The 57,447-nt window shown below is 71.2% G+C and carries 49 protein-coding genes (1 of these 49 only partly in view); 26 read left to right on the top strand and 23 right to left on the bottom strand.

From position 1 onward, the window contains the following. Positions 1 to 617: 617 nt before the first annotated feature. The 3 genes from HCK04_RS29215 to HCK04_RS29225 form a co-directional block, all read right to left on the bottom strand. On the bottom strand, positions 618 to 1,244 hold the full coding sequence (locus HCK04_RS29215) for a methyltransferase domain-containing protein (protein ID WP_142650594.1): 627 nt from the start codon (positions 1,242 to 1,244) through the stop codon (positions 618 to 620). Between the two features lie 316 nt (positions 1,245 to 1,560). Next, positions 1,561 to 3,030, bottom strand: a complete 1,470-nt coding sequence (locus HCK04_RS29220; protein ID WP_142650595.1) for a tetratricopeptide repeat protein — start codon at positions 3,028 to 3,030, stop codon at positions 1,561 to 1,563. 159 nt (positions 3,031 to 3,189) lie between these two features. After that, positions 3,190 to 3,822 (bottom strand): NAD(P)H-binding protein, encoded by a 633-nt coding sequence (locus HCK04_RS29225; protein WP_142650596.1) that lies wholly within the window; start codon positions 3,820 to 3,822, stop codon positions 3,190 to 3,192. Between the two features lie 52 nt (positions 3,823 to 3,874). Between HCK04_RS29225 and HCK04_RS29230 the strand changes: the two genes are divergently transcribed. Continuing rightward, positions 3,875 to 4,366, top strand: a complete 492-nt coding sequence (locus tag HCK04_RS29230; protein ID WP_142650597.1) for a MarR family transcriptional regulator — start codon at positions 3,875 to 3,877, stop codon at positions 4,364 to 4,366. Here the strand turns inward: HCK04_RS29230 and HCK04_RS29235 are convergent. Further along, positions 4,363 to 5,553: an MFS transporter gene (locus HCK04_RS29235; RefSeq protein ID WP_142650598.1), complete on the bottom strand. Its 1,191-nt coding sequence runs from the start codon at positions 5,551 to 5,553 to the stop codon at positions 4,363 to 4,365. The two genes, HCK04_RS29230 and HCK04_RS29235, sit on opposite strands and share 4 nt — an antisense overlap. A gap of 755 nt (positions 5,554 to 6,308) precedes the next feature. Here HCK04_RS29235 and HCK04_RS29240 point away from each other — a divergent pair. The 5 genes from HCK04_RS29240 (at position 6,309) to HCK04_RS41465 (ending at position 15,547) form a co-directional block, all read left to right on the top strand. Then, the gene (locus HCK04_RS29240; protein ID WP_142650599.1) at positions 6,309 to 7,001 is read left to right on the top strand and encodes a phosphoribosylanthranilate isomerase; all 693 of its coding nucleotides are present in this window, start codon (positions 6,309 to 6,311) and stop codon (positions 6,999 to 7,001) included. Further along, complete coding sequence (gene upp / locus HCK04_RS29245; RefSeq protein WP_185949055.1) at positions 6,998 to 7,849, top strand: uracil phosphoribosyltransferase; 852 nt, start codon at positions 6,998 to 7,000, stop codon at positions 7,847 to 7,849. The genes HCK04_RS29240 and upp overlap by 4 nt, the downstream gene beginning before the upstream one ends. A gap of 266 nt (positions 7,850 to 8,115) precedes the next feature. Then, entirely contained in the window at positions 8,116 to 12,189 is a 4,074-nt protein-coding gene (locus HCK04_RS29250) for an amino acid adenylation domain-containing protein (protein WP_142650600.1), read from the top strand. Between the two features lie 9 nt (positions 12,190 to 12,198). Next, positions 12,199 to 13,140, top strand: a complete 942-nt coding sequence (locus HCK04_RS29255; protein ID WP_142650601.1) for a pseudouridine-5'-phosphate glycosidase — start codon at positions 12,199 to 12,201, stop codon at positions 13,138 to 13,140. Between the two features lie 397 nt (positions 13,141 to 13,537). After that, on the top strand, positions 13,538 to 15,547 hold the full coding sequence (locus HCK04_RS41465; RefSeq protein ID WP_205830856.1) for an adenylyl cyclase: 2,010 nt from the start codon (positions 13,538 to 13,540) through the stop codon (positions 15,545 to 15,547). 119 nt (positions 15,548 to 15,666) lie between these two features. Here HCK04_RS41465 and HCK04_RS29270 read toward each other — a convergent pair whose 3' ends face one another. After that, a complete protein-coding gene (locus HCK04_RS29270) occupies positions 15,667 to 16,095 on the bottom strand; it encodes an SRPBCC family protein (RefSeq protein ID WP_142650602.1) in 429 nt (142 codons plus the stop codon). A 95-nt stretch (positions 16,096 to 16,190) separates the two neighbouring features. Further along, positions 16,191 to 16,862, bottom strand: a complete 672-nt coding sequence (locus HCK04_RS29275) for a class F sortase (RefSeq protein WP_142650603.1) — start codon at positions 16,860 to 16,862, stop codon at positions 16,191 to 16,193. A 276-nt stretch (positions 16,863 to 17,138) separates the two neighbouring features. On the opposite strand from HCK04_RS29275, the gene HCK04_RS29280 reads away from it, so the two are divergent. Together HCK04_RS29280 and HCK04_RS29285 are read left to right on the top strand one after the other, a co-directional pair. After that, positions 17,139 to 18,233, top strand: coding sequence for a glycosyltransferase family 2 protein (locus tag HCK04_RS29280; protein WP_205830857.1), 1,095 nt, complete (start codon positions 17,139 to 17,141; stop codon positions 18,231 to 18,233). A gap of 2 nt (positions 18,234 to 18,235) precedes the next feature. Beyond that, positions 18,236 to 18,400, top strand: coding sequence for a hypothetical protein (locus HCK04_RS29285; protein ID WP_168066353.1), 165 nt, complete (start codon positions 18,236 to 18,238; stop codon positions 18,398 to 18,400). Positions 18,401 to 18,453: 53 nt separating this feature from the next. On the opposite strand, the gene HCK04_RS29290 is transcribed toward HCK04_RS29285, so the two are convergent. Beyond that, entirely contained in the window at positions 18,454 to 19,815 is a 1,362-nt protein-coding gene (locus tag HCK04_RS29290) for an MFS transporter (protein ID WP_205830858.1), read from the bottom strand. A 149-nt stretch (positions 19,816 to 19,964) separates the two neighbouring features. Between HCK04_RS29290 and HCK04_RS29295 the strand changes: the two genes are divergently transcribed. Next, positions 19,965 to 23,576 carry a hydantoinase B/oxoprolinase family protein gene (locus HCK04_RS29295; RefSeq protein ID WP_142650605.1) on the top strand — a complete coding sequence of 1,204 codons (3,612 nt, stop codon included), beginning with the start codon at positions 19,965 to 19,967 and terminating at the stop codon, positions 23,574 to 23,576. Positions 23,577 to 24,261: 685 nt separating this feature from the next. Here HCK04_RS29295 and HCK04_RS29300 read toward each other — a convergent pair. Beyond that, positions 24,262 to 24,741, bottom strand: a complete 480-nt coding sequence (locus tag HCK04_RS29300) for a hypothetical protein (RefSeq protein ID WP_142650606.1) — start codon at positions 24,739 to 24,741, stop codon at positions 24,262 to 24,264. Positions 24,742 to 24,805: 64 nt separating this feature from the next. Here HCK04_RS29300 and HCK04_RS29305 point away from each other — a divergent pair, with 64 nt between their 5' ends. Continuing rightward, positions 24,806 to 25,873: a WYL domain-containing protein gene (locus tag HCK04_RS29305; protein WP_142650607.1), complete on the top strand. Its 1,068-nt coding sequence runs from the start codon at positions 24,806 to 24,808 to the stop codon at positions 25,871 to 25,873. Between the two features lie 202 nt (positions 25,874 to 26,075). After that, positions 26,076 to 27,524 carry a hypothetical protein gene (locus tag HCK04_RS29310; RefSeq protein ID WP_142650608.1) on the top strand — a complete coding sequence of 483 codons (1,449 nt, stop codon included), beginning with the start codon at positions 26,076 to 26,078 and terminating at the stop codon, positions 27,522 to 27,524. Between the two features lie 893 nt (positions 27,525 to 28,417). Here the strand turns inward: HCK04_RS29310 and HCK04_RS29315 are convergent. The 4 genes from HCK04_RS29315 to HCK04_RS29330 all read right to left on the bottom strand — a co-directional run bounded on the left by HCK04_RS29315 (position 28,418) and on the right by HCK04_RS29330 (position 32,339). Beyond that, a complete protein-coding gene (locus HCK04_RS29315; protein ID WP_142650609.1) occupies positions 28,418 to 29,263 on the bottom strand; it encodes an HD domain-containing protein in 846 nt (281 codons plus the stop codon). A 309-nt stretch (positions 29,264 to 29,572) separates the two neighbouring features. After that, positions 29,573 to 30,973: a dihydrolipoyl dehydrogenase gene (gene lpdA, locus HCK04_RS29320; RefSeq protein WP_142650610.1), complete on the bottom strand. Its 1,401-nt coding sequence runs from the start codon at positions 30,971 to 30,973 to the stop codon at positions 29,573 to 29,575. 84 nt (positions 30,974 to 31,057) lie between these two features. Further along, positions 31,058 to 31,405, bottom strand: a complete 348-nt coding sequence (locus HCK04_RS29325; RefSeq protein WP_168066355.1) for a hypothetical protein — start codon at positions 31,403 to 31,405, stop codon at positions 31,058 to 31,060. Between the two features lie 4 nt (positions 31,406 to 31,409). Next, a complete protein-coding gene (locus HCK04_RS29330; protein ID WP_240971920.1) occupies positions 31,410 to 32,339 on the bottom strand; it encodes a TIGR03620 family F420-dependent LLM class oxidoreductase in 930 nt (309 codons plus the stop codon). Between the two features lie 384 nt (positions 32,340 to 32,723). Between HCK04_RS29330 and HCK04_RS29335 the strand changes: the two genes are divergently transcribed. The 7 genes from HCK04_RS29335 to HCK04_RS29365 all read left to right on the top strand — a co-directional run bounded on the left by HCK04_RS29335 (position 32,724) and on the right by HCK04_RS29365 (position 38,376). Then, on the top strand, positions 32,724 to 33,293 hold the full coding sequence (locus tag HCK04_RS29335) for a hypothetical protein (RefSeq protein ID WP_142650611.1): 570 nt from the start codon (positions 32,724 to 32,726) through the stop codon (positions 33,291 to 33,293). Between the two features lie 654 nt (positions 33,294 to 33,947). Next, complete coding sequence (locus tag HCK04_RS29340) at positions 33,948 to 34,676, top strand: GAF and ANTAR domain-containing protein (protein ID WP_168066357.1); 729 nt, start codon at positions 33,948 to 33,950, stop codon at positions 34,674 to 34,676. Next, entirely contained in the window at positions 34,648 to 35,013 is a 366-nt protein-coding gene (locus HCK04_RS29345) for an STAS domain-containing protein (RefSeq protein WP_142650613.1), read from the top strand. The genes HCK04_RS29340 and HCK04_RS29345 overlap by 29 nt, the downstream gene beginning before the upstream one ends. A 65-nt stretch (positions 35,014 to 35,078) precedes the next feature. Next, positions 35,079 to 36,131: a quinone-dependent dihydroorotate dehydrogenase gene (locus HCK04_RS29350; protein WP_142650614.1), complete on the top strand. Its 1,053-nt coding sequence runs from the start codon at positions 35,079 to 35,081 to the stop codon at positions 36,129 to 36,131. A 30-nt stretch (positions 36,132 to 36,161) separates the two neighbouring features. Further along, the gene (locus HCK04_RS29355) at positions 36,162 to 36,359 is read left to right on the top strand and encodes a cation transporter (RefSeq protein ID WP_142561071.1); all 198 of its coding nucleotides are present in this window, start codon (positions 36,162 to 36,164) and stop codon (positions 36,357 to 36,359) included. 155 nt (positions 36,360 to 36,514) lie between these two features. Then, a complete protein-coding gene (locus HCK04_RS29360) occupies positions 36,515 to 36,985 on the top strand; it encodes a hypothetical protein (protein ID WP_142650615.1) in 471 nt (156 codons plus the stop codon). Between the two features lie 308 nt (positions 36,986 to 37,293). Then, complete coding sequence (locus HCK04_RS29365; protein WP_142650616.1) at positions 37,294 to 38,376, top strand: DUF4037 domain-containing protein; 1,083 nt, start codon at positions 37,294 to 37,296, stop codon at positions 38,374 to 38,376. 100 nt (positions 38,377 to 38,476) lie between these two features. Here HCK04_RS29365 and HCK04_RS29370 read toward each other — a convergent pair whose 3' ends face one another. The 4 genes from HCK04_RS29370 to HCK04_RS29385 all read right to left on the bottom strand — a co-directional run bounded on the left by HCK04_RS29370 (position 38,477) and on the right by HCK04_RS29385 (position 42,810). Next, positions 38,477 to 40,147 carry a beta-N-acetylhexosaminidase gene (locus tag HCK04_RS29370; RefSeq protein ID WP_142650617.1) on the bottom strand — a complete coding sequence of 557 codons (1,671 nt, stop codon included), beginning with the start codon at positions 40,145 to 40,147 and terminating at the stop codon, positions 38,477 to 38,479. 163 nt (positions 40,148 to 40,310) lie between these two features. Then, on the bottom strand, positions 40,311 to 41,258 hold the full coding sequence (locus HCK04_RS29375; protein WP_142650618.1) for an N-acetylmuramoyl-L-alanine amidase: 948 nt from the start codon (positions 41,256 to 41,258) through the stop codon (positions 40,311 to 40,313). A gap of 66 nt (positions 41,259 to 41,324) precedes the next feature. After that, positions 41,325 to 41,591, bottom strand: coding sequence for a hypothetical protein (locus HCK04_RS29380; protein ID WP_030508794.1), 267 nt, complete (start codon positions 41,589 to 41,591; stop codon positions 41,325 to 41,327). A 115-nt stretch (positions 41,592 to 41,706) separates the two neighbouring features. Further along, positions 41,707 to 42,810, bottom strand: coding sequence for a LacI family DNA-binding transcriptional regulator (locus HCK04_RS29385; RefSeq protein ID WP_142650619.1), 1,104 nt, complete (start codon positions 42,808 to 42,810; stop codon positions 41,707 to 41,709). Positions 42,811 to 43,029: 219 nt separating this feature from the next. On the opposite strand from HCK04_RS29385, the gene HCK04_RS29390 reads away from it, so the two are divergent. Continuing rightward, positions 43,030 to 43,752 (top strand): TetR/AcrR family transcriptional regulator, encoded by a 723-nt coding sequence (locus HCK04_RS29390; RefSeq protein WP_260617446.1) that lies wholly within the window; start codon positions 43,030 to 43,032, stop codon positions 43,750 to 43,752. Positions 43,753 to 44,086: 334 nt separating this feature from the next. Here the strand turns inward: HCK04_RS29390 and bldC are convergent, their stop codons facing one another. After that, complete coding sequence (gene bldC, locus HCK04_RS29395) at positions 44,087 to 44,290, bottom strand: developmental transcriptional regulator BldC (protein ID WP_013133571.1); 204 nt, start codon at positions 44,288 to 44,290, stop codon at positions 44,087 to 44,089. A gap of 420 nt (positions 44,291 to 44,710) precedes the next feature. Next, positions 44,711 to 45,577, bottom strand: a complete 867-nt coding sequence (locus HCK04_RS29400; RefSeq protein WP_142650620.1) for a hypothetical protein — start codon at positions 45,575 to 45,577, stop codon at positions 44,711 to 44,713. A 134-nt stretch (positions 45,578 to 45,711) separates the two neighbouring features. Here HCK04_RS29400 and HCK04_RS29405 point away from each other — a divergent pair, with 134 nt between their 5' ends. After that, positions 45,712 to 46,830: a Glu/Leu/Phe/Val dehydrogenase gene (locus tag HCK04_RS29405; protein ID WP_260617447.1), complete on the top strand. Its 1,119-nt coding sequence runs from the start codon at positions 45,712 to 45,714 to the stop codon at positions 46,828 to 46,830. A 151-nt stretch (positions 46,831 to 46,981) separates the two neighbouring features. Then, on the top strand, positions 46,982 to 47,212 hold the full coding sequence (locus HCK04_RS29410) for a DUF3073 domain-containing protein (protein ID WP_079315184.1): 231 nt from the start codon (positions 46,982 to 46,984) through the stop codon (positions 47,210 to 47,212). A gap of 645 nt (positions 47,213 to 47,857) precedes the next feature. Here the strand turns inward: HCK04_RS29410 and purM are convergent. Together purM and purF are read right to left on the bottom strand one after the other, a co-directional pair. Further along, a complete protein-coding gene (gene purM / locus HCK04_RS29415) occupies positions 47,858 to 48,886 on the bottom strand; it encodes a phosphoribosylformylglycinamidine cyclo-ligase (RefSeq protein WP_142650622.1) in 1,029 nt (342 codons plus the stop codon). Further along, complete coding sequence (gene purF / locus HCK04_RS29420) at positions 48,883 to 50,319, bottom strand: amidophosphoribosyltransferase (RefSeq protein WP_142650623.1); 1,437 nt, start codon at positions 50,317 to 50,319, stop codon at positions 48,883 to 48,885. Before purF ends, purM begins: the two co-directional genes overlap by 4 nt. A gap of 183 nt (positions 50,320 to 50,502) precedes the next feature. Here purF and HCK04_RS29425 point away from each other — a divergent pair, with 183 nt between their 5' ends. Next, positions 50,503 to 51,105, top strand: a complete 603-nt coding sequence (locus tag HCK04_RS29425) for a DUF4190 domain-containing protein (protein ID WP_142650624.1) — start codon at positions 50,503 to 50,505, stop codon at positions 51,103 to 51,105. A 38-nt stretch (positions 51,106 to 51,143) separates the two neighbouring features. Here HCK04_RS29425 and HCK04_RS29430 read toward each other — a convergent pair whose 3' ends face one another. Continuing rightward, positions 51,144 to 51,584, bottom strand: a complete 441-nt coding sequence (locus HCK04_RS29430) for a sterol carrier family protein (RefSeq protein ID WP_142650625.1) — start codon at positions 51,582 to 51,584, stop codon at positions 51,144 to 51,146. A 132-nt stretch (positions 51,585 to 51,716) separates the two neighbouring features. Between HCK04_RS29430 and HCK04_RS29435 the strand changes: the two genes are divergently transcribed. Next, complete coding sequence (locus tag HCK04_RS29435) at positions 51,717 to 52,103, top strand: hypothetical protein (RefSeq protein WP_142650626.1); 387 nt, start codon at positions 51,717 to 51,719, stop codon at positions 52,101 to 52,103. Between the two features lie 41 nt (positions 52,104 to 52,144). Here HCK04_RS29435 and HCK04_RS29440 read toward each other — a convergent pair whose 3' ends face one another. Continuing rightward, on the bottom strand, positions 52,145 to 53,569 hold the full coding sequence (locus tag HCK04_RS29440; protein WP_142650627.1) for an MFS transporter: 1,425 nt from the start codon (positions 53,567 to 53,569) through the stop codon (positions 52,145 to 52,147). Positions 53,570 to 53,678: 109 nt separating this feature from the next. On the opposite strand from HCK04_RS29440, the gene HCK04_RS29445 reads away from it, so the two are divergent. Beyond that, positions 53,679 to 54,374 (top strand): TetR/AcrR family transcriptional regulator C-terminal domain-containing protein, encoded by a 696-nt coding sequence (locus tag HCK04_RS29445; protein WP_142650628.1) that lies wholly within the window; start codon positions 53,679 to 53,681, stop codon positions 54,372 to 54,374. On the opposite strand, the gene HCK04_RS29450 is transcribed toward HCK04_RS29445, so the two are convergent. Beyond that, on the bottom strand, positions 54,281 to 55,732 hold the full coding sequence (locus HCK04_RS29450) for an MFS transporter (protein WP_142650629.1): 1,452 nt from the start codon (positions 55,730 to 55,732) through the stop codon (positions 54,281 to 54,283). The two genes, HCK04_RS29445 and HCK04_RS29450, sit on opposite strands and share 94 nt — an antisense overlap. A 258-nt stretch (positions 55,733 to 55,990) precedes the next feature. On the opposite strand from HCK04_RS29450, the gene HCK04_RS29455 reads away from it, so the two are divergent. Together HCK04_RS29455 and HCK04_RS29460 are read left to right on the top strand one after the other, a co-directional pair. Further along, positions 55,991 to 56,929: a hypothetical protein gene (locus HCK04_RS29455; protein WP_142650660.1), complete on the top strand. Its 939-nt coding sequence runs from the start codon at positions 55,991 to 55,993 to the stop codon at positions 56,927 to 56,929. A gap of 160 nt (positions 56,930 to 57,089) precedes the next feature. Beyond that, positions 57,090 to 57,447: the 5' portion of a class I SAM-dependent methyltransferase gene (locus HCK04_RS29460; RefSeq protein WP_142650630.1), read on the top strand. 299 nt of this gene lie beyond the right edge of the window; the window shows 358 of its 657 coding nt (coding positions 1-358); it begins with the start codon at positions 57,090 to 57,092; its stop codon lies beyond the right edge, outside the window.

Consider the following 57,447-nt stretch of genomic DNA (forward strand, 5'->3'; position numbering starts at 1 on the left):
ACTCGGCTCAACACACGGCGTATGGCCAACGGCCCGCCAGCTAGGCTCACCTGCAACGGCTGCCTCAAGCCTACCTCGAACACACCATCGAATCAAACCCTGACCTGGGCAAATATGGAGCCTCAGCCCAGCGAGGCAGTCCTCGATGCAACGTCCCGTCCAGAGACGGCTCGCAAAGCCTTCCGGGCTGTCGCCAGGGGCGTACGGTCCAGGTGCGCGGTCCGGAGGTGCAGGCCGGAAGGGTCAAGGGTCGCCGGCAACGCAGGCTCCGTGAAGGCTCACGAGGTCGCGCCCGGCACGAGGGGTGGGGCAGGGCGGCGTGGGCCAGCAGGGCGGGGCCGGGGAGCCTGGCACTGCGACGGCCGGAAGCGTTGTGCCCAAGACCGGGCCCCCGAATATACCGAGCTTGCGACTACTTTGCGTGAGGAGAGCGAGCGGGCCTCGTCAGGAACCGGAGGCGCCTGCCGGCGCGGGCTTCGCACGGATCGAAGGTTCATGCCGGCGCGGGCTCGGTGAGGACCGGAGGTTCCCTCCGACGCAATGACCGACACGGCCAAGGTCGCGGACCACCCCTCGCGACCGTCCTCGCGCGGGACCGCGGTCTCGCGGCGTTCGGGTCAGGGGCGGACGGCAAGCACCCGGAAGCTGATGCCGCGGGTCGCCCGCGTCACCAACTCGATCCTGAAACCGGCCTGCTGGAGGTAGGGCCGCGGATCGCGGGTGAGGTAGTCGGCCTGGAACCGTACCGACAGCGGCTCCAGCAGCCGCATCCCGGCCCGTATCACAGGGCTGCTCGACGGCCCGTGCTCGGCCAGCACGAACCGCCCGCCCGGCTTGAGCACGCGATAGGCCTCGCGGGCGGCGGCCAGCGGATCGGGGATGGTGCACATCGTGAACGTGGACACGACCGTGTCGGCCACCCCGTCGGGCAGGTCCAGGCGCTGTACGTCGCCCTGCCGCAGCTCCACCCGCTCGCCGAGGCCGGCCTGCGCCACGCGTCGCCGTGCCAGCTCCAGCATGCGCTCGGACAGCTCGATCCCGACGACCGTGGTGTCGGCGTCGTACAGCGGGAGGTTGAGCCCGGTGCCCACCGCGATCTCCACGACATGACCGCGCGCCTGCCTGACGGCCCACTCCCGGCTGCCCGGCAACAGGCGGCGCTCCCAAGTCAGCATCTGGCTGTCGTACCGATCCGCCAGCCGGTCGAACACCCGGCGTACGTCGGCATCCGTGAGCGCCCGCATCGACCGACCCTTCCGGAACGGGAGACTCCGCACATGGTGCCACGCCATCGGACGGCGGGCCACAGGCGCGGCCCCGTGCGCGTGGTGCCGTGCGTGCCGGGCCCGGGCGTGCGGGCGCGGGTCTGGCTCTGAGCGTGCGGGCCAGAGCGTTGCGGGGGCCGCGTGTGGAGCATTGCGTGCGGCCCCGTGCAGGTCCCGTGTGGCCTCACGCGCCGATTCCCATACTCGGCCCCATATGCGGCCCCCATGCGCGCGGTCCATACACGGCCACGCGTGTGCAGCCCCGGGGTTACGGGTCTGGGGTGCGCGGCCGGGGCTACCTCCGAGAGGTCAACCGGCCGCGGAACTCGGCGTTCGCGCTCTCGATCAGCCGGTTCATGTGCTCGATCTCGGCCGGGTCCGGTTTCCGGCGGAGCCGCACCTGGATCGCGAACTCGCCGTCCTCCACGGTCACGTCGAGGTCCTCAAGGAGGTCTGCCGGCAGCCTGGTGATGACGAACTCGCGGAACGCCTCGGCGATCGTGCCCTGGACGTCTCCGCAGCCGCAGGCGCGGCCCTGGACGATGGCGCCGAGGTGGCTGCGCCCCGTGATCGCGTCGGGGTGCGCGACGTCGAGCGTCGCCAGCCCGGCCTCTACCACCTGCCGTGCCTCGGCCAGTCGTTCCTCGTGCTGCAGGAACAGGCCGAGCGCGATCCGCGAGCGGCCGAGCATCTCGTGGTCGTGCCCGCGGTCGGCCTCGGCCACGGCGTCGCGCAGACGCCGCTCCGCCTCGTCCGTACGGCCCGAGGCCGACAGGGCCAGCCCCCAGTTGCGCAGGACCTGGGCACGCAGCTCGTGACGGCCGATGCGGTCCGCACGCGCCCACGCGTTCTCGAACGTCCGCAGCGCGGCGGCGGTGTCGCCGGCGTCCTCGTGCGCCATGGCGAGGCCGAGCGTCGCCATGAGCGCGTCCTCGGCCCGGCCCTGCCGGTCGTAGGAGGCGAGCACCTTCTCGATCGCCCACACCCGCCCTGCTTCGTCGCCGATGTCGTGGCCGGTGTTCGCCAGCTGCGACAGGGCGTTGAGCGTCGCCTGGTGATCGGGGCCGAGCCGCTCCTCCAGGGCGGCGACCAGGCTGGTGAGCACCGCCTTGCCGGTCGACGGGTCCTGGCCGGCCCGGTTCATCACGGTGAGCGCGATCTGCTCGACGATGCCGTCCGGCAAGTGCTCCAGATCCGCGAAGGCGGGTTCGCCGCCGCCGGAGACCACGATGATCTCCGCCCGCAACGCGAGCGCGGTGGCGACCCGTTCGTGGCCGCTCCGCCAGAACGTGCCGACCGCCTCTTCCACGATCTGACGGGCCTGGCCGACGTCACCACGTCGGAGCAGCACGTCGGCCAGGGGCTCCAGGGCATAGGCGTAACCAGGGTGCTCACGGCCGTAGAAGTCGCGCCGCTCCTGGACATTGCGCCGCAACTCGTCTTCGGCCTCGTCGAGCCGCCCGGCCATCGTCAGTACGGTGCCGAGGTTGAGCCGATAGGTGAGGTGGTCCTTGTACGCCTCTCGGTCACCCGCAGGCGGATAAGAGCAGGCGCTGCGATAGCAGTCCACCGCCCGGTCGACCTGACCGGAGCTGAACAGGAGGTTGCCGAGATCGCCCTGGGCCGACGCCCATTGCGGGCTCCCGTGGCCGTACCCGCGCTCGGCCTTCCCCAGTTCCCTCACCAGGAGCTGTTCCGCGTCGATGAGACGGCCCTCTTCCAGAAGACCGTACGCGATGTCGAGTGGGGACGGCGATCTTGACATGCGGGGAGTATAGAGACCGGATCCGACAGAAAGAGAACGGCCGGAAAGCGCGGGCTGACCGGCCGTTCGCGAGAGCGTCTTCGAGGCCTCGGGGCGAGTGTGCGACGGTGAGACGGGGTCTCGTGGTCGGTGCGCGGCGGTGTGACCAGGGCCGCGAGGTCAGTACGCGACGGTGAAACGGGTCCGGTGGTGGCGTGGGTGTTCGGCCTCGTCCAGGAGCGCCACCGCGAGGTCCTCCATCGAGATGCGGGACTCGCCGTCGGCGTCGACCACCAGCTCGTCGGCGCCCAGCCGATAGTGGCCGGTCCTCTCACCGGGGAGGAGCAGGTCGGCCGGGCTCAGGTAGGCCCAGTCGGCGGTGGTGTCGGCCCGGCAGGCCGCGAGCTGGCCGACGCACGCCGACGCGATCGGCAGCAGGAAGGACGGATAGCCCTCCCGGTCCATGAGGCGACCGCCGCCCTCGATGGTCAGGCTGCCCGCGCCTCCGACGAGCAGCAGGCGCGCGCCGGTCTTGGCGCACGCCGAGAGCAGGGTGGTGGCGACCGTGACGAGCTGGTGCTCCTCGCCGGGGGCCGGGCAGGTCGCGGTGATCACCAGGTCCTGTCCGGTGGTCAGCGCGATGGCGTCGTGCAGGTCGGTCGCGTCGCCGACCCGGGTACGCGCCTCTCCGGGCAGCCCGGCGAGCCGCACCGGGTTGCGGGCCGCCGCGGTCACCTCGTGTCCGCGGGACACGGCCTCGGCGACGACGCGCCTGCCCACGTTCCCGGTCGCCCCGAAGACTGTGATGCGCATGCCGCTACTTCCTCTCGATCTCGCGGGTGCCGCGGGCGGTACCCTGTGCGGTGTGCCGGATCATGTGGACCACGTCCTGCAGCAGTGGGCCGATGCCCGCCCTGACCTGGACGTTTCCCCGATGGCGGTCTTCGGCCGGCTGTCGCGGCTGACGCAGCTCGTCAACACCGAGCTGCGCCGTACGTTCGCCGGACACGACCTGGACCCCTCGTCGTTCGACGTCCTGGCCACCCTGCGCCGCGGCGGCCGGCAGACCCCGGCGGAGCTGATGCGCTCGGCCATGGTCACCTCGGGGGCGGTCACCCAGCGTCTCGATCGGCTGGAGGCGCGGGGCCTGGTGAGGCGTACGCCCAGTGACGTGGACGGCCGCGGTGTCCACGTGGACCTGACCGACGCCGGCCGCGAACTGATCGACCGGGCGCTGCCCGACCACGTGGACACCGAACGCCGCCTGCTCGCCGGGCTCACCTCCGCCCAGCGGGAGAACCTGGCCGAGATCCTCAGGCAACTGCTGATGTCGCTGGGCGACGAGAGAGCCTCCTAGACCCGCTTGGTGCCGGACACCACCAGCGAGGTCAGGACCACGAGCGCCGCCGCGACCCACAGCACGCCGGTCACGGCGACCACCCCGACGATGAGGCTGGCGAACAGCGCTCCCAGCGCGATCGCCAGGTTGAACATGCAGGTGTTGAGCCCGGTGGCGGCCTCGACGCCCTGCGGCGCGGCCTTGATGATCCAGGTCTGCACGCTGACCGGCAGGCCGCCGAACGCGAAGCCCCACGCGATCAGCAGGATCGACCCGGTGACCGCGTTGCCGCCGATGAGGGGGAACGCCGCCAGGATGACCGCGAGCGCGACGCTGACCACGACGATCGTGCCGCGGACGTTGCGGCCCGCCCACGCGCCGACGATGAGGTTGCCGGCCATCCCGGCCACGCCGTACGCCAGCAGCAGCGGGCCGATGAACGCGGCGCCGACGCCGGAGACGTCCTGGAGGATCGGGCTGACGAACGTGAAGGCGCCGTAGTGGCCGGACACCAGCAGGAAGGTGGCGACGACGCCGACCCGGACGGCGGGCACGCGCAGCTGCTCGGCCAGGGTGCGCAGCCGTACGGGCTCGGTCGCGGGCATCCGCGGCAGCAGCACGCCCAGCGCGATGACCAGCAGCAGAGCGACGGCGGCGACCGCGCCGAACGCGACGCGCCAGCCGGTGAGCTCGCCGACGAGCGTGCCGGCGGGGACGCCGATGACGTTGGCGGCCATGGCGCCGAAGAAGATCAGTGAGGTGGCCCTGGCGACGTGCGCCTCGGGGACCAGCCGCACGCCGAGGCCCGCGGCGAGCGCCCAGAACCCGCCGATGCTGACGCCCACGAACAGCCGGGCCACCATCAGCACGGCGTACGTGGGAGTCACGGCGGACACGACGTTGGCCACCAGCGCCAGCAGGATCAGGCCGAGCAGGACCACCCGCCGGTCGAGCCCGCGGATCGCCACGGGGAGCAGCGGCGCGGTGACGGCGGCGACCAGGCCCGACACGGTCACCATCAGGCCGACTTCGCCGTCGGAGACGTTCAGGCCGCCGCCGATGGCCGTGAGCAGGCCCATCGGCAGGTTCTCGACCGTCACCACCAGGAAGGTCCCCAGCGCGACGGCGATCACCGCGAGCCAGTTCTTGATGGGGACGCGATCCGGTTTGCCGGTCCCGGCGGAGACGGACTCGATGACTGTCATCTGGTTCCTCCTGTGCGCGTGGGCCCGGTCCGGGCAGGCGAAAGCGAACGTCGTGCGTCGGTTGCGTCGAGCGGTGGTGCCGATCGGCCCCGGCGACCGTGGACCAGTCGTGGATCAGTGGCAGGCAAATCGCTTAGCACTAAGAGACTTTACCTTAGCGCTAAGCGATTGGCCAGACGTGCGGCCTGCCGGGTCTGAGACGTGCAGGCCGCCGGGTGGTGCCCGAGTGGCATCCGGGCGGCGACCCGAGCGGTGTGGACGGGCGCGAGATCCGGCGATGGCGGTGCCCGAAGGTGGGGGAACCGTGCCGGCGAATCGTCCGGGAAATCGGTTGCTCGTGGTGCATTCTCACCACCGCCGTTTCTCGCGTGCGCCCGTCGGGGCATTCCGAAACGGAGGCTAGTTCCGCGTTTCCTGCCGGGTCAACGAGAGTCGTACGCGACTCGGGACGCGTCGTTTCTTTGTAGGGGTGGTAAGGGGTTGCGGCTCGTCTCTGTCGTGCTCTGCATGATGGACACCCGAAAAGTCCAGAGGTGTCCCGGATCGTCCTGACGTGCTGTGGGGCCGCTAGGGGTTGTGGGGAAAGCCCGCCGCGGCGAATTCTGAATGAGCCTCGCAGGCCGGAGTTATTCGCGCCGTAGCGAATTCCATCTCGTAGGGCCGCACTGTCGCGGGCTGCTCAATGCCATTGTTCGTGGCCGTTTGCAATTCGTTTCCGACCGAGGCCGCTCAGGCCGGTTCGAAAGGCGGGCAACATGCAGGGACTGATTCAGGTGGCGGGTGTCATCGACCAGGCCGAGGCGGACCTGATCCGCGAGGAGGGCGCGGACTGGCTCGGCTTCGCGTTGCGGCTGCCGGCGAAGAACGAGGACCTGACCGAGGAGGAGGCCGCGGCGATCGTCAAGGAGATCCAGCCCGAGCACCGGGGCGTCGTGATCACCTACCTGACCGACGCCGAGGAGATCAAGACCTTCTGCGCGGAGCTCGGCGTCACCGCGATCCAGTTGCACGGCGACGTCACGGGCGAGGAACTGCGGAAGCTGCGGCGCATCGCCCCCGAGCTGTTCGTGCTCAAGAGCCTCGTGGTCAAGAACGACAACCTCGACGAGCTGGCGGGGATCGTGGACGAGGCGGCCGAGTGGGTCGACATGTTCATCACCGACACCTTCAACCCGGCGACCGGTGCCAAGGGCGCCACCGGCCTGCTGCACGACTGGTCGATCAGCGCGGAGCTGGTCCGGATCTCGCCGAAGCCGCTGATGCTCGCCGGCGGGCTCAACCCGGACAACGTCGCCGCCGCGATCACCGAGGTCCGTCCGGCCGCGGTCGACGCGCACACCGGCCTTGAGGACCCGGTGACCCGCCGCAAGGACCGGCTCAAGGTGCGCAAGTTCGTCCAGGAGGCCCGCCGGGCGTTCGCCGCCCTGGAGGCGGGTGAGAAGGCATGACCATCACGGCGACGCAGGCGCCCGGCCCGGTGAGCAGCACCGTGGACGACACCTCGAACGGTGCGGTGGGCAGCACCGGGAACGGCGCGGTGAGCGGCACCGGGGGCAGCACCGTGGACGACACCTCGAACGGTGCGGTGGGCAGCACCGGGAACGGCGCGGTGAGCGGCACCGCGAATGGCCCCCTCACCGGCACCGTGCACGAGAACGTGCACCTGCTGCCGCAGACCAGGCAGCTGCGGGCGCTGCACACCGTCATCCGTGACCGGCACGCCGCCCTGGACCGTTTCGTCACCACCTCGGGCCGGATCATCCGCCAGCTCATCGAGACGGCCCTCGACCTCCTGCCGTACGAGCCGCTGGACGTGCAGACCCCGGTGGGGCGCACGTACCACGGCCTGCGGCCGGCCCGGCCGATCTGCGGGGTGCCCGTCGTGCGGGCCGGGGAGAGCATGGAGCACGAGCTGCGCGTGATGTCGCCGGGCGTGCGGATCGGCAAGATTCTGATCCAGCGCGACAAGGTGACGAAGCTGCCGCGGCTGTACTACTCCGCGCTGCCCGCGGACATCGACCGGCACAGCGTGCTGCTGCTGGACCCGATGCTCGCCACCGGCGGGACGGCGCTGGCCGCCGTCCAGGTGCTGCTCGACCACGGGGTCGCGGAAGACGACATCGTCTTCGTCGCCCTGCTGGCGGCGCCGGAGGGCATCGCCGCCGTCCACGCGCGCCACCCGAACCTGCGGATCGTGACCTCGGCCATCGAGGAACGGCTGAACGAGAACGCCTACATGATCCCCGGCATCGGCGATTTCGGCGACCGCTACTTCGGCACGGACGTCCCACGCTGACGTGCGCCCCTCCCGTCGGGGAGGGGCGCACGTCCCGCCGGCCCGGCGGCAGACCCGACCGGCCTGCGGCGCACCCCAGCAGCCCAGGCCGGTCACCCCCGCCGTGCAAGCCAAGTCGGCGCACCCCAGGCCGGCGCACTCCCAGGCCGGTCACCCAGCGACACAGCCCAGACCGGTCACCCCGTGGGGCAGCGCGGGAGACGGGTGACGGCGCGGAGGGCCGCGGTCTCTCAGTAATCCTTGTCCGCCCATCGCAGGGGGAGGAAATGATCACCACTCCAGCCGTTGAAGCGAGACGGGAACCACCGGAGGACGCCTGTCTTCCGGATCTGCTCGACGCTCAGGCCCGGTTGCGTCCGGGCGCCGTCGCGGTCGTCTGCGGAGAGCGGCGGCTGACCTTCCGCGAGCTCGCGGAGGGCGGCGCGGCTCTCGGCGGGCACCTGCGGGAGCTCGGTGTGGAGCTCGACGAATGCGTGGGGCTGTTCGTCGAGCCGTCGATCGACCTGATGGTCGGCGTCTGGGGAATCCTGCGGGCCGGCGGCGCCTATCTGCCGCTGTCCCCCGAATATCCCGAAGAGCGCCTCCGCTACATGATCGAGGACGCCGGCGTGCGGGTCGTCGTCACACAGGACGAGCTCGTGGATCGGCTGTCCGAGCTCGCGCCCCCGGGGACGCGGATCGTCACCCTGAAGGACGCGGAGACATCGGGACACGCCCGTCACCCGGGCCTGCGCCCGGGCAACCTGGCGTACGTCATCTACACCTCCGGCAGCACCGGCAAGCCGAAGGGCGTGATGATCGAGCACCGCAGCATCGTCAGCCAGATGCGGTGGCTGCGCGCCGCGTACGGGATCGACCAGACCAAGGTCATCGTGCAGAAGACGCCGATGAGCTTCGACGCGGCACAGTGGGAGATCCTCGCGCCGGTCTGCGGCTCCCTGGTCGTCGTGGGCCCGCCCGGGGTCTACCGGGACGCCGAGCGGCTGATCGACGTGATCAGGAGGCACGACGTCACCACGTTGCAGTGCGTCCCGACGCTGCTGACGGCGCTGCTCGACACCGAGGAGCTGCAGAGCTGCACCTCGCTCACGCAGGTCTTCACCGGAGGCGAGGTGCTGTCGAAGGGGCTGGCGACGACCTTCCTCGACACCATGCCCGGGTGTGCCCTGGTCAACCTGTACGGCCCCACCGAGTGCACGATCAACTCGTCGTCGTATGTCGTCGACCCGGCGGCCGTCGGCGAGGGCCCGAACGCGATCTCGATCGGCGCGCCGGTCGATCACACCGACTATCACATCCTCGATCCGGCCGGGGCGCCGGTGGCCGTCGGCGAGATCGGCGAGCTGTTCATCGGAGGCGTCCAGGTCGCCCGCGGCTACCTGCACCGGCCCGAGCTGACCGCCGAGCGGTTCGTGGACAACCCGCTCGGCGAGGGCAAGGTGTTCAGGACCGGCGACCTCGCGTACTGGAACGCCGACGGCACCGTCCAGTTCGTCGGCCGCGCGGACAACCAGGTCAAGCTGCGCGGATTCCGGGTCGAGCTGGACGAGATCAAGCTCGCCATCGAGACCCACGACTGGGTCAAGCACGCCGCGGTCATCGTCAAGAACGATCCGCGCACCGGCTTCCAGAACCTGATCGCCTGCGTCGAGCTGAACCCCAAGGAAGCGGCGCTGATGGACCAGGGCAACCACGGCGCCCACCACCAGTCCAAGGAGAGCCGGCTCCAGGTCAAGGCGCAGCTGTCCAATCCCGGGCTCAGGGACGCCGCGGAGCTCGCCGGCAGGCCGGTGATCGACCTGCCGGGCAAGCAGGCGACCGCGCGGCAACGCGCGCTGGCGTTCGCGCGCAAGACCTACCGGTTCTACGAGGGCGGCGAAGTCGGCCGGGGCGACATCCTGAAGCTGCTGGCCAGGAGGCCCGAGGGCGCGCGGTCCCGCGGCCTCGACACCGTCGGCCTCGACACCCTGGGCGAGATCCTGCGTTACTTCGGCCAGCACCACAGCGAGGAACGCCTGCTGCCGAAGTACGCGTACGCCTCGCCGGGCGCGCTGTACGCGACCCAGCTCTACCTGGAGATCGACGGGATCGGCGACCTCCGGCCCGGCTTCTATTACCACCACCCGGTGGACCACCGGCTCGTGCTGATCGCGCCTGCCGCCGGGGGAGCGCGACCGCGCGTGAAGCTGCACTTCGTCGGCAAGAAGCGGGCGATCGAGCCGGTCTACAAGAACAACATCCGCGAGGTGCTGGAGATCGAGACCGGCCACATGGTCGGCCTGTTCGAGGAGGTGCTGCCGGAGTACGGCCTGGACATCAGGCCCCTGGAGTACGCCCCGGCCACGATCGACCACCTCGACTGCGCCGCCGAGGACTACTACCTCGGCACGTTCGAGCTGGTGCCGTACGGCGGGCCGCGCCGGGACGAGGTCGACCTCTACGTCCAGGCGCATCCCGGGAAGATCGCCGACCTGCGGGCGGGTCAGTACGCCTACGAGAACGGGCGGCTGCGGCTCATCTCCGACGAGCTCATCCTGAAGAAGCAGGTCATCGCGATCAACCAGGCGGTGTACGACCGGTCGAGCCTCGGCATCTCGGTGATCAGCAGGAACAGCGAGGAGTGGCTGCACTACATCGACCTGGGGCGCACGCTGCAACGGCTGTCGATGAACGACGTGAACCTCGGGTTCATGTCGTCCGGATACAGCTCCAAGTCGGGCTTCGACCTGCCGTCCGCGCGCCGGATCGACGACATCCTCCGCTCCAACGGCCGGCCCACCGGCCCGTCGTACTTCTTCATCGGCGGCCGGGTGAGCGACGAGCAGCGGCTGAGCGAGGGGATGAAGGAGGACTCGGTCCACATGAAGGGACCGGCGGAGATGATCAGGGACGACCTGATCAACTTCCTGCCGGACTACATGATCCCCAACAAGGTCGTCGTGCTCGACCGGCTGCCGTTCACGGCCAACGGGAAGATCGACGTCAGGGCGCTGGCCGAGTCCGCGGCGACGGACGTGGACAACGCCGACCGGCCGTACGTCGCGCCGCGGACCATCACCGAGCGCCGCATCGCCGAGCTGTGGAAGAAGGCGATGAAGCGGGAGACCGTCTCGGTGGAGGACGACTTCTTCGCCTCGGGCGGCAACTCGCTCATCGCCGTCGGGCTGATCAACAAGATCAACCGGGAGTTCTGCGGCTCGCTGCCCCTCCAGGTGCTGTTCGAGTGCCCCACGATCGAAAAGCTCGCCCGGCGGCTCGACGGCACCGGCGCGGAGGCGTGCTCCCGGCTCGTGCCGCTGCAGCGGGAGGGCTCCGAGCGGCCCATCTACTGCTGGCCCGGCCTCGGCGGCTACACGATGAACCTGCGCACGCTGGCCGCCAGGATGGGCACCGCCCAGCCCTTCTACGGGATCCAGGCGTACGGGATCAACCCCGAGGAGGTGCCGTACGCGACCATCGGCGAGATGGCGGCCGAGGACGTCAAGGCCATCCGCCGGCTCCAGCCGTCCGGGCCTTACACGCTGTGGGGCTACTCGTTCGGCGCGCGGGTCGCGTTCGAGGCCGCCTACCAGCTCGAACAGGCCGGCGAGCGGGTGGAGCACCTGTTCCTGATCGCGCCCGGCTCGCCGAAGGTCCACACGGCGGGCACGGCCGAGCACGAGCGCGAGGCCGGCTTCGGCAACAAGGCGTACGTCACGATCCTGTTCTCGGTCTTCGCCGGCACGATCACCGGGCCGCTGCTGGAACGCTGCCTGGCCGAGGCCGTGGACGAGGAGAGCTTCGCCGCCTTCATCCACCGCAACTTCCCCGACCTCGACATCGACCTCGTACGCCGGATCATGCGGGTGGTGGGCGAGACCTTCGAGTTCAGCTACACCTTCCGCGAGCTGGCCCGGCGGCGGATCGACGCGCCGATCACCATCTTCAAGGCCAGGGGCGACGACTACTCGTTCCTGGAGAACAGCAACGGCTACTCGGCGGCGCCTCCGGTCGTCGTCGACCTGGAAGCCGACCACTACGGCCTGCTCAAGGAACCGGACATCGACGAGCTGGTCGAAGCCATCAGGGATCGTCTCGGGACGCACAGTAAGGAGATCGTCATGCCGCACGTCAGCATCAAGCACTTCCCCGTCCCCCTCACCGAGCAGCAGCACTCCGACCTGGTCGCCGCGGTGACCAAGGCGATGACGAGCGCCTTCGGCTGCGAGGAGGGCTCGGTGTCGATCATTCTGGAGCCGGTCGCGAAGGAGCTGTGGGACGAGAAGGTCTACATCCCCGAGATCCTCAACCAGAAGCACAAGCTGAACAAGCTGCCGAACTACGGCCCGGCCGCGAACTGAGAGGCGACGATGACCCGCGAGCATGGGCGCGTCCCGCTGGTGTTCAGCGAGGAGGTCGCGGACGCACTCGCAGAAAGACGCCCGGTGGTGGCGCTGGAGTCGAACGTCATCACCCACGGCCTGGCCTACCCGGACAACGCCGCGACCGCACGCAAGGTCGAGGACGCCGTCCGCGCGGGCGGCTCGGTCCCGGCCACGATCTGCGTCGAAGGCGGGCGGATCAAGGTCGGCATGACCGACGAGGACGTCGAGCGGTTCGCCTCGACGCCCGGCATCCCCAAGGTCAGCAGCCGGGACCTGCCGGTGATCCTGGCCCAGGGCGGGCTCGGCGCGCTGACCGTGGCCAGCTCGGTGGTGGCGGCCGAGCTGGCCGGCATCCCGTTCTTCTCGTCGGCCGGCATCGGCGGCGTGCACCGGGGTGCGGAGAAGACGATGGACATCTCCTCCGACCTCATCCAGTTCACCCGGTCGAAGGTGGCCGTCGTCTGCGCCGGGGCCAAGAGCATCCTCGACCTCAACCTGACGATGGAGTTCCTGGAGACCCACTGCGTGCCGGTGGTGTCGTACCGGTCGGACGACTTCCCCGCGTTCTACTGCGTCTCCAGCGGCATCCGCAGTCCGCAGCGGCTGGACGACGAACGGGTGATCGCACGGGCGGTGGAGAACCACTGGGCGCTGGGCAACCACAGCTCGTTCCTGATCACGACGCCGGTGCGGGAGGAGGACGCGATCGACGCCTCCGAGGTGGACGCCGCCATCGCCGGCGCGATGGCCGCCGCCGAGCGGGACGGCGTACGCGGCAACGCGATCACGAAATATCTGATGCGTGCCGTGGACGTGGCCACCGAGGGCCGGTCGTCGCGGGCGAACATGGCCGTGCTCGTCAGCACGGCCGAGGTCGGCGGCCGTCTGGCCGCGGCGCACGCGCGGTATCTCGCGGAGATCGCCTGATCCGGGGAAAGCCCGATCAGGGACCGTCTGATCGGGGACCGCCTGATCAGAGATCGCCCGACCAGAGACCGCTTCATCCGAGATCGCCTGGTCCGAGCGCGGAACCGCCCCGGAGCCCGTCCGCTCCGGGGCGGTTCCGCATGCCGAAGGACAAATCCCGCGGAAAATCAAGGGATAGCGTCGGGACCGTTCCGCGCGGTACAAACGTGCCACACATTTTTCGGGCCTTGAATCAAGAAGGTCTCGTGAGAGAGCGCTCTCTCGGCTGCGGCACGCAGCGGAAAGGACGAACCGTATGACGACCCAGACTCATGACTCTGGGACTCCCGGCGCCGATAGTCCCACAAGGCGGCGTTCCTGCCGCCGCCTCATCGGCCGGGCGTTCACGTTCGGTCTCGTGCTGACGACCGCCGTCGTGACGGCGGGAGCGACGGCCGCCGCCGCCGCACCGGACCACGGCCCCGCCGCACCGGACCACGGCCCCGGCGCCCCCGCCGTCCCGGGTGGTCCCGGTGGTCCCGGCGGCCCCGGGGGCCCCGGGGGCCCCGGGGGCCCGGGTGGCCCCGGCGATCACGGAGGAGTGCCCGACCTCGGGCCCGGCGTCACCGTCTTCGACCCGAGCATGCCGGTCGACCAGATCCAGGCGACCCTCGACGCGGCGCACGCGGCGCAGGTCGACAACGAGATGGGCACCGAGCGGCACGCCTATCTCTTCAAGCCCGGCACGTATGGCACCGCCGAGCATCCGCTGCAGATCAAGGTCGGCTACTACACCGAGATCGCCGGTCTCGGCGCCTCGCCCACCGACGTCGTCATCAACGGCAAGGTCGAGGTCTACAACCGCTGCCTGGAGAACAACGGCACCGGCAACTGCCTCGCGCTCGTCAACTTCTGGCGCACGCTGTCGAACCTGTCGATCGACATCAACGCCGCGGGTCAGGACGGCTGCCGCCAGTCGGCGAACTTCTGGGCCGTCTCCCAGGCGGTCTCCATGCGCCGCCTCAACGTCACCGGCGGCACCCTGTCGCTGATGGACTACTGCACCGCCGGCCCGCAGTACGCCAGCGGCGGCTTCATCGCCGACTCCCGCCTGCCGTCCGTCACCAACGGTTCCCAGCAGCAGTGGCTGACCCGCAACACCGAGGTCGCCGGGTGGTCCAACGCGGTGTGGAACCAGGTCTTCTCGGGCGTCGTCGGCGCGCCGGACGAGTCGGGCTTCCCCGACCCGCCCTACACCACGCTGGAGAACACCCCCGTCAGCCGTGAGAAGCCCTACCTGTTCACCGACGCGCAGGGCAGGCTCAACGTCCGCGTGCCCGCCGCCAGGAAGAACACGCGCGGCATCTCGTGGGCGGACGGCATGACGCCGGGCCGTACGGTGCCGCTGTCGGACTTCTACGTCGCGAAGCCGTCCGACTCGGTGCAGGCGATCAACAGCCAGCTCGCGCGCGGCAAGAACCTGCTGCTCACGCCCGGCGTGTACGACATCGCGAAGAGCATCGAGGTCAAGCGGCCCGACACCGTGGTCCTCGGCCTCGGGCACGCCACTCTCACCGCCTCGCACGGCGCGACCGCGCTCGACATCGCCGACGTTCCCGGCGTGATCGTCGCGGGCGTCACCGTCGACGCGGGTCTGCAGAAGTCCCCCGTCTTGCTGCGGGTGGGCAAGGAGCACGGCGGGCCGGCTGGCGCTGGGCCTGCTGGTGGACCCGCTGGTGGGCCCGCTGGTGGGCCCGCTGGTGGACCTGCGGGTGGTGGGCCCGGTGGCGGCCACGGGAGCTCGCCGGACAACCCGACGACCCTGTCCGACGTGTACTTCCGGGTCGGCGGCCCGCACGTCGGCAAGACCGAGACCGCTCTCGAGGTCAACAGCGACAACGTGCTCATCGACCACACCTGGGTGTGGCGCGGCGACCACGGCGTCGAGGGCTTCACCGACACGCAGCGCTGGAACACCAACATCGGCCGCTACGGCGTCGTCGTCAACGGCGACCACGTGACGGCGACCGGCCTGTTCGTCGAGCACTTCCAGCGCTACAACACCGTCTGGAACGGCGAGGACGGCACGACGATCCTCTACCAGAACGAGCTGCCGTACGACCCGCCGACGCAGGCCGACTGGATGAACGGATCCGTGGAGGGCTACGCCGGTTACAAGGTCGGCGACCGCGTGAAGAGGCACAACCTCTACGGCGCGGGCGTCTACGTCTTCAACCAGAACAACCCGGAGATCCACACCGAGAACGGCTTCGAGGTGCCGCAGACCCCGGGCGTGAAGCTGCACCACATCATGACGGTCAACCTCAGCGCCGGGACGATCGACCACGTCGTCAACGGCGTCGGCGACGCGGCCGACACGACCAAGGTCGGCGCGCCGGTGTTCGTCACGGACTACCCGGCCCCGTAGTCACCCGCGTGGGCCGGAGCCCGAGGTCACGTCCCCGGACCCCGGCCCATCGCTCACTCGCTCACCAGGACCCGCGGTGATGAGTCCTTCAGCTTCTCGCGGGCCTGGACGCGCTTGCCTCACACGCCCGCGCCGGACTCGCAGCGTCGTTTGAGGCTCTCCGCCTCCGTGCGTACGAACCTTCGGGTGCGGCCGCCGGCCAGCAGGCTCACCAGCGGCGACAGCGGTCCTGACTGGTCGATCCCGAGCCGGACCGACACCCCGTTCTCGCGGGGCGTGAGCACGTGCGTCCCGACCGTGGTCACGCCCCCGCCGGTCGCCTGCCAGGTGAAGGAGGCGCCGTCGGTGAACTCGGTCACCTGCCAGACCATCGGGGGAAGCCCCGGCTGTTTGATCCGGAACCGGCCGCCGATGCCGAGCGGGCCGTCGCCGAGGGGCTCGATCGCGGTCATGGTGGGGGTGAACTCGGGCCATCGGGTGACGTCCGTCATGACCCGCCAGACCCGCTCCGCTGCGGCGTCGATGTCGACGCCGGTCTCGAACCGCATGCCCGCCACTTCCTCTCATCCCGATGCCGATCGGCCCGGCGGCTCTGCGAAGGCCGCGGACACCCTCATGATGCTGCAGGGGTCCCTGCGGCTGATCAACGGGGGAGGGCGGCGCCGCCCAGGTCCCGGCCGGCGACGAGGTGGGCGTAGACGATGACGTTGTCGCGGTAGTGGCCGCCGGCCGTGTCGAACGCGCCGCCACAGGTGATGAGGCGCAGGCCGGGGAACTTCACCATTCCGTAGACCCTGCGGGTGGGGAAGCGGTCCTTCGGCACGCTCTCCAGGGAATCCACCTCGAAGATCGCCTGGGTGCGGTCCTTCCTGGAGATCCTCACCGTGTCGCCCGGCCGCAGGTCTCCGAGCCGGAAGAAGACGCCAGGTCCCTTCTTCGAGTCGACGTGACCGGCGATGACCGCGGGGCCGGGTGACCCGGGCGAGGGGCCGAGGCGGTACCACCCCGCCTCGTCGACCCTGTCGAGAGGCGGGACCTCCAGCGTCCCGTCCGGATTCTTGCCCAGCGTCATCAGCGTGGTCCGTACCCCGATCTTCGGAATCTCCAGCATGACCGGGGGCGACGACGCGAGGGCGTGCGCGGTGGCCTTCGGATGCGCCCGAGGGGTGGAGACGCTGACGGGAGGGCTGGGCGGCGTCGCCTGACGGTCGCCGGAACGCCCGGCGGCCACCGTGACGGCCACCGGGACTGCCACCGTGACGGCGACTGCGACTGCGGACAGGCCCAGGAGGACGGCGACAGCAGCCCTGCCCATTTCATCACCGTTTCCATACTGAGACCTTCCGGGACATCATATGTCGCTTTCATGACAAGCAGGCACTCCCGTCACGCGTGTAACCTTCTGGAAGTTGTTGCCTAAATATGGCTGTTTGCGGTGATCTGGACGGTTTGAGTGGTTCAGTCGGAAAATTTGACCGGGCCGCCGGAGATCGGGCGCGGCCACGTCCCCGATGCCGGGCATTCCGGACCCGCGGCCACGCCGGTTCGTCCGAGCATCCTCGCCGCGGCCCGTGGGGGCCGGCGCCGGGCCGTGAAGGGCGCCGACGGCAAGCGGGACCTTCCTGAGGTCGACCCCTCGCGCATGCACGTCACCGTGCTGGTCCCGGCGCACGACGAAGAGGACCAGATCGCCGAAACGATCACGTCCCTGCACGGCCAGCGGCGCAGGCCCAACCGCGTCATCGTGATCGCGGACAACTGCACCGACAGGACCGCGGACATCGCACGCGCGCACGGCGCCGAGGTGATCGAGACGGTCGGCAACCGCCACAAGAAGGCGGGCGCGCTCAACCAGGTGCTCAAGGCTCTGCTGCCCGAGATGGGGTCTCGGCATGCCGTACTGGTCATGGACGCGGACTCGGCGCTCGACCCCGGTTTCATCGAGCACGCCGTCCTCCGCCTGGCCACCGGCGAACTGGCCGCGGTGGGGGGCACCTTCACCGGCAAGCCGGGCGGCGGCCTGGTGGGCATGTTCCAGCGCAACGAGTACGCGCGCTACGCCCGCGACGTGCGACGGTTGCGGGGAAAGGCGCTGGTGCTCACCGGGACGGCGACGCTGTTTCGCGCGCTCGCGCTCAAGGAGGTCGTCAGGGCCCGCCGCAGTGGTCGTCTCCCCGGTCGCGACCAGGTGTACGACGTGCGCGTGCTGACCGAGGACAACGAGCTCACCCTGGCGCTGCTGCACCTGGACTTCCGCATCCTGTGCCCTGCGGAGTGCACGCTCACGACCGAGGTCATGGAGACCTGGAGGGACCTGTTCAAGCAGCGGCTGCGGTGGAAGCGAGGGGCGCTGGAGAACCTCACCGACTACGGCTGGACGCGGATCACGTTGCCCTACTGGGGGCGCCAGCTCCTGTCGTTGATCGGAATCATCGTGATCTTCGCGTACCTGGGCGCCACGGCCTGGTCGATCGCGGTCACGGGCGCACTCGCCTTACATCCGCTCTGGGTGGCGGTCACGGGCGTCTTCATGGTCGAGCGGGTCGTGACCGTGCGGAGCAGGGGCGGCGTACAGATGGCTCTCGCCGCCCTGCTCGTCGTCGAAATGATCTTCGATGTCTTCTTGCAGATCGCACAGGCGAAAGCCTTCTGGGACGCCGCATGGCGTCGGGAAAGGAAATGGTGATTATGTACAACAACCCACCCATCGGGGGCGTTGCGGCGGGCTTCGGCGGCGCGGCGCTGACCGCCCCGTTCATGGGCTGGAACGCGCTCTGGATCGCCCTGGGCCTGTTCACGCTGGCCTCCGCCGCGGTGGCGGTCAAGCGGGTCATCCCGAAGCGGGAGGCCTGATCGCGGGAGGGAAGCCCTCTCGCCGTCGGGGCGAGAGGGACTTCCGGGCCGGATCAGGGCCGGACGCGCTCGCGCCGCTCGTCGTCACCCTCCTTCGTGGCCGCCCGGCCCCGGCGCAGGACGGCGATCGCCGCCGCGACGGCGGGCACCAGGATGGCCGCCGCCGCGACATTGACCGCCTGGAAGCCGCCCGCGGCGAGGATCGGCCCGGCCAGCGCGGCCGCGGCGGCGCCCGCGTAGTTCATCCCGGCGTCCGTGGCGCCCTGCAACGGCACCCGTACGTCGTCCGCGGCGGTGCCGGCGAGCAGCGCGGACGCGGAGATCAACGAGACAGACCAGCCCAGCCCGAGCACGATCAGCGCGAGCGCGGTGAGCGTGCTGCCCTCCCCGGCGGAGGCGGCCACGAAGCCGAGCGTGACGGCGGCCACGAGCAGCAGCATCCCGCCGCACGCCGTGCGTACCGCGCCGATCCGGTCGGCCAGCCAGCCGAAGACCGGGCTCAGGGCGTACATGCCGAGCACGTGCAGGCTGATCACCACGCCCACGAGCTGCAGTGACATGCCGTGGTGCTGCATGTGCAGCGGCGTCATCACCATGACCATGACCATCATCGCGTGCGCCACCGCGATGAGCACGACCGCGAACCGCGCCGCCAGGTCGGCCGCAGCCCAGCGCAGCGCCGCCACCGCGCCCACCGCCCGGGCACTCGTGACCGCCTCACCGGAGGCCGGTGCCGCCGGGCCGGAGGACGGTGCGGACGGCGCGGCCGGGGCGGCCGGGGCGGCCTGCCCGGAGCCCGGTGCTGACGGGGTGGAGGACGGCGCGGTGGGTCGGCGGAGGAACACGGTCACCACCGCGCCCGCGAGGGCGAAGGACACGATCGAGAACACGTACGGCCCGGCCAGGCCGGGCAGCCCGAGCCACCGGCCGAACCGGTCGGCCACCTCGCTGAGGTTGGGGCCGGCCACGGACCCGATCGTGGTCGCCCAGATGACGATCGACATCGTCCTGGCCCGGTTGCCGGGCGCCGCGCCGTCCGCCGCGGCGTACCGGGACTGCAGGTTGACCGCCTGCCCGACGCCGAACAGCGCCAGCCCGGCCAGCAGCACGGCGAGCTGCGCGACGACGGCGGCGGTGACGATCAGCGCGCCGCCGAGCACGGCGATGGCATACCCCAGGGTGAGCGAACGGCGCCGTCCGCGCCGGGCCGCGACGCCGGCCAGCGGCACCGCGGCGACCGCCGCGCCGAGCACGCTCGCGGCCTGGCCGAGCCCCGCGACGGACGTGCCGCCGAGCCGTTCAAGGAGCAGCCCGCCGACCGCGATGCCGGAGGCCACCGCGACGCCGCCGAGGAGGTTGCCGGTGACGAGGGCGCCGATGCCCCTGCTGCGTTCCCCACTTGGCACGGACACCACCGCCGAGATCACCTTCCCCTGAAGCCGGTCCGGGTGATCCGGAAAACGGCACTCGATCATATGTCCGGCATGTGGAGATCCGTCGCCCTATTTATGTCTGGGCATGCGCCCTCGATGCACGGGGATGTACGCGTGCGGAGGGGGATCCGATGTCCGGAGATCGGTGGCGGTTCTGGGTGGACCGCGGCGGGACGTTCACCGACGTCGTCGCCCGGCGCCCGGACGGACGGCTGGTGACGCGCAAGCTCCTGTCGGAGAACCCGGCGCGCTACTCCGACGCGGCGGTGGCGGGCATCCGCGCCCTGCTGGACGTCCCCGAGGGAGAGCCGATCCCGGTCGAGCGGATCGAGTCGGTGCGGATGGGCACCACGGTCGCCACCAACGCCCTGCTGGAACGCCGCGGCGAGCGTACGGCGCTGGTCATCACCAAGGGGTTCGGCGACGCGCTGCGCATCGGCTACCAGAACCGCCCGCACATCTTCGAGCGGCGGATCGTGCTGCCGGAGATGCTGTACGAGCACGTGGCCGAGGTGGACGAGCGGATCACCGCCGACGGCACGGTGCTCCGCCCGCCCGACCTCGACGCGCTCGCGCCGGAGCTGCGTCGGCTGCGCGAGGAGGGCGTCCAGGCGGTCGCGGTGGTCTGCCTGCACAGCCACCTCCACCCGGCGCACGAACGCGCGATCGGGAGCCTGGCCAGGCGAACGGGCTTCGCCCAGGTGTCCTGCTCCAGCGAGGTCAGCCCGCTGATGAAGCTGGTGCCGCGCGGCGACACCGCCGTAATCGACGCCTATCTGTCTCCCGTCCTGCGCCGATATGTCGAGTCGGTGGCCCGCCAACTGCCCGGCGTACGGCTGATGTTCATGCAGTCGAACGGCGGGCTGGCCGAGGCCGGGCACTTCCGCGGCAAGGACGCCATCCTGTCCGGCCCGGCCGGGGGCGTCGTGGGCATGGCGGGCATGTCCCGGCTTGCCGGGTTCGACAAGGTCATCGGCTTCGACATGGGCGGCACCTCGACCGACGTGTCCCACTACGCGGGCGCGTACGAGCGGGTCGTCCAGACCCAGGTGGCCGGCGTACGGCTGTCCGCGCCGATGATCGCCATTCACACGGTGGCGGCGGGCGGCGGGTCGGTCCTGCGGTTCGACGGCGGGCGCTACCGGGTCGGCCCCGACTCGGCGGGGGCCGACCCCGGCCCGGCCTGCTACCGCAACGGCGGCCCGCTGTGCCTCACCGACGCCAACGTGATGCTCGGCCGCATCCAGCCCGGCCACTTCCCCGAGGTCTTCGGCCCGGACGGCGACCTGCCGCTGGACGTGGACGAGGTGCGGCGGCGGTTCGCGGAGACGGCCGCCGACATCCGCGACCGCACCGGAGACGAGCGCGATCCCGAGCAGGTCGCGGAGGGCTATCTGCGGGTCGCGGTCGCGAACATCGCCAACGCCATCAAGCAGATCTCCGTGCGGAAGGGCCGTGACGTCACCGAATATGCCCTCACGACGTTCGGCGGCGCCGGAGGGCAGCACGCCTGCGCGGTCGCCGACGCGCTCGGCATCCGCACCGTGCTGGTGCCGCCGATGGCGGGCGTGCTGTCCGCCCTGGGCATCGGGCTGGCCGACACGACCGTGCTGCGGGAGCAGTCGGTCGAGGCCCGGCTCGACCCCGCCACGACGCGGCGCCTGACCGGGCTCGCCGGCACCCTGGAGGCGGCGGCCCGCCGCGAGCTGTCAGATGAGGGGGTGCCGGACGAGCGCATCCGGGTGAGCCGGCGGGTGCGGCTGCGCTACGACGGCACCGACACGCCGCTGCAGGTGGACCTGGCCGAGACGGACGCGATGGTGGCCGCGTTCGAGGCCGCCCACCTGCGGACCTACTCCTTCCTCATGGACCGGCCGCTGGTGGCGGAGGCGGTCTCCGTCGAGGCGGTGGGCCTGACCGAGCGGCCCGATCTTTCGGTCCTCGCCGAGAGATCGGACGCCGGGGCGCCCGAGGCGGTCCGGATGTACACCGGCGGCGCGTGGCGCGAGGTGCCGCTCTACCGGAGGGAACGGCTGCGCCCCGGCGACGCGGTCACCGGCCCGGCCATCGTGGCCGAGGCCGACGCGACCACCGTCGTCGACGACGGCTGGCGGGCAGGCGTGACGCCGTACGGGCACCTGCTTGTGGAACGGGAGCGGGCCCGCCCCCGGGCCGCGGGCGTGGGCACCGCGGCCGACCCCGTGATGCTGGAGGTGTTCAACAACCTCTTCATGTCCGTCGCCGAGCAGATGGGCGCGCGGCTGGAGGCCACCGCGCAGTCGGTGAACATCCGGGAGCGGCTCGACTTCTCCTGCGCGCTGTTCGACGCGGGCGGCGATCTCGTCGCCAACGCGCCGCACATCCCGGTGCACCTCGGGTCGATGGGCGCGAGCGTCAAGGAGGTGATCCGCCGCCGGGGCGACGGGATCCGGCCCGGCGACGTGTACGCGATCAACGACCCCTACCACGGCGGCACCCACCTGCCGGACATCACGGTCGTCACCCCCGTCTTCGACGACGCGGGCCGGGAGATCCTGTTCTTCGTGGCCTCCCGCGGCCACCACGCGGAGATCGGCGGGCTGACGCCCGGCTCGATGCCCGCCATGAGCAGGACCCTCCACGAGGAGGGCGTGCTGTTCGACTGCCGCCTGCTGGCCGACCGTGGCGGCCTGCGCGAGCAGGAGACGAGGCGGCTGCTCACCGAGGGGCCGCACCCGTCCAGGGACCCCGCGACCAACCTGGCCGACCTGCGCGCGCAGATCGCCGCGAACGCCAAGGGTGTCGAGGAGGTCGGCGCGATGATCGGCCACTTCGGCCTCGACGTCGTGCGGGCCTACATGCGGCACGTGCAGGACAACGCCGAGAGCTCGGTCCGCGCGGTCATCGACGCCCTCAGCGAGGGGAGCTACCGCTATGAGACGGACTCCGGAGCCGTGATCGCGGTGCGCGTCTCGGTGGACCACGCCCGCCGCACCGCGATGATCGACTTCACCGGCACCTCGCCCCAGCTCGACACCAACCTCAACGCGCCGTCCGCCGTGGTCACCGCCGCCGTGCTGTACGTCTTCCGCACCCTGGTGGCCGACGAGATCCCGCTCAACGACGGCTGCCTGCGGCCCCTGCGGATCGTCGTGCCCGAGGGGTCGATGCTGGCCCCCACGTACCCGGCGGCCGTGGTCGCGGGCAACGTCGAGACCTCGCAAGCGATCACCGGCGCGATCTACGCCGCGCTGGGCGTCCAGGCCGAGGGGTCGGGGACGATGAACAACGTCAGCTTCGGCGACGAACGGCGTCAGTATTACGAGACCGTCGCCTCGGGGTCCGGGGCGGGAGACGGGTTCGACGGGGCGTCGGTGGTGCAGACCCACATGACGAACTCCCGGCTGACCGACCCCGAGGTGCTGGAATGGCGGTTCCCGGTGCTGCTGGAGGAGTTCGCCGTACGGCACGGCAGCGGCGGCGCGGGACGGTGGCGCGGCGGCGACGGGGCCGTGCGCCGCATCCGGTTCCGCGAGCCGATGACGGTCAGCGTGCTGTCCAGCCACCGTCGTGTGCCGCCGTACGGCATGGCCGGCGGCGCGCCCGGCGCGCTGGGCGTCAACCGGGTGCGGCGCGCGGACGGAGACGTGGTCCACCTGGCGGGATGCGACTCGATCCGGGTCGAGCCGGGTGACGTGCTGGAGATCGAGACCCCCGGCGGCGGCGGATACGGCCCCCCCGGACGGCGGCCTCTCGGACGGTGACCCCCGGACGGCGGCCCCTCGGACGGTGACCCCTCGGACGGCGGCCCGTCCTGACCGGGCCCTGTGCTCGACCGCGCCTCCTCAACGGGCCCCTGAACGGCCCTGGAACGGCTCCTCAGCGGGCCCTGCACGGAAACTCTCGACGGAGCTCTCGACGGGCGGCCCGGTGGGTGGGCTCGGTGGGGCCCGGTGGGTGGACTCGGTGGGGGACTCGGTGGGGGACTCGGTGGGGGACTCGGTGGGGGACTCGGCGGGGGGCTCGGTGGGGGACTCGGCGGGCTCCGCCCTCCTCGGCCTTCGCGGCGAGGAGGGCGGGCTTCCAGCGGTTTCGCCGTTACCACACCGGGCGGCTTTGTTTTTTGGCGATGAGCCGCGGGGTTTTCGCACCTGACACGGCAGGCGCTTGCTCAGGAGTCTCTCACCCCGCCCTCAAGACCGGGTGCAAGACGACTCCCTGATCACGCCAAGAAAGCGCCGGTCACAGCCTCGATCACAGGGCCGGTCACAGCGCCGAGCAGACTGTGCCGTTCGGGCGGAAGACCGCGGGGAGCGCCAGGGCTCTTCGCATCGATCACTCCGGGGTCGAAAGGGGGACCGGTTCGTGGAGCAGGCCCCGACGATCACCCGAGGTGATCTCCCGGTCAAGCGCCCGGGGCGTCGCCCCTGATCGGCACGCGTGGTCGTTTCATCGGTGGTCTCCCGTCGTGCCCTCGGGCAGCGTGTCGGCGAGGTACGCGGCGAGGTCGGGCCGGTCGGGGGCGAGCACGTGCCGCACCCACGCATCGCGTTCGTGCAGGATCGGCGGCAGCTCCCAGACGCAGCCGATGAGCGGGCGTTCCAGCCGGACGAAGTGGGTGGGGTCCCGGTCGGGGCAGCCCAGCACGGGCTGACCGGCCACCGCGATGCCGCAGTGCAGGGCGTTGTCCCAGGCCCAGGTGTAGGTGTTGATGTAGGCCCCGTCGTCCCCGCCCCTGTGGAGGACGACGAAGGCGGCCGGGGGCGTGCCGTCCGGCTCCGGCAGCAGCTCGGGCAGGACGGCGTAGGCCGCCTTCTCGACCTCGGGGGCGATGCCGTCCGGGTCGGCGGTGACGTGGTAGCGCTTGACGTGATAGCCGCTCACCTCGATCGGGGGCGGCACGAAGAGCAGTTTCTCCGTGAAGGCCATGCCGGGAACGGTAGGTCCGCTTCACTGACACCCTTCGTCAGTGGAGTCGTGCGATGGTGAGGGCGTGCGTGCGTCCCGGCTGCTGTCGATCCTCCTGCTGTTGCAGTCGCGTGGCCGGATGACGGCCCGGCAGCTCGCCGACGAGCTGGAGGTCAGCGTCCGCACGATCTACCGCGACGTCGAGTCGCTGCACGCCGCAGGCATCCCCCTGTACGGCGAGGCCGGGCACGAGGGCGGCTACCGGCTGATGGACGGCTTCCGCACCCGGCTCACCGGCTTGACCGAGCGGGAGGCCGCGGCGCTGTTCCTGGCCGGGCTGCCGGGACCGGCCGCCGACCTCGGTCTCGGCGCGCTGCTGGCCGCCGCGGAGCTGAAGATCGAGGCCGCGCTTCCCGCCGGGCTGCGGGAGGAGGCGCGGCGGGTGCGGGAGCACTTCCTCCTCGACGCGCCCGGCTGGTACTACGACGGCGACCGGTCGCCGTACCTGCCGGAGGTCGCCGAGGCCGTCTGGAACACCCGGGTCGTCCACGTCCGCTACCGCCGCTGGGCGGAGCCCTGCGAGGTCGAGCGGAGGCTGGAGCCGTACGGGCTGGTCCTGAAGGCGGGGAAGTGGTACCTCGTGGCGCGGTGCGACGGTGCGCTGCGCACCTACCGGGTCGGCCAGATCCTCGCCCTCACCGTGACCGACGAGACGTTCGAGCGCCCGGACGGCTTCGACCTGGAGCGGCACTGGCGTGAGCATCTGGCCGGCTTCCGGTCACGGCTGCTGCGCGGGCAGGCGGTGATCCGGCTGTCGCCGCAGGGGCGGGAGCGGCTCGGGGAGGTCATGAGCTCGGTCGTCGCCGGGGCGGTGGACGAGACGGCGGGCCCGCCGGACGAGCGGGGCTGGGTCACCGCCACGGTGCCCGTCGAGTCGGTGACGCACGCGCGCACGGAGTTCCTGAAACTCGGGGCCGAGGTGGAGGTCCTGGAGCCGGCCGAGCTGCGGCGCGAGATGGCGGTGACCGCGCACGCGCTCGCGGCCCTCTACCCGCCGACCCCGCCGCCTGCAGAGCCGCCGCCTGCAGAGCCGCCGCCTGGAGAGGTGCCTGCAGAGCCGCCGCCGACGGAGCCGTCTTCGCGTCTGTCGTAGCGGGCGTCAATGAAAAATCGGCTCGCAATTCCGGCGAATCCGATAAAAGGTGATACCAACTTGATGGGCACCCTGACGGCGTGCGGTCCGAGTTCTATCCTTGACGGCGTCACTGACAAGATTCTCGCGGATTGCGGGAGAAGAAGTGCCCAAGACCACGCGTACGCCGCGAAGGGAGAAAGCGCGAAGCGAGGGCGCGCGAGTGGACGGGCTTCGTGATCCGGATGTCGAGACCTTCGTCGGCGCGATGGGGACGCGCATCCGCGCGGACGCCGAGACGGTCGGAGTCGGCCTCCGGACCCTGGAGATCCAGGTAAGACTGCACCTGCCCCGGTTGAGCAGGCCGGCCATCGCCGGCTGGTCTCCGGACAAGGTGTACGAGGAGATACGGCTGCAGGCAGTCGTCAGGGCGGCGCAGGTGCGCCAGTCGGCGGAGGACGCCGCCCACCAGGCCCATGCCTCCGTCCTCCTCAACGTGCACAAGGCACACCGCGACCTGAGCCTGTCGTTCGGCGACGGCTACCGCACCCGCCTGCGCTTCGCCGAGGTCGGGCCGAGCGCCGGCCACCTGGTCCAGTCGAGACTGCACTACCTCCACAGCGAGAGGGCCGACACCGCCGCGCAGTTCGGGCTCTTCCTGCCGGGCGCGACGATGCCGATCACGTACGCCGCCTTCTCGCGGTGCGACCGCCAGTATGTCCTCGACGCGCTCACCGGGCACGGGCTGGACGTGAATCCGGAACGCGTAATGGTCCTGACAAGAATGCACGGGCTGGCGGGAATTCCGGCGAACCTCATGAGCCTGACCATCGCCCGCGCGGTCCGGGAGATCAGGGCGAAAAACGCCGGAGATTATGTCATCACGGCATACAATCCGATGCTCGGTTTCTGCGGCACCTCATTCGTCGCGTCGGGATTCCGGCCGGTCGCCCTGTCGCCCGTGGCGTACTGCTACGACGGCAAAGGCCTTTTCCAGACCCGCCGGATGTCCGGGGAGTCGGTGCCGCAGCTCCTGGACACCCCGGACAACGTGCTCATGGCCCTCGGGGTCACCCCGGCCGCGAAGCGGAACGTCGCCGGGATCGAGGGCCTGATCAGGGTGTCGAGCCGCACCCACTCGGGCGGCGACCATGTGCGGCCTCTCAAGGCGGACCTCGCCTCGCCGGAGTGGCGGGACCGCCTGCTCGGCTACCGCCGGATGCTGGAGCCCTGCTGGTCGGAGCGCACGGTCCATCCGCGCTATCAGGAGTCTCCGGTCGCGGCGGGCGATCCCAGGGGCCAGTGCGGGGTCACCTCCGTCTGGCTCGCCCGCACGCTCCGCACCGACCTGCTGCTCGAACCCGTCTACTGCTACGGGCGGCTGCGCGTCGGCCGCGACGACGTCGAGGACGTGAGCCATCACTGCTGGGTCGAGATCGGCCCGGCCCACGATCCCCGGCGGTTCGTCATCGACCTGACCGCCGACCAGTCGGACGGCGTACGCGAGCCGATCACCCTGGGCGAGCACCGGGCGCTGGCCGATCGGGGGCTGCGGTACGAGAGCGCGGCGCGCCTGCGCCTCGACGAGCTGCCGAGAGACCGGGTGTGGCCGCGCTTCCTCGCGCTCGCCGACCGCCTGCGCGACCTGGACGAGCTCCGGAGGCGGCCATGACCCGGCACATGACCGCGTCCATGGCCGGGCGCGCAAACGAAGCCCGGCCCTCGGTGCTGCTGCTGTCGTCCGACAGCAGGCGGCGCTACGCGGAGGACGTGCTGCGGGCGCTGGCCCTGCCCAGAGGGGCGATCATCCAGTTCCGCTACGAGATCGACTACGTGGCGGGCGCCCTGCAACAGGCGATCGCGAGCGGCTCCGCCGTCGGCCGGCGGTGCCTCGTGGCGTTCCTGGCCGACCGGGAGTCGCCCGAGACCGAGCCGTTCGTCGTGCCCGTACGCTTCGCGACGGTGGTGGCGACCGCGTGCGTGGCCGACATGGCCGTCTTCCGGCTCCGGGTGGACGACTACGCGAACCTGGAGGACTTCCCGCTCACCGAGGCGGACATCAGGGCCAGGGGCGGCTGGTTCGTGGACCGGCTCGCGGAGGCCAACGGCGGGCGCTGGTATCCCGCCACCACCCGCTTCCCCGACCTCCACCTGCACGAACGGCCCGGCGACGACCCGGAGGCGTGGCTCGGGGTGGCCCGGCGGCTGGCCCGGCATCCCACGTACAGGACCTGCTACTTCGTACGCACCGAGGAGCCGCTGCTGGGCAGGGGCAGGACGGGCGTGCTCGACGCCGAGGGGCGGCTGCACCTGAGCGACGGCGACTCCGTGCGGATACGGGTCAGCTTCTACTCCGACGGCTACACGCCGGCCCCGAAGCGGCTGGTCTGCGCGACCGACGGCACCTTCCTGAAGATCGCGTCCGACGACTCGTACGACGTGGCGTCGCGGTACGACACGGTGGAGTTCTGGCTGCGGCCCGAGCTGCTGCGCTTCGACGCGCTCGCGCGGGTCGGGATCACACTGGCCGCCGACACCAGGGCGGGCCCGGAGCCGGGAGGCGGCTCACTGACGACGAGCGCCGGATTTCCTGTGATCGTGCGCCGCTCGCGGTCGCGTCTCCTCACGCGGGCGTCGGCCGCCGCGGCCGGGGCCGTTCTCGTGGCCCTGCCCGCCGTGCTCGGGCCGGGCGCCGACCTGTCGCTGAGGGTGCTGTGCGCGGTCTGCGGCGCGGCCCTGCTCGCCGTCGCGAACATCGTCATCTCCCACGCCAGGTGACAGCCCGCCGGAGAACAGGTGCGGGCGCCGCGCGAACTCCCGGCACAGCTCGTCGAACAACGGCAGCAGTGCCGGGCAGCTCATGCGGATCTTCCGCCTGGCCGTGATCTCCGTGCGCTTGTACGCCGCCCAGGTGGGCCGCAGCGGGTGATGATCGGCCAGCAGCACGTTGACGTGGGGGAGCAGCTTGTCGAGGGCGTGGACGAACCTGCTTTCCGGGTCGTGCTGCGCCTTGTAGCCGTACAGGTCCTCCACCAGCCAGGGGAACGTCCCGCCGAAGTCACGGGCGATGATCTCCCGCGCCTCCTCCTCGCGCACGGCCTTCTTCTCGCGTTCCGCCGGGCCGGCGTAGACGGAGACGTCGCCCGCGTGGACCTCGGGCAGGTCATGGACCAGCGCATATCTGGCGACCCGGCCGGGGTCGAGGGCGGGGTCGACCAGCGGGGCGAGGCAGACCGCGGCCAGGCCCAGGGTGAAGGAGTGCTCCGCGTCGTTCTCCCGGCGGGTGACGTCCTGCGGCACCACCGAGGTCCGTTCGATCGCGCACGGCGGGAATGCCAGTTCGCGCATGAGGGTCATCAGCGTGTTCGCGCCGACCGGGGAGCCGGTGTTTTTCGCGTTGTCCCTCGCCATCGGGCCGCCCTCGCATTGTTCGCCCGCACGCGGCCACGGCGTTTCGCGTACGGCCTGATCTCCCAGCGTAGCCGACCATTAATCGGCGCCGTGGGAAGTGTTTCCCAAGGAATGGCGGCGGGAGCCGAATATGTGTTCGGTAATCGGCATTTCCGCATTTCAGGCCGCACAGTCCTGGAGCGTTGTCGAGGTGGCCGCCATGGGCCCGGGCCGGTGCGCAGGCGGCGGATCTCGTCCAGGACGCCCATCCGCCGCAGCACGTCCATGCGCACCGCCCCACGGAAGCCGACCGTGCGGCCCATGACCTGCTCACATGTTGATCATGTGTCCGGCCAGGCCGTGGATCGCCTCCTTCACCGCCTCGCCCAGGGTCGGATGGGCGTGGACGTTGCGCGCCACCTCGTGCACGGTGAGGTCCCACTGCTGGGCCAGGGTCAGCTCGGGCAGCAGCTCGGTCACCTCGGGCCCGATGAGGTGGGCGCCGAGGATCTCGCCGTACTTCGCGTCGCTGAGGACCTTGACGAACCCGCTCGGGTCGCCCAGGCCGTGCGCCTTGGCGTTGGCCGTGAACGGGAACTTGACCACCTTCACGTCGAAGCCCTGCTCGCGGGCCTGGGCCTCGGTGTAGCCGAAGCTCGCGATCTGCGGCTGGCAGTAGGTCGCCCTGGGGATCATCACGTAGTCGAGCTCCATCGTCTCGGCCCCCGCGATGGTCTCGGCGGCGATGATGCCCATCGACTCGGCGGCGTGCGCCAGCATGAGCTTCGCGGTGACGTCGCCGATGGCGAAGATGTTCGGCACGTTCGTACGGCAGCGGCCGTCCACGGCGATCGCGCCCCGCTCGGTCAGCCGTACGCCGGTGTTCTCCAGGCCGTATCCCTCGACACGCGGCTGGAAGCCGATGGCCTGCAGCACCTTGTCGGCCTCCAGCACGGACGTCTCGCCGTTCTTCGAGACCGTGACCCGCACCTTGTCGCCGCTGTCGTCGATCGACTCGACCCGGGTGGAGGTCAGCACGTCGATGCCGAGCCGCCGGTAGCGCCGCGCCAGCTCGGCCGACACCTCCTGGTCCTCCAGGGGCACCATCCGGTCGAGGAACTCGACGATCGTGACCTTCACGCCGTAGTTGTGCAGCACGTACGCGAACTCGACGCCGATCGCGCCGGCGCCCGCGATGATCACGCTCTCCGGCAGCGTCTCGCTGAGGATCTGCTCCTCGTACGTCACCACGCGCTCGGACAGGGACGTCCCCGGCAGCAGGCGGGTCGTCGCTCCGGCCGCGATGATGCAGTGGCCGAACGTCACCGTGCGCACCGAGCCGTCCGCGCCGCGCACCTCCATGGAGTTCGGCCCGGTGAAGCTGCCCCGGCCGTCATACTCCGTGATGCCGTTCTTCTTCATCAGATAGTGGACGCCCTTGACACGCCCGTCCGCGACCTGGCGGCTGCGGCGGAAGGCCGCGCCGTAGTCGAGCGTGATCGGGCCGTCCGTCTGGATGCCGAACGTCTTGGTCTCGTTCGTGAGGATGTGTGCGAGTTCGGCATTACGCAGCAACGCCTTGGAGGGGATGCATCCGACGTTGAGGCAGACACCACCCCAGTAGCGCTCCTCGACGACCGCTGTGGTGAGCCCGAGCTGGGCCGAACGGACCGCGGCGGTGTAGCCGCCGGGCCCTGCGCCGAGGACGACGACATCGTAGTGATCGGTCATGCACCGGACCCTACGCCGCCGCTCCCCTCTGCCGCGGAAGGGGGTGTCCACCAGGCGCCGGGCCACCCGCGCGGCCCGCTCGGGCTACTTCGCGTGCCCGCCGGGGTCCGGGCCGTCCGCGTCCGCGGAACGACCCGGGTGACCCGGCCCGGTGGACGGAAGGGGCGGAAGAGCGGGCAGCGGGGGCGGAGTGCGCAGCGGAGGCGGAGTGGGCAGGGGCGGGGGGAACGCGGAGGCCCGGGCGCCGGCCAGGCCGAGCACCTGGCGCATCCATGCTTCCAGGCTCGTCGGGTCCGGCGGGATCAGCGGGTCCTGCCCGTCCTGCCCGTCCTGCCCGTTCTGCCTGTCGTGACCGTCCTGCCTGTTCTGGCCGCCCTGGCCGTTCTGCTCGCCCTGCTCGCCGCGCCCCCGCCCGGGAGCCGCCGTGGTCACGCCGTCATCCCAGGAGAGCCGGGGCCAGCAGCCGCAGGTGCTCTGTCTGCGTGCCGACCGAATCGGCCAGTGGCTGTACGCACACGTGGTCGGCCCCCGCGTCGTGGTGGGCGCGCACCCGCTCGGCGATCGTCTCCGGTTCGCCCCAGACCACGATCGCGTCGATGAGCCGGTCGCTGCCCCCGCCCGCGAAGTCGTCGTCGGAGAAGCCCAGCTCGCGCAGGTTGTTGATGTAGTTGGGCAGGGAGAGATAGAAGGCGGCGTATTCGCGGGCGATCTCCCGGGCGCGCCCGGCGTCGGTCTCGACCACCACTGCCTGCTCCGGGGCGAGGACCGGGTCCGGCCCGAGGATCTCGCGGGCCTTCGCGGTGTGCTCGGGCGGCACGAAGTACGTGTGCGCCCCCTGGGCGCGCTGCGCCGCCAGTTCGAGCATCCGGCGGCGCAGCGCCGCCAGCACCCGGGGCGGCCTCTCCGCCAGCGGCAACACGCCGAACGACGCCTGGTCCATCCCGTCGAGGTAGTCCTGCATGAGCCGCAGTGGCGCGGAGTATTCGTGGCCGCGAGGGGCGACCAGCGGCTTGTGGCTCACACCGAGGCCGAGCACGAACCGGTACCCCCATGCCTCGGCCAAGGTCGCGGCGCCGTTGGCCGCGGCCACCGCGTCCCGGCCGTAGATGTTCGCGATGCCCGTCGCCACGTGCAGCCGCTCGGTGGACGACAGCAGAAGCGCCGAGTTCGTGTACGCCTCCCGCCCGTCCGGGGCCTCGCCCACCCAGAGCGCCGGATATCCGAGCCGCTCGATCTCCGCCGCGGCCGTTCTGGCCTCGTCCGCGGTCGCCGTTCTCGACAGTGAGAACAGCCACACTCCCGTACGGCCGAGGCGGCGCCTCAGCTCCGACGGTTCCATGGTGGGCGGTTGCGTACGCTCGGCCATCCGGACGCTCCTTGTCTGTCACACGAGATCGGGCGAAGGGGGGCGGTTCGCCGGAGACGCCGCCCCCGCCGGGCCGGACGGCCGCGCCGGCGGGCGTCGCAGCCTCAGCATGTCATCGCACGCGCCGGTGGCCTCGGCACCCCCCTGTGATCGGTTCACGTGTCGGGGCGCACCGCCCTGCCCGTACGGCTTACTGCGATTTCCCCCGGATCCAGATGGTCATCCCCATCGGTGGCGGAATCGCCCTGAGGGTGGTGAGAGCCCCGTGAGCGGGAACCCACGAAACGGCAAAGGCCTGTCCTGGATCTTCGCGTCCGGGCGGCGGGGCCGCCGTCGCCGCGTGTGTCCTTGGAGCCGACTCGCTCACTCTCCAGGAGGCCGAACATGAGGAAACTGCTGTATGCCGGCGCGGTCGCGATCAGCCTGCTGGCCGCCGGATGCGGCGGTGCCGGCGACGACGCCAGCCGCGTCGCCAACGACCAGCTCAACGAGTCGCAGACGCCCGAGCCCTCCGAGAACCAGCCGGAGACGACGCCGTCCGCCACCGATTACCCGGCGTCGCCGACCTCTCCCGTCCAGGCGTCCCCCACGGGGCCCGCGCGCATCGACACGGCGTCCACCTCGCTCGGCACCGTGCTGGTCGGCATCGAGGGCCGCACGGTGTACCTGTTCACGAAGGACAAGGGCGGCACCTCGGCCTGCACCCAGGCGTGCGCCGCCGCGTGGCCGCCCGTGCTCACCGTCGGCGCGCCCCAGGCCGGCACGGGTGTGCACCCGAACCTGCTCGGGACCCTCCACCGCGAGGACGGCACCACGCAGGTGACCTACAACAAGCACCCGCTCTACTACTACTCGAAGGACCAGAAGGCCGGCGACGTGCTCGGCAACGACGTGAAGGACTTCGGCGGCGAGTGGCACGCCGTCACCCCCGAGGGCAAGAAGGTCAAGGGCTAGTCCCCTGGCATGGCCATGCTGTGCGGCAGCCGGGCGAGCAGGGCCGACATCCGCTCACGCTCGTCCGGCGACGGCAGCGATCCCGGCCTCGTACGCCGCCCGGACGAGCCGCCCGGACGAGCCGCCCGGACGAGCCGCCCGGACGAGCCGACCGGACGAGCCGACCGGACGAGACGCCCGGACGAGACGCCGGAGCAGGACGCCGGAACCAAGACAGGGCCCGGCCCGCGTAGGTCCCACTGGTCCGCCACCACGCCGTCTTCCCGGCGTTCTCCGATCCGCCTTCCCCTGCGGGAGGGCGGATTTCTCATGCCTCTCGCAGTCCCGGCGGTTGCCGGTCCTTCCGGCGACCTCCGGGATCACCTGGCTACCACCGCTCGGAGCCCACTAGGCTGAGGAACACTCCGCCCTGTGTCCGCGGCCGCTTCTCCGTACGAAAGTGGGCTCGCGATGGCATCGGACGCGTCGTCCGTTCTCGAGAACGTCCTCACCGGCACTCCGCCAGGCCCATCGAAGATCCCGCATGGGGGATCACGTCAGATCTGGCGGAGATCAGGACTGACCGAGCCCTCTCCGGGCAGTCGTGATGGCCGAATCGGCGCCTCTTCCCCCAGGCCACGGCCGTGCGAGGTGAGGTTCACGAGAGGACACGGAATGACTTATATCGATCCTGAGGCTCTTCTCACCAGCCTGCGACGTCTGCAGAAGGACAGGGCGGCGACCGGGATCGTGCACCACCTTGAGCGCATCGTCCAAGTGGTCGACCGGCTCTTCGGATACTCCGGCGCGGGCCTGATGTTCGCCGAGGAGGACCGCACGCTTCGCTACCTCTTCGCCACCGACGAGCGCGGCCGCAGCCTGGAGCGCGCCCAGGCGGTGACGGGCCAGGGCCCGTGCGTGGCGGCGTACGCGGGCGACACCGCGGTGACGACGGCCGACGTGCGGTCGGACCGGCGCTGGCCCGCCCTGCGTGACCTGCTGCACCCCGAGGTACGCGGGGTGGCGGGAGTGCCGATCCGGCTCGGCGGCGTGCCCGTGGGCACCCTCAACGTCTACCAGGACGCGCCGCACGAGTGGCAGGAGAGCGACACCCAGTCCCTCCACGCGTACGCGCACGTGATCGAGCAGGTCCTCGTGGCGTCGATGGAGGCGGACGAGAAGGCGGCGCTGGCCGGCCAGCTCCAGTACGCCCTGGACTACCGCGTCGTGATCGAGCGGGCCATCGGCTATCTCATGGGCAAACACGACCTGACGGCCTCGCAGGCGTTCACCGGACTGCGCAAGCAGGCCAGGGACAGCAGACGGAAGGTGTCCGAGCTCGCGGCGGAGCTGCTGGGCGAGCAGGGCCAGAGGAATGTTGCGAATCCAGACCACGCCGTCTGAGGCCGGCGTCCGCGTCGCCGTGCACGGCGACCTCGACCTGTCCGGGGTGCCGGAGCTGCGTGCCCGCCTCCGGCAGGCGCTGGCGACCTACGGGCCCGGGCACGTCGAGATCGACCTGGCCGGGGTCGGCTTCCTCGACTGCGCGGGCGCGCGGAGCCTCCTGTGGGCCGACGCGCACGTGCGGGAGCGGGGCGGCCGGGTGACCTTCGTCCGCCCGGCCCCGCCGGTGTCGCGGCTGCTGCGGCTGCTGGGCTTCGACTCCGCGCTGACCCTCCGTACGGCGTCGCACGTGCCGCTGCCCCAGCCCACGGCCGAGGCCCGTCCCCGGCCCGACTGACATGGCGTACGGCACCGGACCCTGCGGGCCGAAGTGCGAGGCGACCGGGCGATAGTCTTTCCGTGATGTATCGACTCGTGTTCACGCAGGTCCTGAGCCGCCTCGACGCGGAGGCCGTCCACCACCTCACGATCAGGCTGCTCCGCCTGCTCGGGATGTTCCCGCCCCTCGTGCGGCTGCTGCACCGTTTGCTCGCGCCGAAGGCGGAGTCGCTGCGCGTCCAGGCGTTCGGCGTCCACTTCGCCTCGCCGTTCGGGCTCGCCGCCGGGTTCGACAAGGACGCCGGGTGCGTCGAGCCGCTGTCGGCGCTCGGATTCGGGTACGTCGAGGTGGGCACGATCACCGCGCACGCCCAGCCGGGCAACCCCCGGCCGCGGCTGTTCCGCCTGATCGAGAGCCGGGCGATCATCAACCGGATGGGATTCAACAACGCCGGGGCGGCGGCCGCCGCCAAGCGGCTGCGCCGCGTGCGCCACATCCCGGCCGTGGTCGGCGTCAACATCGGCAAGACCAAGGTCGTGCCCGAGTCCGAGGCCGTGCGCGACTACGTGGACAGCGCCCGCAGGCTCGCGCCGCTCGCCGACTATCTCGTGGTCAACGTCAGCTCGCCCAACACCCCGGGCCTGCGCGACCTGCAGGCCGTCGACCGCCTGCGCCCGCTGCTGTCGGCGGTGAAGGAGGCGGCCGGGCGCACCCCGCTGCTCGTGAAGATCGCGCCCGACCTGGCGGACGAGGACGTGGACGCCGTGGCCGAGCTCGCCACCGAGCTGGAGCTGGCGGGCGTCATCGCGACCAACACCACGATCAGCCGCGAGGGCGTCGCGAGCACCGAGACCGGCGGCCTGTCCGGACGGCCGCTCAAGGCCCGCTCACTGGAAGTGCTGCGCCGCCTGCGCCAGAAGGCCGGAGACCGGCTCACGCTCGTCTCGGTCGGCGGCGCGGAGGACGTCGACGACGTCTGGGAGCGGCTGCTGGCCGGTGCCACCCTCGTGCAGGGATACACCGGCCTCATCTACGAAGGTCCCCTGTGGCCGTCGCGGATCAACCGTCAGCTCGCCCGCCGGCTGCGGCGGCACGGCTACGGCTCGGTCCGCGAGATCGTCGGCCGCACCGCATAAGTCCCCATTCCCCTGGAAACGGAGAGCGCCATGAGCGTCAAGACCTACACCGTGCAGGGCATGACCTGCGGCCACTGCGTGAGCTCGGTCAAGGAGGAGGTCGGCGAGATCCCCGGCGTCACCGGCGTCGAGGTCGACCTCGACAGCGGCCGGCTCGACGTCTCCGGCGACGTCGCCGACGACGCGGTGCGCAAGGCCGTCGAGGAAGCCGGCTACACCCTCGTCTGAGCCACGCCCGCGCTCGGACGGTCGCTCACGCGGTGCGCTCGCCGAGGTCGTCGCCCGGGGTAGGGCGAATCACGATCATGCGCTCCGAAAGTACGAGATCATGCATGAGCGGAGTCTCGCAGCCCGCCCCGACAAAGCTAAGCGAGCGACCCCTCATGAGCGCCATCTACGACCAGGCCGACGGCGAGCGGATCGCCGTGGCCGACAGCGGTGATTCCGTGAGCATCATCAACCGCTCCGGAAGGATCGTCGTCGGTAAGAAGGACGTACGCAGGCTCGCCGAGCGGATCCTCGCCGCGGCGGGCCGGGTGGCCGTCGTCCTTTTCCCGCCGGCCCTGCGCAAGGACACGCTGTCGGTCGCCGGCCCGTCCGGGCGGTGGAAGGTCCGCGTCTCGCCGAAGAACGGCGCCCGCGTCCTCGTCGAGGTCGATCCGCAGGGCATCGGGCCGGCCGAGGCCTACGAGCTCGCCGCCGCCGTCGCGGTGGCCGGGCGCCACATCGGCGACGCGGAACAGGCGGACCAGCGCCTCACCGCGAGGATCCGCGAGGTGATCGACACCTATCAGGGCCTCGACCCGGAGAAGATCGCGGCCGCCATCGTCGCCGAAGTCCTCGACGGAGCATGACCCCCCGCCCTCCGCGTCCCCCGAGCGCCTGTCCCTCCGCCCTCCGCATCCCCGCGCGCCCGACCACAACGCGCCCGCCGCGCCCCCACACGCCTGACCCCCGCCCTCCGCATCCCCGCGCGCCCGACCACAACGCGCCCGCCGCGGCCCCGCATGCCCCGCCTCCGCGCCGTGCCCGCCGCGCCCCCACACGCCTGATCGTGCCGTTGCCAGCCCCGTCTTCACCGGCTCCTGCGTCCCGCGCGGACGCCCGGTGACGTGGGAAAGCCGGTTGCTCCGCCCGACGGTGCCTGTGGAGGATGCCGGTCATGCGAGACGGGAACGTGCGCGGGCTGGAGCTGTCGCGGCGGTTTTACCTGGAGGCGGTGGCACCGCTGCTGGCGCGGCACTTCGGCGGCCTCACGCACTCGGCGGCACTCCTCGGTCCGGGCTCGGAAGTGCTCGGATACGACACCGTGCGATCCACCGACCACGACTGGGGCCCACGGCTGCAGCTCTTCCTGAGCCCCGAGGACGCCGCCGCCCACGGTGAGGCCGTACACGCCATGCTCGCCGGGAGCCTGCCGCCGCGGTTCCTCGGCTATCCCACACACTTCCGCTCGGTCGGCCGGACCCGGCACATGGAGACGACGGACGGCCCGATCCGGCACGGAGTGGTGGTGGCCGACCTCGCGGCATGGCTCACCGGGCATCTCGGGTTCGACCCGATCGCGGGCGTCGGCCTGTCCGACTGGCTGGCGACGCCCACCCAGACGCTCGCGGAGATCACGGCGGGGGAGGTCTTCCACGACGGCCTGGGGCTGCTCCAACCGGTCCGGCGGCGCCTCGCCTGGTATCCCGGCGACGTCTGGCGCTACGTCCTCGCCTGCCAGTGGCGGCGGATCTGCCAGGAGGAGGCGTTCGTGGGCCGCGCCGGTGAGGCCGGTGACGAACTGGGCTCGGCCGTCACCTGCGCCCGTCTGGTGCGCGACCTCATCCGGCTCGCCCTGCTCATGCACCGCCGCTACCCGCCGTACGGCAAGTGGCTGGGCAGCGCCTTCGCCGCCCTGCCGTGCGGCCCGGATCTGGCACCCGTGCTCATGGCGGCCGTGTCGGCCACCGGCTGGCGGGAGCGTGAGCGCCACCTGGCCGGCGCCTACGAGGCTCTCGCGGCCCTGCACAACGACCTCGGCCTCACCACGCCCGTCGATCCGCGCACGCGGCGCTACCACGGCCGCCCCTACCGGGTGCTGCACGCCGAGCGCTTCACCGAGGCGCTGCTGGGGACCATCGCCGATCCCGAGGTGCGGCGGCTGCCTCTCACGGGTGCCGTGGACCAGTACATCGACAGCACCGACATGCTGGGCGACCGCTCCCGCGTACGCCGCATCGCCGGCCCGGCACGGCCCTAGAGCCCGAGCCGGGGGCTCAGTGGACCGGGCCAGGACGTGTAGAGACCAGGCCGGGACCCTCAGAGACCACGGCCGGGACCGTGAACCCCGGGCGGGGGTCTCAGAGACTGGGCCGGGTGGAGTCGGCGGACAGGCTGAGCTCGTGCAGGTGGCGCATCACGTCCTGGACGTCGACGGCGCCGGGGCGGTGACGCCGCCATCCGGTGCCGCCCCGCTGCCAGGGCCGGGGGCCGGACAGCGGGCGATACTCCACGCCGAACGCGTCGAGCCGGGCCAGATGGGCCTCCAGGCGGGGGAAGAAGTCCTCGGGCGCGGCCGGGCCGCCGGTCCACGCGACCTCGGCCGCCGCGCAGCCCCGGGGCCAGGCGCGGTAGTCGAGCGTACGGCCGTCGGGGATGCGCTCGCTCCAGAGCTGGAACTGCGCGCCGATCACCCGGGCGCGCTCCTCCTCCGGCCACTCGGACGGCGCGGGCGCGAAGGCCACTACGTCGGCCACGGTGATCGCGTCTCCCAGCCCGGCCGGCTCCTCGGGCGATGCCGCCTCGGCGTAGTCGAAGTACATCGGGAAGACCGGCGTCGCCACCACGTCGTGACCGGCCGCCGCGGCCCGGCGGGCGACGTGCTCGCCGCGCCAGGGCATCACGACCGTGTCGGGCCGCAGCCTGCCGCTGACGAACGCCTCGTCCCACACCACCGCGCGGCTGCCCTGCTCGGCCAGCGCGTCGGCGAGCCGCCGCAGGAACCACGCGTGGAGGTCACCGGTGGTCTCCAGGCCCAGCGACGCCTGGTAGGCCGAGATCTCGGCCGACGCCGCCCAGTCGTCGAGCACGCACTCGTCGCCGCCGATGTGGAAGTAGGGCACGTCGCCCAGGGCGTCGGTGATCTCGGCGAAAACGGTGGTCAGGAAGTCGACGGTCGCCGGAAGCGGGGACAGGATCGCGGGCGAGATGCCCCACCGGTCCAGCACCTCGTAGCGCTCCTGCGGCCGGGACGCCAGCGCGGGATAGGCGGCCAGCACGGCGGAGGCGTGCCCCGGCACGTCGATCTCCGGAACGACCATCACCTCCCGCGCCCGGGCGTACGCCGCGATCTCCGCGAGGTCGGAGAGGGTGTAGTGACCGCCGTGGGGGACGCCGTCGAAGGCGGGCGCCTCCCCCTTGTGGCTCGTGATCGTCTGTGGACGGTGCGAGCCCACCTCGTGCAGCAGCGGGAACGCCCTGCTCTCCACCCGCCAGCCCTGGTCGTCGGCCAGGTGGAGATGCAGCCGGTTGAGCTTGTGCAGCGCCATCAGGTCGATCATCCGCAGCACCTCCCGCTTGGGCAGGAAGTTGCGGGCCACGTCGAGGTGCGCGCCGCGCCAGGAGAACCGCGGGGCGTCCTCCACCCGCCCGCAGGGGACCGTCCAGGACGTCCCGGGGGCGACGGCCGACCGGAACGCCTCGGCCGGCAGGAGCTGCCGCAGCGTCTGCGCGGCGTAGAAGGCACCCGCCCGATCACCCGCCGCGATGCGCACCCCGTCGCCCGCGATCGTCAGCTCGTACGCCTCGGGACCGAGCCGGGGGTCCTCCTCCACCCGCACGGCCGCCGTCGCGGCGTCGCCGGGCCGGAGGTCGAGCACCCGGAGGTCGAGCACCCGGAGGTCGAGCACGGGGAGCGCGAGCCGTACGGCGTCGGTGAGCGGGGCCGGGCCCGAGACGGAGGAGCCGGGCGCGATCTCGGCCGACCCGGGGCCCGTCTCGGCACGCCTCGGCAGGGGGAGGAGATGCTTCATTCCGCAGATGATGCCAAACCCCGCCGACAGTCCCGCCACCCGGTCCACAGCCCGCCGGAGCCCGCCTGCAAGCCCGTCCCAGAGCGCGTCCAGAACCCGCTCAGAACCCGCTCAGAACCCGCTGAGAACCCGCTCAGAACCCGCTCGGAGCCGCCGGGACGCGTCAGCGGGTCGAGGTGAGGTAGTTCTCCAGGCCCTTCGCCAGCGCCCGCGCCATCTTCGCGCGGAACGCGGGGTTCTTGAACTTGGCGGCGTCCGTGGCGTTGCGCATGTTGCCGCACTCGATGAAGATCTTCGGCACCGTCGACAGGTTGAGCCCGCCGAGGTCGCTGCGATAGTTCAGCGCCTGCTTGCCGATGTAGTTCGAGTACGGCAGGCCGGTGCCGCTGTGGAAGGCGTTCCGCACGTCCACGCCGAGCCTTGCCGAGTCCTTCACGACCGGATCGACCGGGCCGCCGATCTTCTTCGGCATGATGACGTGGAACCCGCGGAGGTTCGCCCCCGCGCCGTCGCCGTGGATGGAGATCGCCGCGTCCGCCTTGGCCTTGTTGCCGATGGCGGCCCGCTGGTTGATGCAGGGACCCCACGGGGTGCTGCTCGTACGGGTGAGCTTGACCGTGGCCCCCTGGGCCCGCAGCAGCTTGGCCAGCCTGGTGGACACGTCCAGGGTGAAGGCCGCCTCGGTGTAGCCGTCGTTCGTCGAGGTGCCGGTCGTGTCGCAGGCCTTCTTCTGGTTGGCGATGTCGACCAGCTGGTTGATCTCCCTGGTGTGGCGGAAGTTGCCGCCGTTGTGGCCCGGGTCGATCACCACGACCTTGCCGGCCAGGGGCCGTGCCTCCACCTCGGAGGCGGCCGCCGTACGCGTGGCCGGGGCGGCCGTCCCGGCGGAGGCCGTGTCCGTCGCCTGGTCCTCGGCCGAGGCCGGCCGGCCGAGCTGGGACGAGGCGGTGGAGGCTGAGGTCCCCGTGCCGGAGACCTCAGCGCCGGAGACCTCAGCGCCGGAGACCTCAGCGCCGGAGACCTCAGCGCCGGAGACCTCAGCGCCGCCGCAGGCGACGGCTCCGACCCCGCACAGGGCCAGGGCTGCGGCGGCGAGTGGTCGTCTGATCACGGTCGAATCCCCTTCCCGGAGGTGTGGTCACCCCAACCTAACCGGGACGGAGTCGTGATCAGACCGTTATGCCGGAAACCTGGCCGCCCACGCCGGCTCGGGGACCTCCTGCCGATGCAGGAGAGCGGCCAGCTCACGGGCGTCCTCGGCGTCGAGGCCCAGCACCACGCGCGGCCGTCCCCAGGGGTGGTCGATCGAGTGGGCGACATAGCTCGCCACCGACTCGGCGACGTCCTCGCTGCCGAGCCCCCGGCTCTCCCTCCAGTGCGCCCAGGCCCGCTCCAGTTCGCCGGCGGCCCGTTGGGCGCAGGAGACCAACTCAGGATCACGCATGAATCCCCCCGATTATCCGGTCGCCGGCCTGCGGGCAGCCCTTCCGCGACCCGCCGGGGGCCGGCGCCACGGCTGAAGTCAACACCGGCCGCGAGGGGACACGTCGGTGATTGACCTAGCTTTGGCCACCGCTTGGAGCGGGCCCGGTGCTGCGCCGTACGACGAGCTGCGGGCTCACCTGCCGCAGCCGGGCGGTTTTGCCGGGCTCGGTTATGCGGTCGCTCAGCAGCGCCGCGGCCGAGCGGCCCATGGCCCGCCGGGGCTGGTCGACGCTGGTCAGCGAGATGTGGGTGACCGCCGCGAGGTGGGTGTTGTCGTATCCGACGACGGACACGTCCTCGGGCACCCGTAACCCCAGCTCGCTCGCCGCGGTCAGCACGCCCATGGCCACGATGTCGTTCGCCGCGAAGATCGCCGTCGGCCGGGGGTCGCGCTTGAGCAGCGCCAGCGCCGCGCGCCGGCCGCCCTCCTCGCTGAAGTCGCCGTGCTCGACCATGATGTACGGCGCCAGCGCGTGGCGGCGCATGGCGACGAGGTAGCCCTCGCAGCGGCAGCGGGCGGCCGACGACGGGGCGCCCTCGATGTGGGCGATGCGCTGGTGGCCCAGCTCCACGAGGTGGTCCACGGCGAAGCGGGCGCCGAGCTGGTCGTCGTCGACGACGATGTCCACGCCCTCGAGTTCGACGTCGCGCTCGCCGACCACCACGGTGGGCGTGTAGGCCGACGCCTCGGCCAGCGTGTCGCTGGACGGCGCGACTCCGAGCAGGACCAGGCCGTCCACCCGCAGTTCGAGGAACGCCTCGACGGCCTCGTCCTCGAACGCCGGGTCCCAGCGGCCGCTGCCGATCAGCAGCCGCAGCCCGTCGCCGTGCAGGCTCTCCTGCAGGCCGTCGAGGAACTCCGCGTAGAAGGGGTTGTGCAGGTCGGCCACGAGCGCGCCCACCAGGTGGGTGCGCCCCTCGACCAGGCTGCGGGCGACCGCGTTCGGGCGGTAGCCGAGCTCCCGGGCGGCCTGGAGGACCGCCTCTCTGCGGTGCTCGCTCACGTGCGGGGAGCCCCGCAGCACGAGAGACACCAGCGACTTGGAGACTCCTGCCCGCTCGGCCACGTTGCGGATCGTCGGGCGGGGCCGAGGGCTGAACCCATCGGACAGTCCGCCGGTGGGGATCGTGACCCCGACGTCTTTCCGGGCAGTGGTCTGCATGGACGGTCCTGACATGGTTCTCCCCACGATGCGTGGACGTGCACCTGACACACCAAACGATCGAGTTGCCCTGAGGGTACGGGTTGATCGCGGTTAGACAGGAACCTTCCTCTAGATCGGGCGTTGGGAAGGTTAGCGTTACCACGCGTGGGCGCGCAGAGCCGGGAGGGGGCCGAAGGCGCCCCGGAATTCGGCCACGCCTCTCTCAGGTGGGGATTCGCTAGGGTGCGAGGTGTGAGTGCCACACGCCAAGCGGAAGACGGGGCACGGCCGGCGCGACGCAGGCTCAGTGTGGACCGGCGGCGTGAGGAGCTCATCGCCGCCGCGCTGGAGCTCTTCAGCAGACACGACGCCGAGGACGTCTCGATCGACGACGTGGCGGCCTCCGCGGGCGCGTCGAGGGCGCTCGTCTATCACTACTTCGGCGGCAAGCAGGAGCTCTACGTGGCGGCCCTGCGGAGCGCGGCGGCCGAACTGCAGGCACGGTTGCAGGCGCAGGGCGAGGGCGGGCCGCTGGAACAGCTCGGTGCGGGCCTGACGCGTTACTTCGACTTCGTCGAGGAGCACGCGGCCGGCTTCGCCGCGTTGCTCAGGGGAGGCCCGGCGAACCGCACCGGGGAGATCGGCGAGATCGTCGACGGGGTACGGCAGCGCATGCTGCGCATGATCGTCCATCAGATGGGGGTCGACGCGCCCGGTCCGGTGTTGCGCGTCACGCTGAGATCGTGGGTCGCCTCGGTGGAGACGGCCGGCCTCGACTGGCTGGAGCACCGCGACATGGCGCGGGCCGAGCTGGAGCGCCTCCTGGTCGACCAGATGGTCGCGCTCCTGCGGGCGGCGAGCGGGCGGGATCCGGGGGTGCGGGTGCTTCTGGAGACCCTGCTGCCCACGTACGCGGCTTCCGAGCACGCGTCACCTGAAAGCGTGGCGTTCGGCGACCGAGCACCCGGCATCTGAGAGCTCGGCGTCCGAGAACGCGTCATGCGAAAACGTGCCATGTGACAACGCGTCACCTGCGAACGCGCCGTCCAAGGACCTGGCTCCTGAGAGCCGGGCACCTGGGAGCCCGGCTTCCGCGAACCGCGAGGCCGTTCCCTGAACCCTCACCGCGTTCAACGGGGGGAACCGCCGGGGGTGAACGGAGATCGTACGCGCGGGGAGGCGCCGGGCGGGCGGCGCCGACCCCAGATCCCCTCCCATGACCGGTGGGCGGTCATGGGAGTGTGGTGGACGCGCTCACATCCCCGACGCGAGCGCGCCGTCGTTCCCCCCGTGGCGTGACGGCCACGTCCTACTCGGACCGCTGCTGCGGAATCCCCGCGAGCAGTGCCCGGACCTCGGTCTCCCGGTAACGCCGGTGACCGCCGAGGGTGCGGATGGACGTCAACTTGCCCGCCTTCGCCCACCGGGTGACGGTCTTGGGGTCGACACGGAACATCGTGGCGACCTCCGCCGGGGTGAGCAGTGGCTCGGCCTCGGGTGTACGAGCTGACATTTGTGCGGCCTCTCCTCCGTGTGGACCGCCGGCAGCGATCCTGCGACTTGTCTGGCGCAAGTGCCCCTTCCGTCAAGCCCTGCCCGGTCGCGTCGGCCGGAGCGGCGTTGTCCGCCTCGACGCCGCTGCGCTCGGGGAAATCCTGTCGGTCGCGGCACTGTCACGGATGTCCGTCAATGATCCAAAAACGTGCGGTTTCTAGGACCATTTACGGCATCACCCGATGTGACCATACAGCCACGTAGTGCGATTGGCGAGCCCTCTGGGCACAACGTCTCGACCACGGGTTGATGTCACGCTCGGTGATTCTAGCGACACGTTTCGTGGTATCGCAGTGAAAACGGCAAACTACTCAGTTCGTAGATGTGAGATCGACGCAGCCATGACCTGAATTGGCAGGTCAGGGGATGTTCATGACCGTCAGTTTGCCGACTCCAGGGCGCGAATCGACCTCCAGCGGAGAATCACGCGCTGATACATCGCGAAGGCAAGTTCCTCCTGACCGTTGTCCAAACCCGCGAGGGCGGTCGCCACCTCGGCGACGGACTGGTCGCCCTGGAGAGTGCGGTCGTCCATCAGGTGGACGAGGCCGCCGTAGTCGAGCTCCACCAGCGAGTGGGGGTGGAACTCCTCCAGCCAGCGGCCCACCTCCTCGACCTCGGTGAGGGCCGCCACCTGCCCGACGTGCCTGCGGATCACCACCAGTGCCCGGGCCACCCGGCGCCGGGCCTGCGCCATCGAGGTGACGTACAGCATGTTCCTGGGCGGCGCGGCGGTGGTCTGCGCGCCGGCCTCGGCCGGCTGCTCCGAGCCCAGCACGAGCCAGCGCTCGGCCGAGTCGAACGGCACGAACCACGCGATCGGCACATGCCAGGTGCTCGTACGGATGTGGGTGCGCAGGGACTGCTCTCCCCGCTTGAACCGGTCGAAGTCGTCGGCGGTCTGCTCCGCGATGGCCTGCGGCACGAACCGGGAGGCCAGCTTGACCGGGACGCTCCCGCGGAACGACGCGAACGCCAGCCACGACCGCAGCCTGCTCTGCCATGGGCAGACGTACAGCGTCTCCTCCACCCGGCGCAGGTAGGCGTTGGGGCTTTCCCGCTCCGGCGCCGGCAGCGGCGGGACCGACAGCAGCCGGCGGACCGCCTCGCCGTGTTCGACCTCGAGCGCGCCCGCCCGGCGCGGCCGGTCGCGCGAGTCCGCGTACCGGGCCCACCGAGCCTGATCTTGCGGGGTGAAAGCGGTCAGCGGCTCGTACACACGGAGATAGGCGGCGTAGGGGAGCACACCAGAATCGTGCCACGTCGCGGGACACCTGTGCAGCACCGTCCCGGGTTTTCATGATCGTTTTATGGGGTCGTCCGATAAGCTGGAGGCCGATCGCCGCAACGAGGCGGCGTACACGATCAGGAGTCACCACCGTGACCGACGTTTTCGGGCTGTCCCACAAGGATTCCAGCTCCGGCGGCGACACGAACCCCGCCCAGCCGGTGCGACACGAACAGGTCGTCTTCTGCTCCGACGAGCGTAGCGGCCTGTACGCCATCATCGCGATCTACAGCACCGCCCTCGGACCGGGGCTCGGCGGCACCCGGTTCTATCCCTACCCGAGCGAGCAGGCCGCGCTCGCCGACGTGCTCAACCTCTCCCGGGCCATGGCGTACAAGAACGCGCTGGCCGGTCTGGACCTCGGCGGCGCCAAGGCCGTCATCATCGGCGACCCCTCGGCCGACAAGAGCGAGGCTCTCCTGCGGGCCTACGGCAGGTTCGTCCAGTCGCTCGGCGGGCGCTACTACACCGCCTGCGACGTGGGCACCTACAGCGAGGACATGGACGTGGTGGCGCGCGAGTGCTCCTACGTCACCGGCCGCACGCAGGAGCACGGCGGCGCCGGAGACTCCTCCATCCTCACCGCCTTCGGCGTGTTCCAGGGGATGCGGGCCGCCGCCGACCACGTGTACGGCGCCTCCTCCCTGCGCGGCAGGCGGGTCGGGATCGAGGGGGTCGGCAAGGTCGGCCACCGCCTGGTCGAGCACCTGCTCCAGGACGGCGCCGAGGTCGTGATCTGCGACGTGAACGAGCGGGCCGTCGAACAGGTGCGGCAGCGCCACCCCGAGGTCGAGGTCGTGCCCGACGCCGCCACCCTCGTGGCGTCCGACATCGACGTGTACGCGCCCTGCGCCCTCGGTGGCGCGCTGGACGACGAGACCGTCCCCCGGCTCAAGGCGAAGATCGTCTGTGGCGGGGCCAACAACCAGCTCGCCCACCCCGGCGTCGAGAAGCAGCTCGCCGAGCGGGGCATTCTGTACGCCCCGGACTACGTCGTGAACTCCGGCGGGGTCATCCAGGTGGCCGACGAGATCGAGGGCTTCGACATGGACCGCGCCCGCGCCCGGGCGGCGAAGATCTTCGACACGACCTTGAAGATCTTCCACTCGGCCGAGGAAGAAGGCGTCCCTCCCGCCGTCGCAGCGGATAGGCTGGCAGAGCGGAGAATGTCAGAAATCGGTCGGCTAAGGGGTATTTGGCTCCGGCGCTGACCGCCGCCGCTCGTACGACGTACCGAGCGGCGCACAAACCAGGTACGGTAATAGGCGAACGAGAGACTGACGCCTGAAGTCAGGTGGCGTCGGTGCGCGGTGCGTTAGTGACGAGGGGTCGGGCACGGCCCCGCATGAGGGGGTCGAGCCAATGGGGCGCGGCCGAGCCAAGGCCAAGCAGGTCAAGGTCGCCCGTCAGCTGAAGTACAACAGCGGCGGGACGGATCTTGAGCGCCTGCGCGCGGAGCTCGGAGTCGTGGACGCCGACGATTCCGGCCACAGTGACGAGCATGACCCTTACGACGAGTTGGCTGATCGCTACGCCGATTACGCGGCCGTCGACGACGACGACGGCGATGACGACCGCCGTGGGCGGCGTTGACCCGGTTCTGATCGCCAGGTGAGTGACCCGGCGGGGGACGTTCCCGCCGGGTTCTCTCAATGTCCGCGAGTCGCTCTCCCGTCCGCCCCTCGCCTCGGGGGTGCGGGGACGGGCGCGGAGGGAGCGCCGGTCGGCCGCACCATTGTGGATGGCCGTAATCAGGGACCGTTGCGGACGGCCGCATAAGTGCCCGGACCCGGTCACCGCCGGTCGGTGTGTCATGGGCGTGTTCCCTCATCGCCGGCTCGGCCGGATCGCGGGCTGCGGTCTCCCGGAAACCGGTTGGTCCCCGTGGTGGCGGGCCGTTGTGGCCGCCGCCACATCGTGCTGCCCGGACACGCCCGGCGGCGGACCCTGTTCGATCGGCTCCGCTGCGGCGGCTGTGGCGGCGTCGTCCCGGAAGTGACGGATCTCACGTCGATGACGGACGCCCGCCGGCCGTAGGCGCGGGCCGGGCGGACCGCCGCGACGCGGGCCGCCCGTTCGACGGCGCTCCCAACGGCGCTCCCAGGGGGTCGGCCGCGGCTGTCACGTCGGCGAGCCGTCACACTACGACACCTTCCGGTGCCCGTTCGGCCGGCCGCGGCCGTCCCGTCACCGCGCCGGCGAGAACGCCCTACCGGCCGGCGTTCGTCCGGCCCGGCCTTACTGGCGGAAACGGGCCCGTCCCTCGCCCTCGACGACCTCGCCCAGCACCCAGGCGGGCAGGCCGCGACCGTTGAGCAGCGCGAGCGCCTTGTCGGCCTCCGCCGCCGGGACGATCGCGCACATTCCCACGCCGAGGTTGAACGTCTTGTCCATCTCCTCCTGGGGCACGCCGCCGTGTCCGCCCAGCACCTCGAAGATCGCGGGCGGGGTCCAGGAGCCCCGGTCGAGCAGGGCGTCCACCGTGCCGGGCAGTGACCTGGCCAGGTTGGCGGCCAGCCCGCCGCCGGTGATGTGCGCCAGCGCGTGCACCTCGGTCTCCCGGATGAGCGCCAGGCAGTCGAGCGAATAGATGCGGGTGGGCTCCAGCAGCTCCTCGCCGAGCGTACGGCCCAGCTCGGGCAGCTCCTGCTCCAGGCGCAGCCCGGCGGTCTTGATCACATGCCTGACCAGCGAGTAGCCGTTGGAGTGGACCCCGCTGGAGGCCAGCCCGAGCACCACGTCGCCCGGCACGACCCGGTCGGGGCCGAGCATCTCGTCGGCCTCGACTACCCCGGTGCCCGCGCCCGCGAGGTCGTACTCGTCGGGGCCCATCGCGCCGGGGTGCTCGGCGGTCTCCCCGCCGACCAGCGCGCAGCCCGCGAGCCGGCATCCCTCGGCCACGCCGCCGACGATGTCGGCGATCCGCTCGGGCACGACCTTGCCGCACGCGATGTAGTCGGTCATGAACAGCGGCTCGGCCCCGCAGACGACGAGGTCGTCCACGACCATGCCGACGAGGTCGATGCCGATCGTGTCGTGCTTGCCGAGCTGCTGGGCCAGCATGACCTTGGTGCCCACACCGTCGGTGGACGTGGCCAGCAGCGGCCTGCGGTAGCGCAGGAACGCCGAGGCGTCGAAGAGCCCGGCGAAGCCGCTGGCGTCGTCGACGACCTCCGGGCGCCGGGAGCGCGCCACCCGCGACTTCATCAGCTCGACCGCGCGGTCACCGGCCTCGATGTCGACGCCGGCGTCGGCGTAGCTGGTCATCGCTGAGCCTCCAGCACGAACTTGCCCACCCTGTCGTCCTCGATCGGAATGGGGTACTCGCCGGTGAAACACGCGCGGCAGAGCCGTTCGGCCGGCAGCGTGGTCGCCCGGGTGAGCCCCTCCAGGGAGATGTACCCGAGGGAGTCGGCGCCGAGCGAGGACCGGATCTCCTCGACCGACAGCGACCCGGCGATCAGTTCCGCCCGGGTAGCGAAGTCGATGCCGTAGAAGCACGGCCAGGCGACCGGGGGCGAGGAGATCCGCACGTGGACCTCGGTGGCCCCGGCCTCGCGCAGCATCTTCACGATGGCCCGCTGGGTGTTGCCGCGGACGATGGAGTCGTCCACGACCACCAGGCGCTTGCCCTCGATGACCTCGCGCAGCGGGTTGAGCTTCAGGCGGATGCCGAGCTGGCGGATGGTCTGCGACGGCTGGATGAACGTCCGGCCGACGTAGGAGTTCTTCACCAGGCCCTGGCCGTACGGGATGCCGCTCTCCTCGGCGTAGCCGATGGCGGCGGGCGTGCCGGACTCGGGCGTCGGGATCACGAGGTCGGCTTCCACCGGGTGCTCGCGGGCCAGCACACGGCCGACCTCGACCCGGGTGGACTGCACGCCGCGCCCGGCGATCGTGGTGTCGGGGCGGGCGAGGTAGACGTACTCGAACAGGCAGCCCTTGGGCTCGGCGGGCGCGAAGCGCTGCGTGCGGACCCCGCGCTCGTCGATGGTCAGCAGCTCGCCGGGCTCGATCTCGCGGATGAACGACGCGCCGACGATGTCGAGCGCGGCGGTCTCGGACGCGACCACCCAGCCGCGCTCCAGCCGGCCCAGCACGAGCGGGCGGATGCCCTGCGGGTCGCGGGCGGCGAACAGCGTCGTCTCGTTCATCCAGACGAGCGAGTAGGCGCCCTTGACCTCCGGAAGCAGCTCGGCCGCCACGTCCTCGACCGGGCGCGAGGAGTCCTGCGCCAGGAGGGCGGTGAGCACCTCGGTGTCGGTCGTCGCCCGGATGGAGCCGGGTGCGAGCCCTTCCGCGAGGTGGGCGGTGTTGATCAGATTGCCGTTGTGGACGAGCGCCAGCCCCTTGCCGTCACTGGAGTTCAGCGTCGGCTGCGCGTTCTCCCAGACACTCGATCCGGTGGTGGAGTAACGGCAGTGGCCGATCGCCAGATGCCCCCGCAGGGTGCCGAGGATCGACTCGTCGAAGACCTGGGCCACCAGGCCCATGTCCTTGTAGACGAGAATGCGGTTGCCCTCGCTTACCGCGATGCCCGCGGACTCCTGTCCGCGGTGCTGTAAGGCGTAGAGCCCGTAGTAGGTGAGTTTGGAGACGTCCTCCCCGGGCGCCCATACACCGAAGACGCCACAGGCGTCCTTCGGAGCGCGGTCCTGGGGGTCGAGGTCATGGCCCAGCCGGCCGTCGCCCTTCAACACGTACTTGAGTCTATTTGGGCGTTGGCGCTGCTCAAACCCGGGCATGCCCTTCAGCCGCCGGAAGCATCACCCGCCCTTTGCCGTGTCACCCCTGCTCACACGCGGATTTCGGGGCAGCCTGGGCTTCCGGGCAGGCCCTGAGAATCGGATTTCGGGCCCGGAACCGGCAGGGGAGGGATGATCGTGGCGACACCCGACGACCCCGGGGGGCCGCGGGAGCCGTACGGCCCGGGGGCTCCGGAGGAGCGGGAGCCGTCGGCCGGGATGCCGGAAGAGCCCGCCGGCCCGCCGTACGGGGGACCGCCCTATGGCCGTCCTCCCTACGAAGGGCCGTCTTACGGGCAGCCGCCGTACGGTCAGCCTCCGTATGGTGAACCTCCGTATGGGCAGCCGCCGTACGGGGGGCCGCTGCCGCCGCCTCCGGGGCCCGGCGGACGCCCCGGCGGCCCGTGGGGGCCGCAACCGGGCGGCGGGCTCGGGACGGCCGCGCTGGTGCTCGGGATCTGCTCGATCGTCCTGTTGCTGGTCTGCGGGATCGGCACGCTCGTGGCGATCGTCGGGATCGTCATCGGCATCGTGGCGATCGCCAAAGACTCCAACCGGGGCAGAGCGATCGGAGGGCTGGTGCTGAGCACGCTGACCCTGCTGCTCGCCCTGATCATCAGTGTGGCGCTCTACAACTGGTTCACGACCAAGCACGTCGGCGAGTGCTTCGACCGCCGGCTCTATCCCACCCAGGAGGACGCGCAGCGCTGCGTGCAGGACCGGCTCTCCGGGATCCAGTGACCCGTGTTCCCAGAGAGCCCGGTCACCAGAGAGCCCGGTCACCAGAGCGGGAGCAGCGCGGACAGGTCGGCCCGTGCGCCGCTGGCCGCGATCTTCCCCGCGGCGGTGGCGTCGGCCCACGACAACCGGCCCATGGCCAGTTCGAGCCAGGTGCGGGGGTCGGTCTCGATGACGTTGGGCGGGGTGCCCCGGGTGTGCCGGGGCCCCTCCACGCACTGCACCGCCGCGTGCGGGGGCACCCGCACCTCCACCGACCGTCCCGGCGCCCGCGCGGCCAGCTCTTCGAGCAGGTGCCGTACGGCGGCGCGGGCGGCGGCCCGCAGCGGCGTGAGCCCGGCCTCGTAGGCGTCGAGCACGGCCAGCACGCACGCGTTGCCGGCCATGCTCTCGGGGCCGTCGAACGGCGGCCTGCCCAGATCGGCGAGCTGGGCGTCGAGCGCTTCCCTGATCTTCCCTGGGTCGATTCTGCGTGCCGGCACCGGCCCATTGTCCCGGATCCCGCCCGATGTCGCGCGAAATGGTCGCCCGTCTCCGTACATGAGAGGGGTGTACGCACCAGATCCGGCCCGAGCCTGATCGGCGGAAAGGTCCTCACCACGCCTTCCTACGCCGTGACCAAGGACTCCCACGGCGTCGTGCTGGTCACGATCCGCGACTTCCGTGACGTCGCGGGGCTGCGGAAGCAGCTACGCGACCTCGGGGTCCCCGCCGTCGTCGACTACGTGCCCGCGGGCAAGCGGTGCCGGGGGCCGCGCGGCAGCAATGTGGAGAACATCCCCCGGGGCCTCTACACCACGCCGATGAACATCCCGGGGGAGAAGGAGGGCTGGCAGATGCGGATCGACACCCGGCTGTTCGAGCCCGGCCAGACGATCGTCTGGACCGTCACCGCAATGCCCGATGGGGGAAGCAGCACCAGCACGATCCTCATGAACGACCCGGTGACGCCGTGCGTGCTCGTGCCCGGCGAAACCCGCGATAACGTGATCAAGGAGTAGGACATCCCCGTACGGCTCGGCGCGGAGCCGTACGGGGGGACTCATGCGACGGGCTCGGCGACGGCGGGTTCGCTGGGCTCGGCGGAGGCGGAGGCGGCCCGGGTGCGGCGCAGGGAGTAGACGCTGACCGGGACGCCGACCAGCACGATCGCGGCCGCGATCACCAGCGTGAACCGGTAGGCCTCAAGGAAGGCGTGCAGTGGAGCGCCGCCGACCGCGCTCTGCCTGGCGCTCAGGATCGCGCCCAGGATCGTGATGCCGAGCAGGCCGAAGACCTCGCGGGAGACGTTGAGCACGCCCGAGGCCACGCCCGCCCGCGCGGGGGGCATCGCGTTCAGCACGACGTTGGTCAGCGGGACGAGCAGGCCGGCGCCCGCGCCGTACAGGAGGAACCAGGGGAGCAGGTCGAGGTAGTGGGAGCCCTCGCCCGCGCTCGACAGCCCGCCGATGGCCACCGCCATCAGGCCGAGGCCGGCGGCGACCGTGCCCGCGCTGCCGAAGCGCTCGGCGATCCGCGGTGAGACGCTCGCGATCACCGCCATGAGCAGCGCCATGGGCACGAAGCCCGCGCCCGCCTCCGTCGGGGAGAACCCGAGGGCGCTCTGGAGATAGAGCGCGGTGAAGAAGTAGATGCCGAAGACGCCGAACGACCACAGGCCCATCGACAGCAGGCCGCCGCTGAAGACCCGCTCACGGAACAACGTGAGGTCGATCATCGGCTGCGCCGTACGGGACTCGACGACCAGGAACGCGACGGCGGCCACCGCGAAGGCCGCGAACGCGCCGAGGATCGGCGCCGAGGTCCACCCACGCGACTCGCCCTCGATGAGCGCGTAGGTGAGGGCGAACAGCGCCACGGCGGAGGTGGCCAGGCCCGGCAGGTCGAGAGAGGAGCGCCCGGCCGCGGCCCGCTCGACCCTGATCGAACGCAGGCCGATCACGGCCGCGATCACGCCGATCGGCAGGTTGATCAGGAAGATCCAGCCCCAGTCGGCGTTCTCGCTGAGGAACCCGCCGGTGAGCGGGCCGATCGCGAGGGCCAGGGCGCCGACCGCGCTCCAGATGCCGACGGCCGTCGCCCGCTCGCGCGCGTCGGGGAAGATCCGCGGCAGCAGGGCCAGCGTCGACGGGGTCAGCAGTGCCGCGCCGAGCCCCTGCACCGCGCGCGCCGCGATCAGCGTCTCCTGGCTCCCGGCGAGGCCCGCCGCCACCGACGCGAGCGTGAAGACCGCCAGGCCGCCGAAGAACGCCGTACGGGGGCCGAAGACATCCGCCAGACGTCCCCCGGCGAGCAGCAGGCCGGCGAACACCAGGATGTACGCGCTCACGATCCACTCAAGGCCGGAGATCGTCAGCGCCAGGTCGCGCTGGATCGTCGGCAGAGCCACGTTGACCACGTTGTTGTCCAGGTAGGTCATGAACGTCGCGAGCGACACCGCGACCAGCGCCCACCATCGTCCGGACATGCGTCCTCCTCATGTACGAGGTACATGTACGGCGTACATGTACGGTGCATAGGAGACCTTGTACGGCGTATAGTTGTCAAGTGCCGATGAGGTAGGGAGGCTGCGGGCCATGGCGCACGCGGAGCGGCTGAGCCGCCTGAGTCTGATCGAGAAGGCCCTTGAGCTGGCCGACGCCGAGAGCCTGGAGTCGGTCACGGTGCGGCGGCTCGCCCAGGAGCTCGGGGTGACGCCGATGGCGCTCTACTGGCACGTCAAGAACAAGGACCAGTTGTTCGTCTGCCTCGCCGACCATCTGCTCGCCCAGGTCACTCCCGAGTTCGACCCGGCCGCGCCGTGGAACGAACGGCTGCGGGTGATGGTGGAGGCGCTGATCCGGGTGATGCGGCAGCACCGCTACATGCCGGGGCTGTTCGCGATGGTCGAGAAGCAGGATGTGTCGAACTTCAACCGCGCGACCGACACCGCGCTCGACCTGCTCTCCCAGGCGGGCTTCACGCTGAGCGAGGGCTACGCCATCTCCACCTACCTGCTGCACGGTGCCATGGCTCTGGTCGACAACGAGCCCGGCTGCCCCGGAGCGGCCAGCGCGATGGAGGCGGCCGAGCTGCGCAGGCAGAAGCGGCTGACCCTGGAACGGCTCCCCGCCGACGAGTTCCCCCGGATCGTCGAATACGCCAGGGAGATGGAGGCCGAGCCCGACCTCGACGCCTACTACGCCTTCGGCCTCGACCTCCTGATGTCCGGAGTCGAGGCGATGGCCGCGAAGAGGACGCCCAGCAGCGCGACGCAGAACAACACGAGATAGGTCGTGCGGAACCCCGTCATGAGCTGCCGCAGCGCGACCGGGGACACCTGCGACAGGGTCCCCGCGTAGACCTGGTCGCGCAGCGCCGGCGCGACGGACGCGGTCAGCACGCTCAGCGTCGTCGCCACGCTGAGCACGATGCCGACGTTCATGACCATCATGCGGAAGCCGTTCACCACCCCGCGGCTCTCCTCCGGCAGTGCGCTCATGACCTGCGTCGTGTTGCCGGTCAGGAAGGCGCCGCTGCCGCATCCGCACACGAAGAGCCCGATCCCGATCACCCAGTACGGCGTGGCCGGGCCGGCCGAGACCGTGAGCACGAGCAGCCCCGAGGCCGTGAGCACGCACCCGCCCACCGACAGCGCGTACGGGCTCACCCGGCGGCCCAGCGCGCCCGCGAGGGGAGAGGCGAGGGTCATGCCGACGGGCACCGGCAGCACGCCCAATCCGGCGGCCAGTGCGTCGGAGCCGCGCGCGGCCTGGAAGTAGAGGCCCGCGAGCAGGATCAGCGACGAGCGCGCGAGCGCGTTGGCGAACGACGCCAGATTGGCGAACAGCAGCATGCGCCCGCCGAAGAGCGTGAGGTTCAGCACCGGGTTGCGCGCCCTGCGCTCCACGGCGAACAGCGCGGGGACGAGCGCGGCGGCGGCCACGCCGGGCAGCGGCTCGCCCTGGCTGATGGCGATCAGCACGGCCGACAACGCGGCGAACACGACCAGGTTCCCCAGCGCGTCCACGGACTGCCGGGGGCCGGCCGGGACCTTCCGCAGCACCGTCGCGCCCCACACGAGCGCGACCACGCCCGCCGGGACGTTGATCCAGAAGATCCATCGCCAGCCGAGCGTGTCGGCGATCAGGCCGCCGAGGGTCGGCCCGGCGAGCTGGGCCACCGAGAGCGTGGCCATGTAGACGCCCATCCCCTGGCTGAGCCGATCGGGCGGGAAGGCGGCGGTGACGATCACCGTGCCGTTGGCGAGGATCATGGCCGCGCCGAGCCCCTGAAGCGCCCGCAGGGCGATGAGCACACCGACGTCCGGCGCGATCCCGGCCAGCAGCGACGCCCCCGTGAACAGGGCGAACCCGACGAGGTAGACCTCTCGCCTGCCGAGCAGGTCGGCGACGCGGCCGAAGAACACCAGCGTCGCGGTGCTGATCAGCAGGTGCGCGAGCAGGATCCAGCTCGACGCCAGCGGCCCGGCGTCGAAGTGCCGTACGACCGAGGGGAGCGCGACGTTCAGCGTGCTGGAGCTGAGCCCGATGAGGACGAGGCCGAGGCCGGTGACGGAGCAGACCCTCCAGGCGTACCGGAGGGCCTTCGCATGCTCGGGGGAGCCGGGTTCCAGGGGGGTGTCGGCCATGCCGTCGATTGTGGCGTGCGCCGTACGTCTGGATCTTCCTGGGGTGATCACCGCGGCCCCGAGGCGGTTTGGAACGTTCTTGACCGCCCGGGCTTACGGATAGCGGAGATGCGCATACGTGATGTTTCGCAGGACAACCTCCATATCCCTCGGCGCGTGATTAACGTACGCAACTTCTGTATTCCGCGCACCTTCGTGCGCCTCAGAAAGGGAAGTCCCGTGGCTATCAAGTTGCCGGGCGGACGCACCATCGGCCTGATGACGGCTGGTGCTCTGGCTGGATCGGTCCTGGTTCTGGGTGGCGCTGCCACCGCTTCGTCGGCGAGCGACGCGCCGCTGTACGCGTGTGTGAACAAGAGCACGCGGTATATGCGGCTGGTGAACGCCACGACGAAATGTAAGCCGACCGAGACGAAGGTGTCGTGGAACAGGACCGGTCCACAGGGTCCGGTGGGGATCGGCGGCACCGGTCCGCAGGGCCCCAAGGGCGACACCGGTGCTCAGGGCCCCCGCGGCTTCCGCGGTCCCCAGGGTCTGCGCGGCCCGGCCGGTCCGCAGGGTCCCAAGGGCGACACCGGCGCCCCGGGCAAGGACGGCGCCCCCGGCAAGGACGGCAAGGACGGCGAGCGCGGTCCCGTCGGTCCGCAGGGCGAGCGTGGTCCGGCCGGTCCGCAGGGCCCCAAGGGCGAGAAGGGCGACCGCGGTCCCGCCGGTCCCGCCGGTCCGCAGGGGCCCAAGGGTGACAAGGGCGACCGCGGTCTCCAGGGGGAGCGCGGTCCCGCGGGCCCGGCGGGTCCCAAGGGTGACACCGGTCCGCAGGGGCCGAAGGGCGAGAAGGGCCTCAAGGGCGACGCCGGCGAGGACGGCAAGAGCGCCTGCGACATCTGGAAGGGCCACGCCTGCACCTCCAAGGACGAGGCCGACTTCCTCAAGTGGCTCAAGAGCCAGGGTGGCAGCGGCGGCGGCGCGCCCACCCTGAGCACCCGGACGTCGAGCCAGAACATCTCCGGAAACAGCGGCACCGCCTCCTGCGCGAACGACGAGAGGGTCACCGGAGGCGGCTTCAAGGTCAGCTCCAGCAGGACCGTCACGGGCAGCTACATGAGCGGCAACGGCTGGACCGTCGAGCTGACCGGCAACGGCGGTGGGAGCGGCAGCAACGGCATCGTCTACGCCGTCTGCGCGAAGATCTCGTAAGTGCGCCGAAGCGCGCCGGTGGGGTCCGTGGGGGCTTCGCCGGACGCGCCGCACCTGCTTGCCGTACGCGACGAGGCGTTGGCGTACGGCACTGCGAAGGCCCTTCCGGAGGGGTTACCGGAAGGGCCTTCGTCGGTTTTGGGCACTAGGGTGCTCGGTCATGACCGAGCCCTCCTATCTGCGGGTCGCCCGGGCGGCCTACGACACCGTCGCCGCCGACTACGCCGATCGCCTTCGCCACCGGCTGGACGACGAACCGTTCGAGCGCGCGATGCTCGCCGCGTACGCCGAGATCGTGCGGGCGTCGGGCGTTCCGGGGCCGGTGGCCGACGTCGGCTGCGGGCCGGGCCGGATCACGGCGCACCTGCACGCGCTCGGCCTGGAGGACGTCTTCGGTGTCGACCTGTCGCCGGGCATGATCGAGGTGGCCCGGCGCGACCATCCGGGCTTGCGGTTCCAGGAGGGGACACTGGCGGCCCTCGACATCGCCGACGAGACTCTCGGCGGCGTCGTCGCGT

Origin of the sequence: Microbispora sp. CL1-1, from assembly GCF_012034195.1 — a bacterium.
In the GTDB taxonomy this organism is placed as follows: domain Bacteria; phylum Actinomycetota; class Actinomycetes; order Streptosporangiales; family Streptosporangiaceae; genus Microbispora.

Coding starts and splice junctions, on each gene's coding strand:
- HCK04_RS29215 (WP_142650594.1), bottom strand. CDS start 1,244: ATGCGGGCGCTCACGGATGCCGACGTACGCCGGGTGTTCGACCGGCTG.
- HCK04_RS29220 (WP_142650595.1), bottom strand. CDS start 3,030: ATGTCAAGATCGCCGTCCCCACTCGACATCGCGTACGGTCTTCTGGAA.
- HCK04_RS29225 (WP_142650596.1), bottom strand. CDS start 3,822: ATGCGCATCACAGTCTTCGGGGCGACCGGGAACGTGGGCAGGCGCGTC.
- HCK04_RS29235 (WP_142650598.1), bottom strand. CDS start 5,553: ATGACAGTCATCGAGTCCGTCTCCGCCGGGACCGGCAAACCGGATCGC.
- HCK04_RS29240 (WP_142650599.1), top strand. CDS start 6,309: ATGCAGGGACTGATTCAGGTGGCGGGTGTCATCGACCAGGCCGAGGCG.
- upp (WP_185949055.1), top strand. CDS start 6,998: ATGACCATCACGGCGACGCAGGCGCCCGGCCCGGTGAGCAGCACCGTG.
- HCK04_RS29250 (WP_142650600.1), top strand. CDS start 8,116: ATGATCACCACTCCAGCCGTTGAAGCGAGACGGGAACCACCGGAGGAC.
- HCK04_RS29255 (WP_142650601.1), top strand. CDS start 12,199: ATGACCCGCGAGCATGGGCGCGTCCCGCTGGTGTTCAGCGAGGAGGTC.
- HCK04_RS29270 (WP_142650602.1), bottom strand. CDS start 16,095: ATGCGGTTCGAGACCGGCGTCGACATCGACGCCGCAGCGGAGCGGGTC.
- HCK04_RS29275 (WP_142650603.1), bottom strand. CDS start 16,862: ATGGGCAGGGCTGCTGTCGCCGTCCTCCTGGGCCTGTCCGCAGTCGCA.
- HCK04_RS29285 (WP_168066353.1), top strand. CDS start 18,236: ATGTACAACAACCCACCCATCGGGGGCGTTGCGGCGGGCTTCGGCGGC.
- HCK04_RS29295 (WP_142650605.1), top strand. CDS start 19,965: ATGTCCGGAGATCGGTGGCGGTTCTGGGTGGACCGCGGCGGGACGTTC.
- HCK04_RS29300 (WP_142650606.1), bottom strand. CDS start 24,741: ATGGCCTTCACGGAGAAACTGCTCTTCGTGCCGCCCCCGATCGAGGTG.
- HCK04_RS29315 (WP_142650609.1), bottom strand. CDS start 29,263: ATGGCGAGGGACAACGCGAAAAACACCGGCTCCCCGGTCGGCGCGAAC.
- lpdA (WP_142650610.1), bottom strand. CDS start 30,973: ATGACCGATCACTACGATGTCGTCGTCCTCGGCGCAGGGCCCGGCGGC.
- HCK04_RS29330 (WP_240971920.1), bottom strand. CDS start 32,339: ATGGCCGAGCGTACGCAACCGCCCACCATGGAACCGTCGGAGCTGAGG.
- HCK04_RS29335 (WP_142650611.1), top strand. CDS start 32,724: ATGAGGAAACTGCTGTATGCCGGCGCGGTCGCGATCAGCCTGCTGGCC.
- HCK04_RS29340 (WP_168066357.1), top strand. CDS start 33,948: ATGACTTATATCGATCCTGAGGCTCTTCTCACCAGCCTGCGACGTCTG.
- HCK04_RS29345 (WP_142650613.1), top strand. CDS start 34,648: ATGTTGCGAATCCAGACCACGCCGTCTGAGGCCGGCGTCCGCGTCGCC.
- HCK04_RS29350 (WP_142650614.1), top strand. CDS start 35,079: ATGTATCGACTCGTGTTCACGCAGGTCCTGAGCCGCCTCGACGCGGAG.
- HCK04_RS29355 (WP_142561071.1), top strand. CDS start 36,162: ATGAGCGTCAAGACCTACACCGTGCAGGGCATGACCTGCGGCCACTGC.
- HCK04_RS29360 (WP_142650615.1), top strand. CDS start 36,515: ATGAGCGCCATCTACGACCAGGCCGACGGCGAGCGGATCGCCGTGGCC.
- HCK04_RS29365 (WP_142650616.1), top strand. CDS start 37,294: ATGCGAGACGGGAACGTGCGCGGGCTGGAGCTGTCGCGGCGGTTTTAC.
- HCK04_RS29370 (WP_142650617.1), bottom strand. CDS start 40,147: ATGAAGCATCTCCTCCCCCTGCCGAGGCGTGCCGAGACGGGCCCCGGG.
- HCK04_RS29380 (WP_030508794.1), bottom strand. CDS start 41,591: ATGCGTGATCCTGAGTTGGTCTCCTGCGCCCAACGGGCCGCCGGCGAA.
- HCK04_RS29385 (WP_142650619.1), bottom strand. CDS start 42,810: ATGTCAGGACCGTCCATGCAGACCACTGCCCGGAAAGACGTCGGGGTC.
- bldC (WP_013133571.1), bottom strand. CDS start 44,290: ATGTCAGCTCGTACACCCGAGGCCGAGCCACTGCTCACCCCGGCGGAG.
- HCK04_RS29410 (WP_079315184.1), top strand. CDS start 46,982: ATGGGGCGCGGCCGAGCCAAGGCCAAGCAGGTCAAGGTCGCCCGTCAG.
- purM (WP_142650622.1), bottom strand. CDS start 48,886: ATGACCAGCTACGCCGACGCCGGCGTCGACATCGAGGCCGGTGACCGC.
- HCK04_RS29440 (WP_142650627.1), bottom strand. CDS start 53,569: ATGTCCGGACGATGGTGGGCGCTGGTCGCGGTGTCGCTCGCGACGTTC.
- HCK04_RS29445 (WP_142650628.1), top strand. CDS start 53,679: ATGGCGCACGCGGAGCGGCTGAGCCGCCTGAGTCTGATCGAGAAGGCC.
- HCK04_RS29450 (WP_142650629.1), bottom strand. CDS start 55,732: ATGGCCGACACCCCCCTGGAACCCGGCTCCCCCGAGCATGCGAAGGCC.
- HCK04_RS29455 (WP_142650660.1), top strand. CDS start 55,991: ATGACGGCTGGTGCTCTGGCTGGATCGGTCCTGGTTCTGGGTGGCGCT.